Below are 56,329 nucleotides of genomic sequence, written 5' to 3' on the forward strand. Positions count from 1 at the left end.
ACGTCGGCCACCGCGTTTTGTGCATCGACATTGACCCCAACAAGATCCGTCAGCTGCAGCAAGCGGTGCCACCGATCAGCGAGCCTGGGTTGTCCGAACTGCTCGAAGAGAACATCAAGAGTGGCCGGCTGCTGTTCAGTGATCAGGCCAGCGATGCGGTCAATCACGGCGAACTGATTTTCATCGCCGTCGGCACGCCAGCCGATGAAGACGGTTCGGCAGACCTGAGCCATGTACTGGCGGTCACCCGCCAGATCGCGGACTTCATGGACAGCGACCGCACCTTGATCATCAAGTCCACGGTGCCGGTCGGCACCGCCGACAAGGTCGCCGAATGTGCCCATCAGGCATTGGCTCGCCGGGGCCTGCAACAGTTGAACGTGCGAGTGGTGTCCAACCCCGAGTTTCTCAAGGAAGGCAGCGCCCTGGCCGACTGCATGCGCCCGGACAGGATCATCATCGGCACCGCCGACCCGCTGGCCCGCGATCAGATGAGCGAGCTGTACGCGCCCTTTTGCCGTAACCGCGAAAAGCTGATGTTCATGGATAACCGCAGCGCCGAACTGACCAAGTACGCGGCCAACGCCATGCTCGCCACCCGCATCAGCTTCATGAACGAACTGGCCAATCTCACCGAAAGGCTGGGCGCCGACATCGAAGCGGTACGCAAGGGCATCGGTTCGGACCCTCGTATTGGCTATCACTTCATCTACCCCGGGTGCGGCTTCGGCGGTTCATGCTTTCCCAAGGACCTGCGCGCCCTGCTGCATACCGCCGAACAGAGCGGCATGCCCCTGCGCCTGCTGCGCAGTGTCACCGACGTCAACGACAGCCAGCGACACATTCTCTTCGAGAAACTGACGCAACAGTTCTCCGGCGGCCTGGCCGGCAAGTCGATTGCGATTTGGGGCCTGGCTTTCAAACCCAACACCGATGACATGCGCGAAGCCCCCAGCCGCTACCTGATGGAAGCGCTGTGGCGCGAAGGCGCTCGGGTCCATGCCTACGACCCGGAAGCCATGTCCGAATGCCGCCGCCTCTACGGCTACCGCAAAGACCTGAACCTGTGCGCCACCCGCGACGACACCCTGGAGGATGCAGACGCCCTGGTGATCTGCACCGAGTGGAAGAACTTCCGGGTCGTGGATTTCGCTCTGTTGGCCAACAAGTTGCGCGCCCGGGTCATCATCGATGGCCGCAACCTGTACAACCCCGAACACCTGGCCGCCGCCGGCCTCTTGTATCGCGGCATCGGATTGCGTCACACCGTGCCCAGCAGCCTGACCCAGGGGCCACGGGCATGAACATTCTGGTGACCGGCGCGGCCGGTTTCATCGGCGCCCATTGCGTGCTGCGGCTGCTGCGCGACGGCCATCAGGTGTGGGGGCTGGACAATTTCAACGACTACTACGACCCGCAGCTCAAGCACGACCGCGTGGCGTGGGTGAAGGACCAGGCGGGGGACTTTGCGTTGGCCCGGGTGGACCTGACCGACGCCTCGGCCATCGATGAGTTGTTCCAGTCACACCGCCCCGACGTGGTGATTCATCTCGCCGCCCAAGCCGGCGTGCGTTATTCCCTGGAGAATCCACGGGCCTACGTCGACAGCAACCTCAGCGGGTTCCTGAACATTCTGGAAAGCTGCCGTCGCCATCCGGTCAAGCACCTGATCTACGCCTCCTCAAGCTCCGTGTATGGCGCCAACCAGCGCACACCTTACTCAGTACAGGACGGCGTGGACCATCCGCTGTCGCTGTATGCGGCCAGCAAGAAAGCCAACGAGTTGATGGCCCACAGTTACAGCCATCTGTTTGGCATCCCATGCACCGGCCTGCGGTTTTTCACGGTGTACGGCCCCTGGGGCCGGCCGGACATGTCGCCGATCCAGTTCGCCCGCGCCATCGCCGAAGGCCGCGTGTTGCAGTTGTTCAACCATGGCGAGCACCAGCGCGATTTCACCTACATCGACGACATCGTCGAAAGCATCGCCCGGCTGATCGAACGCCCGCCCCATGCCACGCCACAGTGGGATCGCGATCAACCGGACCCGGCCACCAGCGCAGCGCCCTGGCGGATCTACAACATCGGCGGGCAGCACCCGGTAGCGCTGCGCACCTATGTGGCATTGCTGGAAAAGCACTTGGGGCAAACCGCCCGGATCGAACTGCTGCCCCTGCAACCAGGGGACGTGTTGAACACCTGCGCCGATGCCAGCGGCCTGGCGCGGGCCACCGGTTTTCAGCCGCGCATCGAGCTGGACGAGGGCCTGGGGCGCTTCATTGCCTGGTTCCTCGATTACTACGCCCTGCCTATCGCCGACACCGCTTGCAGCCCAACGCATGCGACCAACCTTCAGCGGAGGAGTCTATGACCCGACATGAGCAATGCATCCCTATCACCGCCCGCGGGGGCGACAAGCGTGTCGATCCCGAGCACCGCCGACGCCTGGACGCGGCCATCCATCGTCAGGGCCGCGGCTGGCTGACTGGTCGCGACGGCGGTCGACCCTGGACGGTCTCGCGCACCAATCGGGTGGTGGCCTGTCTCGGCGCGCTGTCGATCCTGGTACTGCTCAGCCCGCTGCTGCTGGGCCTGGCCCTGCTGATCAAGTTCTCAAGCCCAGGTCCAGTGCTGTTTGTGCAGAAACGCACCGGATACCGCGGTCGGGTCTTTGGCATGTACAAGTTCCGCACCATGGTTGCTGATGCCGAGGCGCTCAAAGAATCACTGCGCCACCTCAACAAGCACGGCGCCGATGCCATCGACTTCAAGATCGACAACGACCCGCGCATCACCCCCGTCGGCCGGTTCCTGCGACGCAGCAGCCTCGACGAGTTACCCAACCTGATCAATGTGGTGACCGGCGACATGCGCCTGGTCGGCCCGCGGCCGACCTCGTTCAACGCCTACCGCTACAAGGACAACCATCTTGTCCGCCTGAGCATCTATCCCGGCCTGACCGGCCTGTGGCAGATCTCCGGGCGCAGCAACATCGACTTCGACCAGCGCGTGGAACTGGACCTCAGCTACATCGCCGAACAAAGCCTGTTGCTGGACTTGAAGATCCTGATGATCACCCCTTTCAAAGTTTTCAGCGGCCACGGAGCGAGTTAAATGGACGGTTCAACCAATATCCTGAGCATCGCAAGCCCGAGCGAGACCAACCTGACCTCAACCGTGCTTGACCCATCCATACGGATTCTGCTTCTGACGGCCGCCAACACCGGCACCGGAACCAGTACCAGTGCCATGGCCCTGGCCGCTCAACTGGCGCAGATGAGCAGCGGCCGCGTATTGCTGGTGGACGCCAGCCAGTCGCCGCGCAACCTCAGCCAGCAATTATCGCTGCACAAGGAGCGCGGCTTCAGCGACCTGCTGTTCAACAGCCTCGCACCGCCCTTGTTGCAGGACTGCGTGGTGCAGACCTCCAGCTTGCCCTTCGACGTGCTGCCCAACGGTCGTCTGGGGCGCAATGCCGAGCGCCTGAACCCCGAGCAGCTTCGCCCGCTGTTCAAGCAACTGGCCGGGCAGTATCGCTTTGTGGTGATCGACGCTGACGCGGTGTACTCGGCCTGCGACACCCTGGTCATGAGCACCCAGGTGGACGGTGTGGTGCTGGTGGTGCGCGGTGAAGACACCCGCTGGGAGGTGGCCCAGGCCGCTCGCCTGCGTCTGACCCAGGCCGGCGCCAAGGTGGTGGGCAGCGTGTTCAACCGCCGCAAGTACTACATGCCCAAGTGGCTCTACAACAACCTGTAAGCCTGCAAAAAGGATGACGAGATGAACGCCAGATTGCTTGTCCTGCTGCTGTTGCCGCTTGCCGGTTGCACCAGCCACACCGAAACCCGCTCCATGCCGGTGCAGATCCTTACGGCGGCACCGGCCAACGCCCAGGCCACCGACATGCCCCGGGTCGAACAGACCCTGCGTCCCCAGGATGTGCTGGATGTGATCTTTCACATCAGCACCAGCGGGCCGGATGCCTACCGGGTCCAGCCGGGTGACCAGGTGGCCTTGAACTTCACCGCCGCCAGCCAGCTCAACGGCGCACAACAGGTAATGCCCGACGGCAGTATCGAACTGCCGGGGGCCAACACCTCGGTAAAAATCGCCGGGCTGACCACGGATGAAGCACGCCTGGAGGTACAGCGTGCCTATGACCGCAAAATGCTGTTCCAGCCCAACCGCAATCAATTGACGGTGCAGGTCACCAGCCCGTTGAGCAACGAGACAAAACTGCGCAACACCCTGACCCACCCGGGCACCGGCATGAGTCGGGAGATCACCGTGGGCCGGGATGGTTACGCAAGCTTCCCCGAAATCGGTGCCGTGCCGCTGCAAGGCATGACCGTCAATCAACTGGAAACCTACCTTAACGAGCGCTACGCCCAATTGCCGGGGCGCATGTCCGTCGATGTGCTGCTCAAATCCACCGCTGGCAACGAGATCTATGTCCTCGGGGAAGTGGCCCAGCCCGGTTCCTACCCGATCCGCCGGCCGATCTCGGTCCTCGAGGCCCTGACCCTGGCCCGTGGCACCAACGTCAAGGCCCGACTCGACTCGGTGGTGATCATGCGCCGCAACGGCAATCAGGTCGAAGCCCGCCACTATGACGTGGAAAAAGCCCTGAGCGGTGACGCCTCGCAGATCGCCTACCTGCAGCCCGAAGACATGCTTTTCGTGCCCAAGACCGGGCTGGCCAAAGCCGGTGAAATGGCTCGGCAACTGGCCGACGTGGTGCTGTTCCAGGGCATGGGAGTCAGCTTCGGCTACCGCCTTGACAGCAAAGGCGACGACGGCAGATCCGACAACAACGGCAGCGCTACTTCTTCGGCAGCAGGTAATTGATCATGAACCCCAAAGAAAACTATCTGCATGAGTTCTTCAGGATTTTCTTCGCCAACAAGCAGTGGGTGAAGCGCGTCTTCCTGATCTTCGCCGTGATCGCCCTGGCGCTGCCGTTGATGCTCAAACAGAGCTTCGACATCACCGCCCAGGTCATCGTCCAGTCGAAAAAACTCTCCCAGGGCGACGCCACCACGTCGCTGAACCAGGAAGACGCCACCTTCATTCCACCGTCCCTGGCGGACATGGAAACCGAGAGCAATATCCTGCGCTCGCCGGCCCTGATCCGGCAGACCATCAGCACCCTGCGCGACCAGGGCGAGTACACCCCTAGCCCCGGCATCTTCAACAAATGGGTGAGCGAGCCGCTCAAGCACTATGTCACCACGCCGCTGCGCGAGTACGTCGTCAACCCGCTGCGCGACGGCCTGGGGCTGGAAGTCGATCCGGTGCGAGATACCACGCTCGACATGCTGACCGACGAAGCCATCGCCAACCTGAAAATCGAAACCCTGCCAGGCTCCAACGTCATCTCCATCGTCTACAGCTTCGGCGACCCGGCCCAGGGCACCCGGTTCGTGGCGCAACTGCTGGAGAACTACCTCTCCGGTCGCCAGGACCTGCAATCGATCGAGCTGCCGCAAGCCTTCTATGAGCAGAAGAAAACCCAGTACCAGACTCGCCTCGACGGACTGGAGGGCACCCGCCTGGCGCTGCTTGAAGACGTCAGCTCCTCCGATCCCAAAGAGGAGATCACCTTCCGCCTGAACGCCATCAACACCGAAGAACAGGCCTTGAACCTGTACCGCGATCGTCTGCTGCAAAGCCAACGCTGGCTTGATTACCTCAAGACCAGCCTGGCAGCGGCGAACAACTCACGGTTCAACGACTACACCTTCCCGTTCACCTTCACCACCACCATGGACAACATCGCCTTCGAAGACCGGGAAATCAAACAACTGGGCGAGCAACTGACCACTCAGGTCAGCCGCTACATGAATGATCTGGCGATCTTCCAGCCCGGCAGCGAGCCGATGCTGTTGACTCGGGAGCAGATCGCGCGCACCCGCCAGCAGTTTCTCAAAGTGGTGAGCAACCGCATCCAGGAACGCACCAACGACCTGGCAGTCGTCAGCTCGGTGATCGACCAAAAAACCGCGCGCATCGCCGAGTTCAAGGAGCGTATCCATCAGTTGCAGCAAACCCAGAGCAAGCTGCGGCAGATGGACACCGAGATCAATGCCCTGCATGCGGCATTTTCCACCTACGCCCAGCGGTTCGCCGAGAGCAGCACCGCCCGCGCGCTGGACAACGACCTGTCCAATGCTCGCGTCCTCAGCCCACCGTTCGAACCGACCGCCCCGGCGTTTCCCAAGCCGATGCTGATTATTGCGTTCGGTCTGTTCAGCGGCTTGCTCCTGGCGATCGCTCTGGTCTATGTGCGTGAGTTCTTCGACCATCGCTTCAAGCACCCTGCCCAGATTACCCAGCAACTGGATGTACCGGTGTTGCTGGTGATCAACGAGCAGAACCCCGAACAGGTCAACCCGCACCGCAATTGGAGCCTGCCCAGCCTTGTCCATTGGGTGCGCAATTGAACGCGCCGATTGGCCCGACCTGCCGCAGCAGCGCCCTGCCGATCATTCATTTGCTCGACAGCGGCGGCTTCTACGGGGCCGAGCGGATGTTGCTCGATCATTGCCTGGCCACGCCAGGGCAGCACCAGGTGCTGTTCCTGGCGGCGCCGCCGACCTTGATCACGCGCTTTCGCCAGGCCGGGGTCGATTGCCGCCACTGCGCCAGTTGGGGCGAGCTGTTGCAGCACCTGCGCCAGCGACGGGACGAGCAGCCGCTGATCAACACCCATAACTTCAAGGGCCTGCTGTTCGGCTGGGCTGCGGCCACGCTGCTGCGCTTGCCCCTGGTCATCACTCAGCACGGCTTTACGCCTCGCAGCACCAAGCAACGGTTCTACACGTGGCTGAGCCTGCAACTGTGCCGCACCGCCTCGGTCAAGCGCGTGGTCTGCGTGGCCGAAAGCATTGCCGTGCTGCACCGCCAGGCCAGCGTGCGCGCGGAAAAACTCGACGTGATCCCCAACGGCCTGCCGTCGATCACAGCACCGCTGCCTCATCGTGACGACCGGCTGCGCTGGCGGGTCGGCTACGTCGGTCGCTTGAGCCACGAGAAAGGCCCGGACCTGTTCCTCGACGCCATGATCCCCCTGTGCCAGCGGCATGCATCGCTGCACGCGGTGATGCTCGGCGACGGCCCGGAACGTCAGGCCTTGCTCAAGCGCATTGCCGACGCGGGCCTACCTACTCGCATCGAGCTGCCCGGCTATCAGACCGACATGAACCCCTGGTGGAGTCAGCTCGACGCGCTGGTGATCAGTTCGCGCACCGAAGGCACGCCGATGATTCTGCTCGAAGCGATGCAGGCCGGAGTGCCGGTGGTGGCGTTCGGTGTGGGGGGCATTCCCGATGTGCTGCAGGACCGTCACAACGGCCTGCTCGCGACGCCGGCCGACAGCGCCGAACTGGCCCGGCAGATCGAAACACTGTTTGGCGAACCGCCCCTGGCGCGGATCCTGGCCGATAACGCGCGCCGCACCCAACGGGACCGTTATGACCTGCGCGCCCTAGCCGAACGCTGGTCGCAGCTCTATATCCGCACAGCACGGGAGGCTCGTCCATGATTGTCCCGCTCTCGATCGTCAGTCTGCTGGGCCTGGTTTGCCTGGCGTTGCTGGCCAGCCCCTATCCCTTCCTGGCGCCGGGAGCGGTGCTCGGCCTGGTGGGCGTCGCCGTGCTGTACCGCAAACCCGGCTGGGGCTTGCTGGGCATTGCGGCGCTGGTGCCGTTCGAAGGTCTGTTCAAGGAGAATGCTTTTTCGGGCAGCAAATTCTTCGGCGTGGCGCTGATTCTGATCCTGATGCTGCAACTGGCCCTGCGCCAGATTCCCTCATCACGCTTGCGCAGCAATATCTGGCGGCCGCTGATCGCCTTCATGATGCTCTATGGCCTGAGCCTGATGCTGTCGCAGAACCTGGGCCTGTCCATGACCCATCTGCGCGAACTGATGGTAGGGCTGATTCTGTTCGTGATTACCCTGCTGATCGGGCGCGAGCTGAACCTGGACCTGTTCTGCCGACTGATGACCCTGAGCGTGACCACCACCTGCGTGCTGGCAATGTTTTCGGTCAAATACCAGGACCAGGGCCGCGCATCCGGCCTGCTGGAAGACCCGAACGCCTTTGCCCTGTTGATCGCCTTTACCGTGCCGATGGCGTTGTTGCTGGTGTTGCGCAGCCCGAACCTGCTACACCGGTTGTTCTGGGGTGGCTGTTTCATCCTGCTGCTGGGCGGCATGACCAAGACCGAATCGCGCTCGGGGCTGGTGGTGCTGTTGCTTAGCCTGGTGATTGGTCTCTATCACTATCGTGCCCAAATGCCGCGCATCCGCCCGCGACACCTGGGCTTCGCCATGCTCGGGCTGGCAATCATGATTCCCTTGGTGATTGCGGTGATGCCGGCCGGCTACGTGGCGCGCATCCAGTCGCTGAGCATCCTCAGCGCCGGCGCCAGTGCCCACAAAGACGAATCCCTGGGCCGTCGTGCCTCGTACATCGTGGTCGGCAGCAAAATGATCCGCGAGAACCCGGTGCTGGGCAGCGGCCCGGGCACGTTCCCGCTGCACTACGCCCCCACGGGCTACGCCAAGGCGTTCTCGGCCAATCGCAAGCTGGGGGATCTGTATCGCCGGGCCCACAACACTTACCTGGAAATCTTCAGCGAGATCGGCATCCCTGGCGGGCTGATGTTCGTCGGCATGATCGGCCTGGGCCTCTACAACCTGTGGCGCGCCCGCCAGCTCTGGTTGCAACGTCGGGACTGGGTGCAGGCGGACCTGCTGACGCACCTGGGCATGAGTTTCCTGTCGCTGGCGCTGTTTTTGATGTTCCTCAGCGCCCCCAACCATAAGTTGCTGTGGATCATGCTCGCCATCACCAGCGTGTTGCGCTACGACGCCGAACAGGCAACACCGCAGGAGGCCCGTCCATGAGCCGCATCAGCATTGTGATCCCGATGTTCAACGAGGCCCGACACATTGGCCGAACGTTGCTGGCGGCGCAGGAAGCCGCTCGCCAGGCGCAACTGGACTGTGAGTTGATCGTGGTGGACAACGGCTCGGACGATCATGGGCCGCGCATTGCCAACGAACTGGGGGCGCGCGTGCTGATCGTGCCCGGCGTGCACATCGGCGCCCTGCGCAACCGCGGTGCGGCCATCGCCCATGGGGAATGGCTGGCGTTCATCGACGCCGACATCGAGATGCCGGCCAACTGGCTCAAGCTGCTGCTGGAACTCCAAGGCCAGGGCGATGTGCTGGGCCTGGACCTGGACACCCCCGCTCAGGCGCCTTGGTTCGCTCAAGCCTGGCAACGCCGCAGCCACCGGCCAGGCTCGCGTCCCTTGCACCGGGTGCAGTGGCTGCCCAGCGCCAACCTGTTGTTGCGTCGCCAGTGGTTTGAGCAGGTCGGGGGGTTCGACGAAACCCTGCGCACGGGCGAAGACAAGGACTTTTCCCTGCGCCTGCGCAACGCCGGGGCGCAGTTGCTGCTGGTCAATGAAAACGTGGCCCTGCATTGGGGTTACGAAGGCAGTTGGCGGGAGTGGATGAGCAAGGAACTGTGGCGCCAGGGCAGCCATTTGCAGTTGCTGCGCAGCCATGGGCCGAGTCTGCGCCTGCTGCGTTTTCCGGCGCTGTCCATCGGTGCCTGGGGCCTGGACTTTCTGGCGTTGGTCGCTCTGTTCCAGGGCCAGCCGCGCATCGCGCTGATGCTGCTGTTGCTGACCTCTCTGCCCGCGTTGTTCCTCAGTCTGCGTCAAAGCGGGCGTGACCTGCGCCTGACGCTGCAACTGTGGGCCTTGCACGGGGTGCGCTTGCACCTGACCGGCGCCGCATTGCTTCTCAACCTATGTCATTGGAACGTCAGGAGACCTGCCCGTGGCTGAATTTCTTTACTGGTCGTGCCTGTTGCTGCCGGTGTACGCCTACCTCGGTTATCCGTTGATGCTGAGTCTGCTGGCGCCACTTTTTCCACTCCGGCGCTACGGGCCGGCGTTGCCGATGGACGTCAGCATTGTCATTGCCGCCCACAACGAGGCACGGCACATCGAAGAGAAACTGCGCACCTTGCTGGCCCAGGACTACCCGGCGCGCTCGCTGCAAATCATCCTGGCCAGCGACGGCTCCACCGACGACACAGTGGCCTGCGCTCGGCGGGTCATCGACCCGCGCATCACCGTGCTCGACCTGCCGCGCCAGGGCAAGGCCGCCGCCCTGAATACCGGCGTGGCCCACAGCACTGAAGAGATCCTGGTGTTCACCGACGCCGACAACCAATGGGCCGCCGATACCCTTGGCCACCTGTTGGCCCCGCTGGGCGATCCGCAAGTCGGCGCCTGTGCCGGGCACATGGAAATCCCCGTGCCGGGCAAGGGCCTGAGCCTGGGCGATAGCCTGTATCGGCACTACGAAGGCTGGCTGCGTCAGGTAGAGAGCCGCACAGGTTGCATGGTCTCGGCCGACGGCGCCTTGCTGGCCCTGCGGCGCGAACTGTTTGAACCCATACCGGCGCAGGTCAACGACGACTTCTTCCTCAGCACCTGTGCGCCGGCGGCGGGCAAGTCCATCGTGTATGCGCCACTGGCCCGGGTCACCGACCAAGGCGTGGACGAAGCCGACAAACAGTTTCGCCGTCGCCAGCGGGTCACCGTTGGCGGCCTGCAAAGCCTGGCCCAGCGTCGGCAGTTGCTCAACCCTCTTCGTCACGGGCTCTACGCCATCGGCCTGATCAGTCACAAACTGATCCGCCGTCTGGCGCCGGTGTTGCTATTGCCGCTGCTGCTGAGCAACGCCTGGCTGTGGAATGAACATCTGTTCTATCGCCTGAGCCTGGTGGCGCAACTGCTCGGCTACGCCATTGCAATGATCGGCTTACTGGACGTAGGCCACCGATTGCCCAGGCCCTTTCGCCTGGCGGCGTTCGTGCTGGTGACGCTGGCGGGCATGAGCATCGGGCTGTGGCAGTTTCTGCGAGGTCATCGTTATAGCCAATGGAACCCCGAGCAGAACCGCTAAGGAGACGGCCCATGTCCATCAAACAAGTCTGCAAGCGCACCGGCGGCTGGCTGTACCTGAACACGTCCCTGGGCCGTGGTCCGTTGCGTGGCGCCGGCGTGATTCTGATGCTGCACCGGGTCCTTAACAATGACCGCGCCGCCGAGCTGCCCCATCGCAACGAATTGTGCGTGGGACCTGAGGCTTTCGAGCGCTTGCTGATCTGGCTGCAACGCTATTTCGAATGCGTGCCCTTGATGAGCCTGCTACTGGCCGATCCTGAAAGCGTCCCGAATCGCCCGCGAGTGGCGCTGACCTTCGACGACGGCTGGCGCGACAACGCGATGAATGCCTTTCCTTTGCTGCGCCAATACCAGGTGCCGGCGAGTATTTTCCTGTCCACCGACTTCATCGGCAGCCGCCAGCACTTCTGGTGGGAAAGCATCGGCGAAACCCTGTGGGGCAGCCATGGCCAAGTGGCGCGACACTCGTTGATCGAGCATTTGCAGCACGCCGGCCGGCCATTGCCGGTGATGCTCGATGACTTGGATGAGCAGCGCCGCAGCCTGTCGCTGATGCACTATCTGCAGAGCCTCAAGAGCCTTGACCCGCAGGTCTTGAACGACCTCACCGACGCCTGTCCCACGGGCGCCCAGCCCCAGGCCCTGGACTGGTTCCAGGTACGAATGCTGGAAGATTCCGGGCTCATCCGCTTCGGCCCCCATGGTGCCAGCCACGCGATTCTCACCGCGCTGGATGATCAGCGTCTGCACGAAGAGCTGAGCCGCAGTCGGGCGGCCCTGGAGAACGGTTGCGCCCAGCCGCTGCCGGTGTATTGCTACCCCAACGGCGATCACGATGAGCGCGTGCGTCAACAAGTGGCAGCCCACGGTTTCCCATTTGCCCTGGGCACCGAAACCGGCTTGTATCGCACCGACGGCGATCCATTGAACCTGCCACGCTTCGGCGTCAGCCAACGCAATGCCCAGAACCCTGAATTGCTGGCCTGGCGCATTCGCCGGGGGACACGCCCATGAGCCGCGGCCACTACCTCAAGCACTTGGCGCTGAGCATGGGCACGCGCCTGGCGATGATCGGCCTGCGCCTGCTGCGCAATGTGCTGCTGGCGCGGATCCTGGGGCCCAGTGAACGCGGGCTGTTCGCCCTGCTGAGCACCCTGCCGGACCTGATCAGCGCCGTCACCAGTGGCGGCTTGAATTCGGCCGTGGGCTATCAAGCGGCTCAGCAACGCTCGATGGGCCTGCTGCTCAGCCAGGTGCTGGTCTTCGGCTGCCTGTTGGCCGGGTTATTGACGGTGCTGGTGGTGGCACTGGTGCGCGAATTCGGCGGCGAACTGGACATCACCACACAGTTGGGACTGTTGGCGTGGCTGCTGCTGTTGGCCGTGCCGTTGACCGTGCTCAAGAGCGGCCTGCTGACACTGCACAATGCGTCCGGCGGCGTTGGCGCCTTCAATGCCCTGCGGCTGATGGAATCCCTGGCGCCACTGTTGCTGTTTCTGGCGCTGTTCTGGATGTGGAAAGACACCGCCCTGGAGGCCGCACTGATCAGTTGGCTGGCGGGTCTGAGCCTGGTGGTATTGGCCGGTTGGGTCTGGCTGCGGCGGGACCACAGGTTCACCCTGCAATGGGATCGCTCCAACCAGAAGGAGCTGTTGCGCTACGGTGCCCGCAGCCACCCCGATTTACTGTTCCAGCAAGTGGTACTGCGCTCGGACTACCTGTTCATCGGCGCCCTGCTGGGCAGCACTGCCCTGGGCCATTACGCCATGGCCAGCGCCGCCGCCGAACTGCTGCTGATTGTGCCTGAGGCGGTCACCACGCCGCTGATGAAGCGTTTGCTGCAGCAGGACTCCGACATGAAACGCCTGACGCCTCTGGCCCTGCGCCTGACCGCCACGGTCATGCTCGGCGCCTGCCTGGGCATGGCACTGATTGGTGAATGGCTGATCGTCACGCTGTTCGGCGCGGCCTACCAACCAGCCTATCCCGCCTTGCTGGCGCTGCTGCCGGGGCTGTTCGGATTGTGCTACGCGAGCATCCTGCGCCTGGATCTGCTGGGCAAGAACCGGCCCGGCACGGTTTCGCTGCTGATGGGTGTGGGAGCGTTATTGAACCTGGCATTGAACCTGATCCTGATTCCGCGTTACGGCATCGTCGGGGCCGCCGCGGCGTCTTCGATCGCCTATATGGCCGCGACCGTCGCGCTACTGACGAGGTACTGCCGCCTCAGTGGCGTGGCGCTATGGCAGACGCTGATCATCCTGCCCAGTGACCTGCTGCCGATGCGGCAGATGCTGATGGGGAAATCCGCATGAACGCCGTCGTCAGGCAGATCGTCATCGCGAGCAGGCTCGCTCCCACAGTGGCTCGCCGCCGAGCACAAGAGCTGCGGCCGCTACACCTCCAATGTGGGAGCGAGCCTGCTCGCGATGGGGTCGGCCCGGAGCTTATGCAAACCCCTCAGATCGGGTATCTCCTGCCCGGGGACACCCTGTTTTGCCATGGACTGGAACACACCTCGTTTCTCCCACCACGCCACCCGTCAGGAGGCACCATGAAGTCCCTGCAAAAATTGCGTGATCGCATCCAGAAGAAAGGCCTGCGCGCTGTGCTCAAACAGCTGTTCAGGCGCTACGCGTATTTCCACTCCCGACTGGTGTGGCTGGAGCACGATGTGCGGACCCCGCTTCCCCCGCATAACCTCAAACCCTACCCACCAATGCGCCTGGAGTTCATCACGGTCAGCAATGCCGACGCGTTTGCCCGGCACTTCGGCGACCGCGTCAAAACCATGCGCGAGCTGGCGGCGGAGGGCTACACAGGCTTGATGTACCTGGATGCTCAAGGCGACACCGTGGGTTTCGCCTGGGGCAGTACGCGAGACTATTTCGACCGCCATTTCTATCGCTGCAACTTCCCGATCCAGCCTGGCGAGTACTTTCAGTTCGGTGGCGAGATGATCCGTGCCTACTGGGGTTCCAGGATGTCGGCGGACATGCAGTTGGAAATTTGGAAGATCATGGCTGACAAAGGTTGCGACACGATGGTCGATGTCTGCGACTTGCAAAACATCCCGGCGATCAAGATGCACCTGCGCATGGGCTTCCAGGAGCGCGGCAAGATCACCCACGTGTATCGCCTGTTCGGTCACTGGCGGTTTTTCCGCGACACGTTTTACCGCGGCTCGGCACTGGGCGCTTTTCAAAAACCGGATCAGCCGGTTGCATCGACTGCGGCGGCCTGATGTCCATGGCGATCCGGCTCAAATGGTGTCGCTCCTTGCCGTCCCAGCGGTGTGGCGCCGTGGCAGACACAGATCATCCTGCCCAGCGACTGGCTGCCGATGCGCCGGAGGCTGATGGGGACATCAGCATGAGTGCGCTCGTCAGCCAAAAACCCATCGCGAGCCAGCTCGCGATGGGGGCCATTTCCCAACCCGCCACCCGTCAGGAGGCACTATGAACGTTCTGCAAAAATTGCGTGATCGCATTCAGAAGAAAGGCCTGCGCACCGTGCTCAAAAAGCTGTGCAGACGCTACGTGTTTTTTCACTCCCAACTGATATGGATGGAGCGGGATCTGGTCAGTCCTGTGCGGCCTTGCAAACTTAAGCCTTATCCACCTTTGCGCAGGGAAGTCATCACTACCAGCAACGCCGACGCTTTCGCCACTCACTTCGGCGACCGTGTCGAGACCATGCGTGAGCTGGCAGCCGAAGGCCACACCGGCTTGATGTATCTGGACGACAAGGGCAACACCGTCGCTTTCATCTGGGGCAGTCAACGCGACTATTTCGACCGCCATTTCTATGGTTGCTGGTTCCCGGTCAAGCCGGGCGAGTTCTTCGAGTTCGGCGGTGAAATGATCCGCGCCTATTGGGGCAGTCAGCTGTCGGTGGATGTGCAATTGGATCTCTGGAAGACCATGGCCGACAAAGGCAGCGACAAAGTAGTCGACGTCTGCGATCTGGAGAACATTCCAGCCGTAAAACTGCACCTGCGCATGGACTATCAGGAGCGCGGACAAATCACCCACGTGTATTGCCTGTTTGGCCGCTGGCGTTTTTTCCGCGACACGTTCTATAGCGGCTCACTACTGGACCCGTTTCGCAAACCGGCCCAGCCGTCCGCCACCACTGCGGCGGCCTGATGTCCATGGCGATCAGGTTCCAATGGTGCCGTTCCTTGGGCGCGGCGCAGTTCCCTGCAACAGCTTATGAACAGCTGCGAACCCTGGTGCCCGACACTACACCGTTCAACACATTGGCCTGGCTGCAAGCGGCGGAATTTGCGCTGCTGCCAGATCAGCAGCTCAACATACTGCTTGGCTGGCAGGATCAGACACTGTGCCTGTGTCTGCCGCTCATTTCGGGGCGCGAACGTATCTGTGGGCTGCGTTTCCGGGTATTGCGTCACTTGGGCTATCCATTGGCTGACCGCATCGCGCCGCTGATACGTCTGGACGCCGAGGGTATGGCAGAGGCGCTGATGCAGATCCGCCAACATCTGCCCCATGCGTTACTACAGTTGAATGAAGTGACCGAACCGGTGGGTGAAGGAAGCGTCCTCAGTGCCTGGATGGCCCTGAGCTCGACCGGGGAACGGCGACTCAGTTGCCGGGTGCCGGTGCATTTGATCAGCGACAGCGACCGCCAGGAGATATCCGGTGATCCGCGCTACAAGTTACGCCGGGCGCGCAAGCGGATCGCCGCATGCGGTGCCCAAATCCGCCGGGTGACACCCGATGCCATCAGCATGGGGCTGCTGCTGCACGACCTTGCCGAAGTCGAGGCAGCCAGTTGGAAAGGAGAAGAAGGTGTCGGCATTTTCGCCGACCCCAGCCGTCGGCAATGGATGAATCACGCCTTCACTGCGCTCGCCGCCGAGGGCATGGTGCGGGTGGTGATACTGGAACTGGACGGTCGCTGCATCAGTTATCGCCTCGGCCTGCTGGATCAGGGACGACTGTACGACTACAACCTGGCGTTCCTGCCACAGCATGCCGACCTGGGCAGTGGTCGGGTTCTGCTCGAGGAGTGGATTCGCTGGGGGCTGGATGACAACTGGCGCTGGATCGATGCCTCGCGGGTCAGCCTGGAGAACTCGAGCCATCAACTGCATGAACGCATGACCGGACAACTGGAGCACTGGCGTTGGAGTTTTTATTCATGGCAGCCCGATGGCCTGGTACTGGGGCTCGCCTTGCGGTTATGGAAAAGCCTGAAACCGTTACTGCGCAAGCGCCCGACCGGGCAAAGCGCGACAGCGACTTCGTCATCTACCCCCAAGCGCCAGGAGAATGTGAATGCCACGCCAAGTGATCGTCAACGCTGACGACTTCGGACTCGATCTCAACGAAAACTCCCTGATTCTGCGGGCCTTCGAGGCTGGCGTGATCAGTTCGGCCACGGCCATGGCCAACATGCCGGCTTTCGAGCAAGCTTGTGAAATGGCCCGCAAACCGCTACTCGACGGCCGAATCGGCCTGCATTTCAATCTCAGCTTCGGCCGCCCGCTGAGCCAGACCATTGCTTCGCGACCGGCGTTTTGCGACACGAACGGCGAGTTCGACCTGAACCTCTCGCGCTACTGCCTGCGCCTTGGTTCAAAGGACCTCCGCGCGGTACAGGAAGAGCTTGATGCCCAATGGCAACGCTGCCTGGACCATGGCCTGCGGCCTAGCCACCTCGATTCTCATCAACACGTACATAACATCTGGCCCATTGGAGAGCTGGTGGCCCGCTTTGCCGCCCGACACGGCGTGCCGATTCGGTTGGCGCGTAACCTGGGGGCGAATCTCAACCTGCCCAAGCGCCTGTTCAAGACCATGCTCAACCGTCGCCTGCGCAGCCTGTGCGGCGCGACAGCCGACTACGTCTGCACACCCGCCGACCTGCACCACGCCGCGCCGCCAGGTCACGGCTCGCTTGAGGTAATCGTTCATCCACTGCACCTGGATGAAGACTTTGGCGACGCGAGCCTGATGCCAGGGGACTCACTGACCCAAGTGTTGCATAAACGCCTGTCGGGCGTACCTAGGGTGGCGTACGGCGCGGCGGTGAAGGCTTTGATATTGACCCAATATGGGGATGTGCAGTGATTTAGGATACGCGACAACAAGCCATCCGAAATCCCTCCACCCTTCCAGCGAATCTGATAAAAAGCACCTTCATGCCTTGAGTAGCGAATCGCATCGATGTCTTCGTCTCTTATCTCCCGTCTTGGGCGACGCTGGCTGGCTTTGCTGTGCATGAGCGCGATGGTGGTCGGGCTGCCGGTGGGCTGTGGCGTGTTGCAGCACAAGGAACGTGAACTGGTGTTTCGGATCGAGCCAGGTACGGCAACCTGGTTCAGCGGCTTGCCGGGCGACGTGCAGGAGTTCGACCTCAAGCCCAAGAGCTTCAAGGCCGGGGAAAATATCCACGGCTGGTGGTGGCCGGCCGAACGCAAGAACGCGCCGGCGATTCTGTACCTGCACGGGGTGCGCTGGAACCTGACCGGTCAGTTGTTTCGTATTCGGCAGTTAAGGGCCCTGGGCTTTTCGGTGCTGGCCATCGATTACCGTGGTTTCGGCAAAAGCCAGGGCGATCTGCCGTCGGAAGCCAGCGTCTATGAAGATGCGCGCATTGCCTGGCAGCGTCTTGAAGTGCTGCAACCGGACCCGGCCCTGCGGCTGATCTACGGCCATTCACTGGGTGGCGCCGTCGCGGTAGACCTCGCCGCGGAGCTTGGCCAGAAGGCGGCGAAAGACGGCAGCCTCGTGCCCGCCCGAGGTCTGGTCATCGAATCCACGTTCACCTCCCTGGGCGATGTCGCCACCGCCATGGCGAACACCTCCCTGCCGGTGCGCTGGCTGCTGTCGCAGAAGTTCGACTCCATCGACAAGATCCGCGAGATCAACATGCCCTTGCTGGTGGTGCACGGCGCCGCCGACCGCTACGTCCCGCCACGCTTGAGCGAACAATTATTCAACGCCGCCCTGGAGCCAAAGCGTCTGTTGCTGGTGCCAGGCGCAACCCACAACAACAGCATGAACCTGGCGGGCAGCACCTACCGCCAAGCATTGGAGGTCCTGATGAAAGCCGGGCCATCGCCAGTGGCCGGACACCCTCCTACCAGCCCGGCCAAGGCGGGCTGATTCAACTCCGCCACCCAATCCCCCTGTGGGAGCGAGCCTGCTTGCGATGGCGGCGGGTCAGTTGGCATTAATGCGGGATGTGCCACCGCCATCGCGGGCAAGCCTTGCTCCCACCGTTTTGCGCGTCGAGGGGCCGGCCGCAAAAAAAAAACGGCACCTTGCGGTGCCGTTCATTCATTGCAGGTCCAGCTTTATTTACGCGCCGCCTCCCATGATTTCAGCAGTTCGGCGTAGCTCACGGTTTCACCCTTAGGCTTCTCGTTGGCCAGTTTCGGCTTCGGTGCGCCCGGTTGGTCGAACCAGTATTGCGCGTCGCGCTCAGGGTTCATTTTCGGGGCGCAGGTGGCCTGGGCCTTGGAGCGTTCCAGACGGGTCATGATTGCGTCCTGATCCTTGGCCAACCCGTCGAGTGCCTGTTGCGGAGTCTTCTCGCCGCTGGCGGCTTCGGCGATGTGGCTCCACCACAGCTGAGCCAGGCGTGGATAGTCCGGCACGTTGGTCCCGGTCGGGGTCCATTGCACACGGGCCGGGCTGCGATAGAACTCAACCAGCCCACCGAGTTTCGGCGCCAGATCGGTCAAGGCCTGAGAGTTGATGTCCGACTCACGAATCGGCGTCAAACCTACAATGGTTTTCTTCAGCGATACGGTCTTGGACGTCACGAACTGCGCATAGAGCCAGGCGGCCAGCCTCTGCTTCTCAGGCGTGGACTTGAGGAACGTCCAGGAGCCCACGTCCTGATAGCCCAGCTTCATGCCCTCTTCCCAATACGGTCCGCGCGGCGACGGCGCCATGCGCCATTTCGGCGTGCCATCGGCGTTCATCACCGGCAGGCCCGGTTTGGTCATGTCGGCCGTAAAAGCGGTGTACCAGAAGATCTGCTGGGCGATGTTGCCTTGCGACGGCACCGGGCCGGATTCGGAGAAGGTCATGCCCGCCGCTTCCGGTGGCGCGTACTTCTTCATCCAGTCCACGTATTTGGTGGTGGCGAACACAGCCGCGGGGCCGTTGGTGTCGCCGCCACGGGTCACGCTGGAGCCGACCGGATGGCAATTCTCGACGCGAATCCCCCACTCGTCCACCGGCAAGCCGTTGGGCAGGCCCTTGTCGCCGCCACCGGCCATGGAGAACCAGGCATCGGTAAAGCGCCAACCCAGGGACGGATCCTTCTTGCCGTAATCCATGTGACCGTAGACGCGCTTACCGTCGATTTCCTTGACGTCTTCAGTGAAGAACTTGGCAATGTCTTCATAAGCCGACCAGTTCACCGGTACACCCAGCTCGTAGCCGTACTTTTCCTTGAACTTGGCCTTCAGGTCGGCCCGCTCGAACCAGTCGGCGCGGAACCAGTACAGGTTGGCGAACTGCTGGTCCGGCAGTTGATAGAGCTTGCCGTCCGGCGCGGTGGTGAACGAAGTGCCGATGAAGTCCTTGAGATCCAGGGTCGGCGAGGTGTAGGCCTTGCCTTCGTTGGCCATCATATCGGTGATTGATGCGGTCTTGCCGTAGCGAAAGTGCGTGCCGATCAGGTCCGAGTCATTGACCCAACCGTCGTAGATATTCTTGTCCGACTGCATCTGGGTCTGCAGCTTCTCCACCACGTCGCCTTCCTGCAACAGGTCGTGGGTCAGCTCGATCCCGGTAATGTCCCTGAAGGCCTTGGCCAGCACCTTGGATTCATATTCGTGGGTGGCGATGGTTTCCGACACCACGTTGATTTTCATGCCGCGAAATGGCTCGGACGCTTTGATGAACCACTTGAGCTCTTCGAGCTGCTGTTCGGCTGTCAGGGTAGACGGCTTGAATTCACTGCCAATCCATTTTTTCGCCGCGTCTTCATAGGCGTCGGCCCAGGCCGCAGCGCTCAACCCGCTGAGTGCCAGCACGGCTGCCAATGAAACGCTATGTCGCAGCTTATTGTTTTTATCGAACATAGAGACCTCCTGTTTGGGTTTAAGAGCCTGATCGTCGAACCTTCGACTAGCCCCACCGCATCACTGCCAACAGCCACACCAAAGACAACGCGAACGCTATCCAGATGCTCCAGTCGGTGGCGCCGATCACCAGCAGATGCAGGTAGGCGCTACCGAGAAGACCGATAAACAACCGATCGCCACGGGTGGTGGCAATCGGCAGGAAACCGCGCCGAGGGATACTCGGCGAACGCAGTTCCCACGTAGTCATGCCTGCCAGCAGCAAGGCGATGACACCAAAGAAGGCCGCCGTCGGGCCGGTCCAGTTCATCCATTCCATCATCGTCTCCTCAGACCCGGCCCAGGGCAAAGCCCTTGGCCACATGGTTGCGTACGAACCAGATCACCAGCATGCCTGGCAGGATAGTCAACACCCCCGCCGCCGCCAGCACGCCCCAGTCGATACCCGATGCCGAGACCGTACGGGTCATGACCGCCGCGATCGGCTTGGCATTCACCGAGGTGAGGGTGCGCGCCAGCAACAGTTCGACCCAGGAAAACATGAAGCAGAAAAACGCCGTGACGCCGATGCCGGAGCCGATCAACGGGATGAAGATCTTCGCGAAGAACTTGGGGAAACTGTAGCCGTCAATGTAGGCAGTCTCGTCAATTTCTTTCGGCACCCCGGACATGAACCCTTCGAGGATCCACACCGCCAGCGGCACGTTGAACAGGCAATGGGCCAAGGCCACAGCGATATGAGTGTCGAACAGCCCGATGGACGAGTACAGCTGGAAGAACGGCAGCAGGAACACCGCTGGCGGCGCCATGCGGTTGGTCAGCAGCCAGAAGAACAGGTGTTTGTCCCCCAGGAACCGGTAGCGGGAAAACGCATAGGCCGCCGGCAACGCCACAGCCAGGGAAATCACCGTGTTCAGGCTGACGTAGTACAGCGAGTTCAGGTAACCGGTGTACCAGCTCGGGTCGGTGAAGATCACCTTGTAGTTCTGGAAGGTGAAATCCTGGGGCCACAGCGTCAGGGTGCCGAGGATCTCGGTGTTGCTCTTGAACGACATGTTCAGCAGCCAGTAGATGGGCACCAGCAGGAACAGGATGTAGATCAGCAACGGAATCAGCTTTCTCTTGCTCATGGCGCGGGCCTCAACGGTTGGCGTCGGAATGAGTCATGGCGGTATAGAACAGCCACGACACCAACAGAATGATCAGGAAGTACACCAGGGAAAACGCAGCCGCCGGGCCCAGGTCGAATTGACCGATGGCCATCTGAGTCAGGGTCTGGCTCAGGAACGTGGTGGCGTTACCCGGCCCGCCGCCGGTGAGCACGAACGGCTCGGTATAGATCATGAAGCTGTCCATGAAGCGGAGCATCACCGCGATCAGCAGCACGCTCTTCATTTTCGGCAACTGAATATGCCGGAACACCGCCCAGTTGGAGGCCCGGTCAATTCGCGCGGCCTGGTAATACACGTCCGGAATCGCCCGCAACCCGGAATAGCAGAGCAGCGCCACCAGGGACGTCCAATGCCAGACGTCCATCACCAATACCGTGACCCAGGCGTCCATGGTGTTGGCCGCATAGTTGTAGTTGATGCCCATGGCGTTGAGCGTGGAGCCCATCAGGCCGATGTCGGCGCGGCCGAAAATCTGCCAGATGGTGCCCACCACGTTCCATGGAATCAGCAGCGGGATCGCCAGGATGATCAACACCAGGGACGACCATTTGCCCTTGGTCGGCATGGTCAGGGCGATGGCGATGCCCAGCGGAATCTCGATCAGCAGTACGCACGCCGAATAGATGAACTGGCGTAGTAACGAGTCGTGCAGCCGTGGATCGAGCAGCACCTGCCTGTACCAATCGGCACCGACGAAATAGCGGCTGGACTGGTCGAAGATGTCCTGCACCGAATAGTTGACCACGGTCATCATCGGGATCACCGCACTGAACGCCACCAGCAGGAACACCGGCAACACCAGCCACCAGGCCTTGTTGTTCTGCACCTTGTTCATGGCTGCACCTCGCTCAACGGTTCCAGCAAGTATTCATCGGCATACACCATCAGCCATTGGCCCGGAAAACTGATGTACGCAGTGCCTTCGGGCACCGGTTTGTCTTCGGCCAGGCGCACCTTGATCGGCGCGCCATCGAGGTTGAGGGTGAGGATCTTGTAGGTGCCCAGGTCCTCGACGTGGACCACATCGGCCCGCATCGCATCGTCGTAAGGCCCGTCCCAGACATGGACAAATTCAGGACGAATACCGACCTTCAGGCTTTTGCCTTCGGCCTGGGCAATACCGCGTTGCAACGTTTCGGACAGCGGAAAGTGGGTGGAAGCGAAACCGACGCCGCCGGGTTGTGCCGTGACCTCGATCAGGTTCATCCCCGGGCTGCCGATGAAATAGCCGACAAAGGTGTGGCTCGGACGCTCGAACAACTCCCGAGGCGTACCGAACTGCACGATCTGACCGCCATACATCACCGCGATCTTGTCGGCGAAGGTAGAAGCTTCCAACTGGTCGTGAGTGACGTAGACCATGGTGATATTGAACTGCTCGTGGATCTGCTTGAGCTTGCGCCGCAGTTTCCATTTCAGGTGCGGGTCGATCACCGTCAGCGGTTCATCGAAGAGGATCGCCGACACATCGTCGCGCACCAGCCCGCGCCCCATGGAGACCTTCTGTTTTTCGTCGGCTGTGAGGTTGCGGGCCTTTTTGTCCAGCAGGTTCTGCAGGTCCAGGACCTCGGCGATTTCCTGCACCTTGGTGTGGATTTTCGCCTCCGCCATGCCCTGGTTACGCAGCGGGAAGGCCAAGTTGTCGAACACCGTCATGGTGTCGTACACCACCGGAAACTGGAACACCTGGGCAATGTTGCGACGCTCCGGGGTCAGGTCGTTGACGACTTTGCTGTCGAACATCACTTGGCCTTCAGAGGGGCTCAGCAGTCCGGAAATGATATTGAGCAAGGTGGATTTGCCGCAGCCCGATGGACCGAGCAACGCATAGGCGCCGCCCTGCTCCCAGATGTGGTTCATCTCGCGGATCGCGTAATCCTCTGGGCCCGCTGGGGTGCTGGTGTAGCTGTGGGCGAGGTTCTGCAAACGAATTTCAGCCATCAGGCAACCCTCGCAATACGCTGGCCTGGGGCTTGGACCAGCTTGCCCTGGGCATCGAAGACAAACAGTTTGTGGGTCGGAATGTAGATGCGGATCGGCTCATCCACGTCGTATTCATGGACGCCGGACAAGTGCAGCACCAGCAGGAAATGCTCGTTGCGCACGTGCAGGAATGTCTCCGAACCGCTGATCTCGGCCACCTCGACGGTCACCGCCAGTTCCAGGTCGTCGTCGTTGCTCGGCACCAGGGAAATATGACTGGGCCGCACACCGAAGCGGAACTCACCCTCGCCCACCGGCCGCAGATCGACGTTCAGCGGAAAGTGCACGAAATTGGCGAAACTTACTTCATTGCCGGCGATGCGGCCCGGCATGAGATTGATCGGTGGCTCGGAGAACAGCTCGGCGGCCAGTACGGTTTGCGGCTGGTGATACACCGAGGCCGACTTGCCGCTCTGGATCACCCGGCCCTCATGCAGAATCGTCGTGGTGCCGCCCAAAGCCAGGGCTTCGTTGGGTTCGGTGGTGGCGTAGACGGCAATGGTGTGGCGGGCCTGGAACAGTTCGCGCATTTCCTGGCGAAGTTCCTCACGCAGCTTGTAGTCCAGGTTCACCAGGGGCTCGTCGAACAGGATCAGTTCGGCGTCCTTGACCAGCGCCCGGGCCATGGCGGTGCGCTGCTGTTGGCCACCGGACAGCTCCAGCGGGTGACGCTGCAGGAACTTCTCAATGCGCAGCATCTTCGCGGTTTCCAGCACCTTGCTCTGGATCACCTCGTTGGACACACCGGCCTGGCGCAGCGGCGAGGCGATGTTTTCGAACACCGTCATGGTCGGGTAGTTGATGAACTGTTGATAGACCATCGACACGTTGCGCAGGCGCACCGGGCGCTGGGTGACATCAACGCCGTTCATCAGGATGCGACCGCTGTCGGGCTTGTCCAGACCGGCCATCAGGCGCATGAGGCTGGTCTTGCCGGACAGCGTGCGGCCCAGCAGAACGTTGAACGATCCGGGTTCGAAACTCAGGTTGGCATCGTCGATCCAGGTCTGGCCTTCGACGGTGCGACAAATGTGCTCAAGCGTTAATGACATGGCTCGGCCTTTTTATTATTTGGAGTCAAGCGACCCGAGTCTAAAAGCGAAAGCCGTGCCAGAAATCACAAGCTCATGATCCTGTTGATTTTTTCTCTTATCCTTCAGAAAAGAACGTTCGTTGATGAACGAAAATGAACAACCTGACTGAACAACTGAACAGATTGCTGGTTGACAATGAACAATTTTGAACAACACTGAATAAAGGTTTTCGGCCGGCCTGACTTCGATCCTGTGGGAGCGAGCCTGCTCGCGATAGCTTTGTGTCAGGCACATCAATGCTACTGATCAAACGCTATCGCGAGCAGGCTCGCTCCCACAGGTTTCGTGTATCAAGTGACATTCAGGCATGCCCCAGCACAAGGAGGATGTGCGAGACTTATCACAACAATAAAAACAACATCTGCGAGAGTGCCCCATGGCCGCACCTGCTCCAGCCTTGTCCCACGAAGCCATCATCCAGGCCTCCTGGTCCCGCTGCCGCGCCTTTGGCCTGAATCACCAGAGTGTGCCTGCCTTCGATCAATTGCCCGCCGAAGGCATTGCCCAGTTGCTGGAAAGCCAGCATTCGCTGGTGCAGACCACCCACCAGGAAGTCCTGCCGTATTACGAGAATATCCTGAGCAACTCCAATTGCCTGATCATGCTGGCCGACAACCAGGGCCAGGTGCTGACCTCGTGGGGCACCCAGCGCTTTATCGAACCGAAACTGGCCCATGGTTTCAGCGCCGGGGCGAGCTGGATGGAGCGCTGCAGCGGCACCAATGCCATCGGCACCGCCCTGGCCTGTGAACAGGCGGTGCACATTGAACACGATGAACACTTCCTCAAGGCCAACCGCTTCATGACCGGCTCCGCCGCGCCGATCTTCGACGCCGAGCGCAAGGTCATCGCAGTGCTGGACGTTTCCAGCGACAGCTACCTGCCGCCCTCCCACACCCTGGGCATGGTCAAGATGATGAGCCAGACCGTGGAAAACCGGCTGATCCTCAACCTGTTTCGCGGTGAGCATTTCCAACTGACCTTCAACACCGGATTGAACAACCTCGACAGCCAATGGGCCGGGCTGCTGATTTTCGATGAAACCGGCCAGGTGCTTTCCGCCAACCGCCGCGCCGACAATCTGCTGGGCCTGCGCCTGTCACGGGTGAGCATCGAAAGCCTGTTCAAGGTTTCGCTGCTGGAGCTGCTGAACCAGCCCGACGGCCTGCCGTTCGCCCTGCAAGCGTCGGGGAGCAATCGCTTCCAGTGTTTGCTCAGACGCCCGCAACAGGTGACGGTCAAGGCCCGGGTCTTCAGCGAGCCAGCGCCCTCGTCCGCCCCCGCCGCGAACGTGATCAGCCTCAATACCCTGCACTTCGGCGACAGCCGCGTGGAAAAAGCCGTACGCCAGGCCGAGCGCTTGCTGGAGAAGGACATTCCACTGCTGATCCACGGCGAAACCGGGGTCGGCAAGGAAGTGTTCGTCAAAGCCCTTCACCAGGCCAGCTCCCGCAGCAAGCAGCCGTTCATTGCGGTCAACTGCGCGGCGATCCCCGCCGAGCTGGTGGAATCGGAACTGTTCGGTTATGAAAAAGGCGCCTTCACCGGCGCCAATCAAAAAGGCAGTATCGGCCTGATCCGCAAGGCCGACCGCGGCACCCTGTTCCTCGATGAGATCGGTGACATGCCCCTCCCGACCCAGGCCCGATTGCTGCGAGTGTTGCAGGAGCGTTGCGTGCAACCGGTGGGCAGCGCCGAGCTGTTTGCGGTGGACATTCGTATCATCTCCGCCACCAACCGCTCGTTGCGCGAACAGGTGCAACTGGGCCGGTTCCGCGAAGACCTGTACTACCGCATCGGCGGCCTGACCCTGGAACTGCCGCCCCTGCGCGAACGCAATGACAAACAGGCCCTGTTCAAACGTCTTTGGGAACACCACCGCGAACCCACACAATGGGCCGGCCTGAGCCGCGAAGTGCTGGATCTGTTCGAACGCCATCCGTGGCCAGGCAATCTGCGCCAGGTCAGCAGCGTGCTGCAAGTGGCCCTGGCAATGGCCGAAGAGCAGCCGATCCGCCCGGAACATCTGCCAGACGACTTCTTCATTGATCTTGAAATGGAGCCGGTGGAAACACCGGAGCCGCTGATGGTCGACCTGAACGATGTCGAGGACCTGAACCGCCAGTTGCAGGCGGTGGGCGGGAACATTTCGCACCTGGCGCGGCGGCTGGGGGTCAGCCGCAACACCTTGTACAAGCGCCTGCGACAACTTGAAAGCTGATGCAAAACCTGTGGGAGCGGGCTTGCTCACTCCCACAGGCGTTTCGCTTAACTGACTGGCATCACTCCGAATGAGGCTGCTATTTATTCCATTGGCGCTTTAGTCGAACGCACCGTTAAGCACTTCATAGATGATGCCGGTGGCAATCGCCACCAGAATCAGGTCCGTGCCCACCTGCTGCCATTCGTACCCGTCATAGTGCGGCAGGCGTCCCAGCAAGCGCCCGTCCAGCTTTTTGGCAATGCCCGGTGGCAACGGCTTGCCTCGGGCGAGGTTTTTCTGGATACCCGGCGGCAGTGGCGGACCGGGGCTCCAATAATCACGGTGACCGCTCACCAGGCCGAGAATGCCGCCGCGGTCGATGCTGGGGCCGTTGTGCCAATCACCACCCGATGGGTTGCCCTTGCCGCCCTGGTTACCTTTGCCGCCCTGATTGCTACCTGGGTTGCCTTGACCGCCCTTGTTGCCCTGCCCGCCTTTGTTTCCTTGTCCTTGACCCTGGCCTTGATCGAATTTGGCGTTCCCTTTGTCGTTACCCGGGTTCGCCACTACAGCGGTAGAACCCGCCACGAGGGCGAAGCAGGTAACCGCAACAATCAACGAGCGCGATTTGAACATGGTGGTTCTCACTGAAAAGGGAACATCCCTGTGAATATAGAGGCTAACAGTGATATTAGTTCCATATCATACTGCGCGCTGACAGCAAGGCCCGATACCGTACAACGACGTTTTCAAGGAGCTCCATGCGCAAGGATTACCTGGCCTTTTTCGTTTCAATGTTCCTCTCACGGCTGGCCGACCAGATACTGCTGTTCATCGTCCCGCTGATTGTTTTCCAAACCACCCAAAGCGTCTCCTGGGCGGGCCTGGCTTTCTTCGTCGAATCCCTGCCACGCTTTCTGTCGTTCCCGATCTGCGGGGCGCTGTGCGACAAGTTCTCGCCCATTCGAATCCTGCACATCAGCCAGGTTTATCGCGCCGTGATGTGCATCGCCGCCGTGGTGCTCTTCATGATTTTTGGCGGCATTTATTGGATCGTCGCCCTCTCGGCGGTCTGCGGTGTATTGACCACCCAGGGCATCATGGCTCGCGAAGTGGTGATGCCCTACATCTTCAAGCATTACACCTACACCAAGACCTTGTCGTACTCGCAGATCGCCGACCAGACCGGGCTGGTGCTGGGCCCGCTGATCGCCGCGCTGATGCTGGAGGTATGGGCCTGGCACTGGGTGGTGCTGGCGATTGCCGTACTGTTCCTGCTGGCGGACCTGGCGATGCTGTTCTGGCAGCGCACCAGCGCGGTCACACTGGAAACCTTCGAACAACATCACGACGTCTGGCTGAACCCGCTGCGTATTGCCTTCGGTCACATCCGCAACCTGGCCGAGCTGAAAAAAATCATCGGCCTGGCCGTAGGGGTCAACCTGATCATCGGCGTCACCCTCGCCACCTCGGCGGCCATGGTGATCGGCGAGTACAGCGCCGGCAAGGACTACTACGCCTGGTTACAGGCAGCCGGGGCCGTGACCACTATCATCATTCTGTTCTTCCTGGCGCGGGTGACCTTGCCCTTGAGAGTCTTGGGCAGTGTGTCTTACACGCTGATCGCCGCCGGCGCCTTCATCACAGCATTCAGCCCGACAGTGTGGGGTTACGTCGTCGGATTTCTGCTGATCGTCGGCTTCGACAAGATGTTCAACGTCTACATACGCAGCATTCGCCAGCAGGTCATTCCAGCCAAGGACTTTGGCAAGACCGTCGGCGTCATTACCCTGCTCAACAACCTGTCACAGCCCTTGGCGGGGCTGCTGGTCGCACTGCTGGCAGCGCCCGTCGGAACGCAGCAGGTGATCCTGCTGCTGGCGCTTGCCACCAGCCTGATCGGCATCACCGTGGTCGCGTTCTTCAGCAAGACGGCAGGCATGCCGGCCGGCTATGGCGCCGACACAGACGCTTGAGAAGTCGCCCGCGTCTTTAAATATTCATCTGTGGGCGGTTAGAGTTTCCCGGTGCCCACCATTCGTCGCTAATGGAAGGTGACGCGCATTTCGCCGCCACGTCTGGCTCAGGGTTTGCACCGACTTGTCATGGCAGCCCCAGGGCGACGTAACCCTGACGCGGCGGCCGTCTTATCACTGCTGGTCAGTCACCGGAGATGTACCGTGTCAACTCTCAATGAAATCGCAGCGAACCACGCGAGAATGGCAAAGGCAAAGGAAGAAGAGTCGATACGGCTACGTGCACTTCACAGTCAAATAGTCGGTAGTTTTGACATTGCGCCGGTCGAGGCGAAACAGAAGATGCCACTACACTTCATGGCCGGCGTTCAGGACCACTCGTTTGGGGAGGCATTGGCCCTGAACTTCTGACCTGTGTTACTTGGAATTCATCGCCCGCTTGTGAGCGGGCGACATGGTTTCAGAACTGCCTGACCAAAGCGGCTGCAAGTATCCCGGCCGCAATCGCCGGCAGAGGTTTCTTCACGATCACCATGATGATTGCGGTGCTCAGCAAAGCCAGGCGCGCGCCGTTGTCACCCTCGATCGCCAACGGGGCAAGCACGGCCACCAATACCGAGCCGGACATTGCCGTGATGAATTGCTGCACCCGATAGTTGATCGGCACGAACGACATCACGAAAACACCGCCCCAGCGGGTCGCCAACGTCACGATGGCCATGATCAGGATGATGATCAGGGTGCCATGGCCCGCCGTGTCGATATTCATTGTTTTTTCTCCATCCACAACGCGCCCAGAATACCTCCCGCCAAAGCCCCCACCACGACATGACTGTTAGCCGGCAGATACCAGTAGGCCAACAGCGATGAACAGGCCGCCACAGTCCAGATGATGAGCATACGCAGGTTCTTCTTCCCGCCCACGACCATCGCCAACAGGAAACACCCCATCACCATGTCGAGCCCGAAACTGACCGGGTCTTCAATGGCGCTGCCAAAGTGCAGCCCCAGCCAACTGCCCAGGATCCAGGCGACCCAGAGCGCGATGCCACCGCCAAATAAAAGCCCCAGCCCAGGTTTTCCACGGCTGAACGCTTGCATCGCCATGGCCCAGTTGGCGTCCGAGACCACCAGCATCACACCATAACGCTTGGCAACCGGCAGCTCCCGTAGCCATGGGTAGAGCGTGGCGCCCATCAACAGGTGCCGGGCGTTGATGGCAAAGACGGTGATCATCAACGGAACGACCGGGACCTGTTGGCCCCACAGATCCAGCGCAGCAAATTGAGAAGCGCCGGCGAATACCAGCGTGCTCATGAGCACGGCTGAAACATCATTCAACCCCGACTGCGCTGCGGCCAAGCCAAAGGCGACGCCGAATACAACGACGAACAGAGAAATGGGGAGCAGCTGTTTGAAGCCGTCGTAGATGTGATGGAGCTTTAGTTCATGCAGGCGAGATTCTACGTTCGACAAGAGATGGCCTCTTAAAATATTTGCTGCGTCACTTGAACAACCCAGGGCCGCAAGACAGGAACCGTGTCAGCAAAGAAGTCATGGGGAGCCCTACGATTCAATGTAGGGCTTCCTTTAGCCATTCTCGTCAGTTATCACTGCGAGCGCACTGAACTGCTGACTTACTCAACCGCCGACCGGCTGTTACGCCAGAACAGATACGCCAGCCCCACCGGCGCTATGAAAATCGCCAACGACCAGCACATCGCCATGGTGAAAACCTTCACTATCAGCATGAACAGCGCATTCACGAAAAAAACGTTGTTACCCATGATGTAGCCAACAACGCTTTCGTAGACGAACCGAGAATACGGATAGAGCAATGAGTTGATGACCGCCAACACAATCAGCCCAGGCTTGGCACCGATTCCTCCAGGGCCATTGGCGGCCAAAGAGATGATCATCACAGCGAACACCAGCCCAAAAAGGAACTGACGGATGTAATAGCTGGTAGTAAGACCCCCAAAGGTCTTGGCGAAAAATGAGTGCATAGAAGATCCCTCTTGAACGCTGATTTAAACGAGGCGCCACCATACCAGCATCATTTTTTCGCGCAAGATCAAGCAGATCCCCGGATTGATGTCAGCGCAAGCGGTAGACAATCGGACCGAGTCCTTGCTTTTAGAAACTGAGACCTACAAAAAGCGGGCGACTCATAAGTCGCCCGCTTTTGCCATAAATCAGCAAGGACAAAAGCTAAGCGTCGGGATGCTCACTGGCCACCGAATCGGCGGCCTCCACATCAGACATATCCTCCTCGACAGGAGCCTCATCATCCGCCGGCAATGGAACCTCGGGGCCGTCCTTCTTGGGATCGTGGCCTGTTTCATTATCCGTGCCACGGGTTACGTCCTGCTGGGATTTGTTCCCAGGGGCATTCTCGTCGATTTCCATGATGGCTCTCCGTTCTGACGCGAGGGATTTCCACGCTTAAACATCAGAGATGTCTGGGCAACTGCAAGTGCCGGGCAATGGATGAACGGCAGGTACAGAAAAAACCGGAGTTTGGATCGGTGGATTCAGGGAGCGTTGGCGCTGGACACGGAGTTCTGAGTGGACTGCGCCGCGCGCCGACGTTACTCACGGGACAGGAATCGGTCGATGATCATCGAGACCGCTTGCACCGGAGAGACCAAGGCTGTGTCTATGCAAAACGAAGCTTCATCCCATGGCTCATATTCATGATCCAGTACCGATTGCCAGGTTGGTGGAGTCAGCCCTGGAACATCAACCATCCTTGTTTCGACCCGGCGTCGATGTTCATCTTTATCGGAACAGAGCACTTGGATATTTGCTAATCGGACACTGGCCTGTGAGGCGATTTCGCTCCACGCGATCCGGCTTTCGAGGACGGGATTGACACAATCAACAATGACCGTGCGGCCCAAACGAAGATTACTCCGCGCAAGCTCATTGGCGACCATGTAGCCACTGCGCCCCACATCTTGCGCAAGAGCGCCCGAGTTTCGAATCGCCTGCTCAATAGTATCGATCCGCAGGTACATGGCGCCTGTTGTCGCGGCGAGATCATTGGCGATAGTCGTTTTTCCGGTGCCGGGAAGGCCGCTGAAGACGATGAGCATTCCATATCCTTCGATGAGTGAGTTAATCCAGTGTAGGCAGTAGCCTTATGGCTCGTCCTTGATATGCACGCAGGCAGACGTGGAGGTCGTTCATATGCCCTAGCGTGGAAAGCGGAAACCGCAATAACGATCAAATACTGTCCCCATTCATTTGATAACGTCGCTTCAGCATTCATCGAGATTCGTCATGCTGAGTATCGAAAGGGCCTTGTGGTACATCGAGCTGGAACTGGGATCCCAACTCGATCTGGGACGTGTCGCGCGCCATTGCAACATGTCTCCCTTTGCCCTGGCCCGTTTGTTTGCAGTGTCGACGGGTTGGTCGGTGATGCGTTACATCCGTGCACGGCGTTTGAGCCAAGCGGCACTGACCTTGCGTCGAGGCGCACCGGATATCCTGCAAGTAGCGCTGGATGCTGGCTATGGCTCCCATGAAGCTTTTACGCGCGCCTTCTGCGATCTGTTTGGGTTCACTCCGAAGCAGGTGCGTGGGCACGAGGATGCACATCTCTCGCTGGTGGAGCCATTACGTATGAAAGAAAGGAAACTTGTAACACTCTCCAAACCCCGTTTTGAAACCAGAGCAGCGTTTTTCATAGCGGGTCTTGGGGATCGTTTTACCTTCGATAGGAACGAAGGCATCGTCGGCCTATGGCAAGCGTTCTCCCCCTACCTGGGACAGGTTCTAGATCAGGTAAACAGCTGGAGCTATGGCCTGTGTTGTAATCCTGAACTGGACGGTAGTTTTGAGTACATTGCCGGCACAGAGGTGTCCTGCGTTGACGGTCTTCCTTCGGCTTTTCGGTATTTCAGGGTGCCGCGGCAAGACTATGTGGTTTTTCGACACCAAGGCCACATCTCGACGATCCATCAGACGTTCTTCACGATTTTCAATCACTGGCTGCCTGAATCCGAATACGAGCTTGCCGACGCGCCTGAGTTCGAGCAGTACAGTCCGGATTTCGAACCCTCCCGAGAGAAGGGTTACGTGGACGTGTGGATACCGCTTGCAAGACGCCAAGCATCCCATGCCATGAACTCACAAATTAGACCACTCAGCATGGAGCCAGCGCCCATGAGTTTTAATTGGCACAGTGATCAGCTCACAAGAGATACGCCAGTTTGCAAGAATTACCGAAACACACAGAACGTCCGTAGATTCATGGTGGAGCACTGCGGCGCGAAGTTTAAATTTGATAAAGGCTTTATGGCCTGGATACGTGATGGCGTACCTAAAACGCTTGGAGAGGTCGTCGATGAGTGGCTGCAGCGCAATCGTGATACCCATTGAACGAGCAGGCGTCATGTAAAACTCTAAATGCTCAATGAAGAACCCTGCGGCTCTCTCCAATCCTGATCCTGTCGAGCGCCCTGTTTAAAGCATCCAAGGCATCGAGCAGGGCTTTCGCCTCAGCCTCCCGACCATCGCCCCAGAGGCGTTCAGCCACTTTGTTCAGTGCCTGGATGGAGCGCTCAATTTCAGCAGCCGTCGCTGTCTTGCTTTCCTGAAGTTTCTTGGGCATTGATTATTCGTCCTCGGGCGTGTTGTTTCATCAGTTTCGACGCGAATACATCGCACGGCAGAACGCTATGCAGGGTTCCACCCATTCCACCGCCGATGCCCCCAATCGGCGATAAAGCTAGCCCAAGACCACTTCGAAAGAGATCAAATGTACGGGCCCGTTCCAGCAAAAATTTCAAAGTTTCACGCCTTTCCAGCTCAGCATCCGCCACAAGCAGTTCTGCTACAAGTTTCGCGAGTGTTGACCTGGACTAGTTCATCTTCGCCGTTCAGGTCGCCATACGCGCTATCTCGTCGGGAGCTTGCACATACAGAATTGCTACAACTAAACCCTGTGGCAAACCGGCATTCTTGGCAGCGGCGATCAAGTAGGCGGCGCAACTCACCACGGAATAACCCACCGGCGGCGAGTTGACTTGAGCTTGACGCTTATCGTCGCCATAACCCTCTCCAGTGCCGCGACACAATTTGCTGATGCGCGAAAGGTGTCGAAACCTATGAACTGAGAATTCGCGATTCCACCCACTCGTCTACAATCCAAAATTCTTCTAAAGGACTTGAATCAATGAATTTCAGGTGCATTCTGTTGGTGCTCGCGGTCGCTTCAGCGTCGGGATGCGGGACGATCAATACGACCTTTCGGGATGATGCTGTGGCTAGCGGTAAACTGGCTCGCTGGCATTCCCACTGTGACTCGGTTCCACGAATCTATAGCGGTGCAGTTTTTGATTACTGCACACTGGATGCGGAACCACGGCAAAACACTGGCTTCGATGGACACCCCGCCCCAGCACTTATTGTACTCGACATGGGCCTCTCAGCTGTCGCGGACACTCTCTTATTGCCTTACTCCGTCTATCTGCAAAACAAGCACGGCGATATCAGGAAAGCGCGTTTCGAATAGCAAGGCAAGCTGATCACGGGCGGACCATTTGCAGCTGTCCCGGCTTCGCATATTCAGAAGCGCACCCCGACTTACTTGGGTCGGCGTTCGACCCCGCCGGGCGCCTTGTCACACCGCATGCAATGCTCACAGTTCAGATGTCGGCAGATCCAGGCTTTTACCCGCTGCCAGTAGGTGACCATGAACAGGTGATGGATGCCGGCCAGAGCCAGGGCGATGTGCAGCGTCAGCCCGGCAGTGGTCGGGCCGAACAGAAAGCTGTCATGCCGGGTAGTGACCACGTACACGCTGATGGCGATAGCCGAGTAGATCAGCTTCCCGAGGATGCCGTCCCTCACCTTGCCACTTACCACGCACCAGAATGCCCACAAGGCGATCATGCCGCAGGCGATGAAGTTGATCAGTTCAAGATTCATGGTGGATTGCCTCCCCCGAACCTCTGGCGAATAAAAGCCCAGAGGTCAGCGGCTTTGATGGCCCGGGTGATGGCGGCGATGAGTGAACCACCGAAGGTGCCCAAGAGGAAACCAACACCGGAAACGCTGCGCGGCTCCACCATCCCGAAATAGGAACTAATCACGCCCCTCAGGTAATGGGGACAGACCGCACCCGAGAAAATGAAGATGGCCCAGGCCTTTCGGTCTACCAAGTCATCACGGTGCCAGAAACTGGTGGCAATCGCGCCAATCAATCCGGCCAGTGCCCAGTGAAGCTTGTCGAGCAGGCGATGCAGGAATTCCATGCGCTCAACTCCGTAGGTATGACTGAATTTGAATCAGCTCCAGCAGCACTCCCAGCTCAGAGCAATGGGTGTAGTGGAGCCGAAAACGAAAAAGCCTCGGCAAATGCCGAGGCTCATAAATATGTGGAGATATCTTTAAGCTGAGGCCACGACCCCCGCAGTGAGCAAAACAATTCCCAAATACCAACCCCAGAGGAACACCTTCGCTTGTGAGTCTTTCTTCGCATAGACGTACACGTAAAAAGGTATGACTAAGCAGAGCATGGCTTGGGGTAACGAATTTTTTATGGCAACGCAGAAAATGACCAGCTGCATAGCAACCATTAAGCCGAGCCCCGACAGGAGCAAGTAGATGACCATCCGATTACATCCATTTGAAATGAGTGGTGAATGTATCGGCGGCCCAATCAGAAACTAAAAGCCCGATAATGCCGGCTCTTTCTCTTTCCATATAAGCACAAAAAAGCCCGGCGCAATGGCCGGGCTTTCTCTGTGGTGTCGCGCTTGAAAAGCTGAACACGGTGCTATGAAAACAGAGCTATTCCATATGGACAACTCTTTTTTCAAGCTGCCTCCCTCATCCGCTCCAAGACGCAATCCACCCAGGTAACGCCGGCCTTGATCAGCTCCCGGGCCTTGCCTTCGCTCGTGCCGTATTGGCGGCCGACTCGCACCGCGGCCCACTTAGCGCCGTAGTACAGCCAGATGGAAAAGGGGACAGATTTATTTCTAGCCGTCAGTTGCTCCAAGCGAATCCATTCGATGAAAACTCTCAGCGCAGCGAAGCAAAAAACAAATCTGTCCCCTGTCTCCTTTTGGGTCAGATTAACGCAGCAATTAGGGGGACGAGTGAAGCGCTTAGGGGATGATCGGAGTATCTATCCGCTCACCAGTTTCCATATCATCAATCCTAAAGTCCCACCAGTCTTCACTTGGCACAGCCTTAAGACCGTACTCCCGCCCGGCCTTCAGATTAACGTCCCGAAAAATCGATCTAGTCGCGCGCGTTCCCGTCCACTTCTTTACTTCCAGGCGATGGTTTCCTGGGGACAAGCGATATTCGGTCCGCTGCGTATACAAAGCATATAGGGTATCTGCTCCATCTACGCTGGCAATAGTGAGCGTCTTCTCTATCGCCCGAATACCTGCTGTATGGGAGTTTGGCAACCCCTCCGCCGCTTTCTCAGTGTAAGACTTACAACCAGCCGCCATAGCTATAAGCATAGCGAAACCGAGGATCTTGAACCCGCGCTTGAACTGCATAAACCGACCCGTACTCCATTCGTGGATTGCGCTATTCAACCCCACCCACCACAAAACTGCCAGCATGGCGCTATCACCACGGAGCCAGTGATTAGTCGGCTCACCGACGCGCGAATTACTTCAACGCAGCTACCACGGCATCGAAGAACACCATCGGGTCGATCGGCTCTTTGTCAACCGGCTTGGGCTGGGCACCGAAGGTGACAATCACCACGTTATTGGCAGGGTTGACGTAGATGTTCTGGCCCTGGATACCGACCGCCGAATAGGCGCCGTCTTTCACCGATGGCTCGGTCCACGCCGTCCACCACATGTAACCGTAATCCAGGGACTTACCGCCTTTGAGGCTGGTCGGCAGCGTCGCCTCCTTGACCCAGCCATCGGGCAGAATCGACGTGCCATTGATCTTGCCGCCGTTCATGAAAAACAGCCCGAAGCGTCCATAATCGCGCAGCGTGGCGCTGATACCGCTGCCACCGATTTCCACGCCATCAGGCGAATCGAGCCACCACCGGGCATCACTCTCCATACCGAACGGCTGCCAGATCTTCTGCGATAGATAATCGGCCAGCGGCATCTTCACAGCGCCACGGACGATCTCGCCGAGTACCTGCGTTTCGCCAGTGCTGTAAGTGTTGGCCGTGCCGGGCTCGGCCGCTCGCGGCAAACTTGCCATCAAGGCCATGGCCGAACGCGGCTTCTGCGATATCTGCGCTTTGAGTAGCGCGCGACGATCGGACGCCGGATCGGTGTAGGTCTCGTTCCACTTCACGCCCGAAGACATCATCAGCACGTTGCGCACGGTCACACCTTCATAGGCGCTGCCCTTGAGCTCGGGAACGTAATCCACCACTTGCGCATCAAGACCCTTGATAAGGCCGTCTTTGATCGCTGCAGCCGCCAGCGTGGAGGTGATGGACTTGGCTATCGACATCGACATCCATCGGGTTTTCTCGGTGTTGCCACGCTGGTAGGTCTCGAACACGATCTTGCCGTCCTTGAGCACGAGCATCGCCGTAATGCTGTCCAGTGCGACGAAGTCATACAGGTCGTACTTTTTGTCCCCGACAGTGAAGCGAACGTTGGGCAACTGTTTGTCTGATTTCGGCAGCGCATACGGGTGATCGCCGGCTTTAATCCTGTGGGTGGGGAACAGCCGGTCGATGTTGCGGTAGGTACTGACCGCCAGATCGGGGAGCATTGCGCCGTCATAGATCTGCTCCACGGTGCCAATCGGTTCCTGGGCGTGGGGATAATCCTCAGCCCATGCGTCCGAGGTGATACCCGCAGCGAGCAGACCGAGCGAGAGAAGCAGCGAGCGACCAGGCGAAGCCGCACGAAAAATAGCGGATGAGTGCATAACCTATCCTTTTTTTGCTTTGCTATTCACGCACGTTAAGGCACGCGCCCGCTTGAACCATAGCCTACTCATTGGAATCGCGCCCGAGCTGAAGGACGATGCTGTTTGCGTCTCGTCAGGGATAAAGAATTGCGTGCAACTCAACGTCAACTACAGACAGACACGAGTTCTGGCATAGGGGCTAAAAGAGGACAGATTTACTTTCTAGCCGGCTGCCAGTTGATCCAAGCGAATCCATTCGATGAAAACTCTCAGCGCAGCGAAGTAAAAATAAATCTGTCCCTTTTCTGCAGATCTTGCGTGAGAGGTAGCGATGATGGCTGACATGATTTCTCCGGGCATAAAAAAACCGCCCTGAGGCGGCTTGATGTTGTTGTTCGCTTTACAGGCAGCTTTTCACCGCCAGTTCCATATCGCTACGCCCATAACCTGGCGCCCAAGCCATACGCTGGTACAGCTGTACCGAGCTGCCTTTCGGTGTCTTTCTGACGCTCAGTAACTCGTCCGTCAGATTGTTGCTAGCCGCGATCAGCCGATAGCCATGCTCCGTCTCGGACATAGAAACATCGCTGCGGGCGTCCTGCCACCGTGGAAATACGCACAGCGCATAACGCTTAGGGTCTTTATCGGTACTGGCCAAAATGCTCGGAGCTTTCAACTCAAGGTCGCCGGGAGATACACACCCCACCAACATCGATACCGCCAGCACTCCTAGGATAAATTTCATGCAAGTCACTCCTGTGGGAACGGATGCAGAATATCACTGGGAACGAAAAAGCCGGCGCCGGACTAGACGGTGCAGTCCAAACACCCCAACTATTTTGATTTACGAGCCTTGTATTCTATTATCACCTCTGTTTGCTCAAGGTCTATGCAAGAATCGACCGTAAAAACGACCAGATACACTTAGGTATCGATTTGTCGCCCATCGCCAACAAACGTTGCATCTATTATGTACTGGTACAGCTGTTTAGGGATTTCGAGCTGAAACGCAGACTGATAAAGCTTTTTATTACGCTGGTAGTTCTCTTGCTCTTTTCCAGCGGTCAAAACTTTAGGGTTTGCCCAGTGCCCGGAGTTATTATACTCCCGTTTCTCAGCATTTCTTCCAATGCTAGCCTTTAGGTGTCCAAGCTGCATCGCGTCACCAAGATTCTTAAATTCCGCCTTGTGCCCCTGAGAAATGGAGTCATCGATTGATTTAAAGTATAGGTCGCGCATTTGCTTTCTTATCACATCTTTTTCCGTCGGGTTATTTACACTGGGATCCGGCGAGTCAGCAATTGAAACAGCAATAACTTCAGGCACCATATCAACCCCATTATAATTTACTCTTAAGCCGAAGTCCTTGAACAGACTCTCCGTATCCCTTTTTAGCGCATACAACCCGCTACCAGAGTCATTGAAATCCAAAATAACGATCGTATTGAACAGCTTTTGCGGATCTTTTTGGATCTTACTCTTCAGGTACTGAATAAATTGGGACTGAGGAGCCACGAACTTAAAATGAAATTTCCGGCCTCCATCTTCAATCACCTTATCCCCCTTATCAAGTTTGCTGTCCGCTGTTAAAATAGAGACTCGATACGGCTCCACCCCACTTACGTCAACAGTTACAACATTGCAGTTCAACCTCAGCAATGCCCATTTGAGAATTTTTGGCGAGGCACCGGGGACTACAAACTTACTTGTTGGGTATTTTATTTTTAGAAGATTTGCCAGCTCGTACGCCTCCCTAAAATAACTGAATGTCGCAATTCTAAACTTCGCCCCTAACGCAATCCTTTCTCCTTTACTCAGCTCACCATCTTCTATGTGTACCCAAGCAGTTCCAGAATCGAGTGGAACTGGAAACCTATTTAGCTTAGAGATTGATTTAGCCAAGCGAAACTCTGAACGCGCCACATTATAAACGATGAATTTCATAGATCACGCTCCATATTGATCCTACTGAGACCACCAACAAAACCAATTATCACGATTGAAAGTCATAAATCTTCTTTGAACAACACCATGCTGTGCCGTCTAATATTTATTTCCATTTCTTAAATCTAGCTAATCATCTTGGCACCTGCACTGCTGACAAGAGTAGTCGGTCCTAGTTGACGTTCAAGGCAAACGCATCAATTAGCTTTAACTCTGAGTCATTGATTTTTTTAGCATTAAGAGCCAGATACTGACGACTTCATGGCTCCAGGGCTTCCCGGCACGAAACGCTGATTGGTCCGCACGCCCACAGCCCTGTCGGATCACGTGGCTAATTCGTTTGGCTGTGCCGGAGTATCAGGAGTGTTCGGTCAAGCCATGGCCCGCCGAAGACGATGATTTCGCTCGGGCGCCCATACAGGTGGTGCAACATAAAAGACCCGGGGCCGAAGGCCTCGGCGTCTTCGCCAGGCAGCCCCGGGTCAGCACCGAGGAAAATCCCGGCATGGTTCGGGTGAGCCGTCCGGCCAACCTCCGTCACGATCATGTCGCCGCGCTGTGGCTGGTCGACGCGGTAGAAGCCGGCGGCCTCGTAGTTCACCTCGTACAGGCTGGTGTTGTCCTTGCTCTCCCACCAGCCGTCGGCGCGCTTGAAAGCTCCGAACTCAAGCCCCTACTCGCGCTTGTACCAGTCGGCGCAGACCTGCCAGCAGTCCCAGGCACCGTGGACGAAGGGGCGCTTCAGCAATGGCGTCTCGCCGGCGGGTACCACCGTCCGCAAGTCGCCCTCCGGCCAGCTCAGGATGTGCCAGGGCATGACCGTCGCCTCGCACATTGCCAGGTCGCGTGGTGACGGTCGGCTTGTGGCGTCCGGAAAAAAGGGGACAGATTTATTTTCTAGCCGGCTGCCAGTTGATCCAAGCGAATCCATTCGATGAAAACCCTCAGCGCAGCGAAGTAAAAATAAATCTGTCCCCTTTTCTACTGCGGATTGATGTCAGCGCAAGCGGTAGACAATCGGACCGAGTCCTTGCTTTTAGAAACTGAGACCTACAAAAAGCGGGCGACTCATAAGTCGCCCGCTTTTGACATAAATCAGCAAGGATGAAAAATAAGCGTCGGGATGCTCACTGGTGAAGAAGGTAGCGGAGCAAATACGCCAGCGGCATACGCACGACGGACTGATCGATGTCCCGTGGTTTGACTGGACTTGGGCCTCGCATGGAGATTCTGGGCGGTGGTCACTCCTGAATAAAAAGACCAGAATAAAGACCTATTCAGGAGTCATATCCATGCAAAATATTCTGGCCGATGTGGCCGTCAGCGTATCTGAACTCATGAAGAACCCATCTTCCGCCTTGAGCAGCACCAATGGCTTACCTGTGGCCGTGCTGAACCACAACCGCGTTGTGGGCTACATGGTCCCGGCGAATGTCTATGAGGCGATGGTCGAGCGCCTGGACGAACTGGAACTCGTACACCTGGTCAAGGCACGTCTCGACGCCAACGAAACACCTGTTCGAGTATCTCTCGACGATCTGATTGGCGAGGCCGAAGCAGATATCGCCAATGGCCGTTGAGTAGCGAAAAAGCCCGCGTATCGGCTATCAGTGGCTTCCACTATAACAAGCCTCCCCAAACCCCAGGCGCAAAAAAGGGCCAACCTCTCGGTTGACCCTTCTAGACCGCCCAGCAGAGCGGATTTTGTTTGGTAGGCGCGATTGGACTCGAACCAACGACCCCCACCATGTCAAGGTGGTGCTCTAACCAACTGAGCTACGTGCCTGCTGTGAGGCGGCATTCTACGGAATTCCGAAGGGGTGTCAATACCTTTTTTTCACCTAACCCTATGAATATGCAAAATATTTAATTTCGCCCAAGCGCCGAAGATTTGGCGGTGGCTGGCGGCTGATTTTTATCTCGGGTAGGATCGGCGCATTCGTAAAAAATATAAAACAGAGGTTGCAGAATGGCGAACACACCGTATCCAGAATCTTATTACGCCGCGTCGGCCAATCCGGTTCCAGCTCGCCCTGCCCTGCAGGATGATGTCGAAACGGATGTTTGCGTGATCGGCGCTGGTTACACCGGCCTGTCCTCTGCGCTGTTTCTGCTGGAGAACGGTTTCAAGGTCACGGTCCTTGAGGCGGCAAAGGTCGGCTTTGGGGCTTCGGGTCGTAATGGCGGGCAGATCGTTAACAGTTACAGCCGCGACATCGACGTGATCGAGCGCAGTGTCGGGCCTCAGCAGGCGCAGTTGCTGGGCAATATGGCGTTCGAGGGCGGTCGGATCATTCGCGAGCGGGTGGCGAAGTATCAGATTCAGTGTGATTTGAAGGATGGCGGAGTGTTCGCTGCCCTTACCGCCAAGCAAATGGGCCATCTGGAGTCGCAGAAGCGTTTATGGGAGCGTTTCGGGCATACCCAGTTGGAGTTGCTGGATCAGCGGCGTATTCGCGAGGTGGTGGCCTGCGAGGAGTATGTGGGCGGGATGCTGGACATGAGCGGTGGGCATATTCATCCGCTGAACCTGGCCCTCGGTGAGGCGGCGGCGGTGGAGTCTCTTGGCGGGGTGATTTATGAGCAGTCGCCGGCGGTGCGCATCGAGCGTGGCGCCAGCCCGGTTGTGCATACACCGCAGGGCAAGGTCAGGGCCAAGTTCATCATCGTGGCGGGCAATGCTTACTTGGGCAATTTGGTGCCGGAGCTGGCAGCCAAGTCCATGCCTTGCGGTACACAGGTGATTGCTACCGAACCGTTGGGCGATGAGCTGGCTCGCAGCCTGTTGCCCCAGGATTATTGTGTTGAAGACTGCAATTACTTGCTCGATTACTACCGACTCACGGGCGACAAGCGTCTGATTTTCGGCGGCGGCGTGGTGTATGGCGCGAGGGATCCGGCGAATATTGAAGCGATCATTCGTCCGAAGATGCTCAAGGCATTCCCGCAGCTCAAGGACGTGAAGATCGACTACGCCTGGACCGGAAACTTCCTGCTGACGCTATCGCGCCTTCCGCAGGTCGGGCGCCTGGGGGACAACATTTATTATTCCCAGGGCTGCAGCGGCCATGGCGTGACGTATACGCACCTGGCGGGCAAGGTCCTGGCCGAGGCGCTGCGTGGTCAGGCTGAGCGTTTCGATGCGTTTGCCGATCTGCCGCACTACCCTTTCCCCGGCGGTCAGTTGTTGCGCACGCCGTTCGCGGCGATGGGGGCTTGGTATTACGGGCTGCGGGATAGGCTTGGGTTCTGAGACTCGTCGGACGACTTCATAGAAAAGGGCTGCTGCGCAGCCCAGCGGGAGCAAGCTCCCTCGCCACGGGCGCGTTCCAACCTTTCAGTGTCATTATCCCGAAAACAAAAAACCCCGGTCTTTCGACCAGGGTCTTTGCTATCGACTAGAAGTAGCTTTTCAGCTTTCTTCTTAGCTTCAAGGCGTTCAGTGGGCCTCGAAGCAGATATGGCGCAGCGGACGGGACTCGAACCCGCGACCCCCGGCGTGACAGGCCGGTATTCTAACCGACTGAACTACCGCTGCGTATCGCTATGGACTTGCGTCCAGTTAACTCGTCTGATCCAACCCCTTGGGCTTGGATCTCGAACCAGGCGAACCTGCTTCGGAAAATATGGCGCAGCGGACGGGACTCGAACCCGCGACCCCCGGCGTGACAGGCCGGTATTCTAACCGACTGAACTACCGCTGCGCGTCGGTGGAGGCTTTTGACAGCTTCCGTCTTGCTTTCGCAAAACTCTCGTAAAACATGGTGGGTGATGACGGGATCGAACCGCCGACATTCTGCTTGTAAGGCAGACGCTCTCCCAGCTGAGCTAATCACCCTTTGCTTCGTTGAGGCCGCGAAATTTACGCAGGTACCGAAGCTAAGTCAATAGCAGGGTTGGATTTTTTTCAAAAACAGTTTCAAGCGGCAAGCTCCAAGCTACAAGTTAAAAGCACTGGATCCACACCGCCCTGCTTGCAGCTTAAAACTTGCCGCTTGCAGCTGCCTTCACTCATAAATCATTTTCTTGGTCATGCCGCCGTCCACCACGAACTCCTGCCCCGTGACAAAACCGGCATTGCGCGACAACAGCCACGCCACCATTGCCGCTACATCCTCCACCGTGCCTACCCTGCCTGCCGGATGCTGAGCATGATCGGCATCGGTGAGCGGCTGCGCGCGACGCTGGGACGGGTCCCGTGCGTCGATCCAGCCGGGGCTGACAGCATTGACCCGGATCTCCGGCCCAAGGCTGATCGCCAAGGCATGGGTCAGGGCGAGCAAGCCGCCCTTGCTCGCCGCATAGGCTTCGGTGTCGGGTTCTGATTGTGCGGCACGGGTCGAGGCCAGGTTGACGATGGCGCCATTGTGGGCACGCAGGTATGGCGCACAATGCTTGGCCAACAGCATGGGACCACCCAGGTTCACCGCCAGGACCCGATTCCAGTAGGCCAGATCCAGGCTTTCCAGGGTGATGTTGTGGGGATCGGCGATGGCCGCGTTGCACACCAGCGCGTCAAGCCGCCCAAACTGGCCCAACACCTCGGCGATTCCCGTGGCGACTTGCGTCTCATCCGCCACATCCATGGTGATGAACCAGGCGTTCTCCCCCAGCGTCTTGGCGACCTTGGAGCCGCGCTCACGATCCAGATCAGTCAGCACCACCTGCCAGCCTTCACAGATCAGCCAGGTGGCAATCCCCAGGCCGATACCCCGCGCGGCGCCTGTCACCAGAGCTACCCGGCCATGAGTGCCGCCGTGCGGCGTTGCCAGCTCGATCACAAGGCGGCCAACCCACGGGCCAGATCGGCTTGCAGGTCAGCCACGTCCTCCAGACCCACCGCAACGCGGATCAGGCTGTCGCGGATGCCCGCTGCTTCACGCTCCTGGGGCGTCAGGCGACCGTGGGAGGTGGTGCTTGGGTGAGTGATGGTGGTTTTGCTGTCACCCAGGTTGGCGGTGATGGAAATCAACCGGGTGGCGTCGATGAAGCGCCAGGCGCCCTCCTTGCCCCCTTTGACCTCGAAACTCACCACCGCACCGAAACCGCGCTGCTGACGCGCGGCCAGGTCATGTTGCGGATGGCTCTTGAGGCCGGCGTAGTGCACTTTCTCGATGCCATCCTGCTGCTCCAGCCACTCAGCCAGCAGTTGGGCGTTGGCGCAATGGGCTTTCATACGCAGGCCCAGGGTTTCCAGGCCTTTGAGGAAGATCCAGGCGTTGAACGGACTCAAGGTCGGCCCGGCGGTGCGCAGGAAGCCCACCACTTCTTTCATCTGCTCGCCACGACCGGCAACCACGCCGCCCATGCAACGACCCTGGCCATCGATGAACTTGGTCGCCGAATGCACCACCACGTCGGCACCCAGCTTCAGTGGCTGTTGCAACGCCGGCGTGCAGAAGCAGTTATCGACCACCAGCATGGCGCCCTTGGCGTGGGCGATTTCCGCCAACGCGGCGATGTCCACCAGCTCGGCCAGGGGGTTGGACGGCGATTCGACAAACAGCATCTTGGTATTGGGCTTGATTGCCGCATCCCAACCGGACAAGTCCGCCAGGGGCACGTAATCGACTTCCACGCCGAAACGCTTGAAGTACTTTTCGAACAGGCTGATGGTCGAGCCGAAGACACTGCGCGACACCAGCACGTGGTCGCCAGCGCTGCAAAAGCTCATGACCACGGCCATGATCGCCGCCATGCCGGTGGCGGTGGCCACAGCCTGCTCGGCACCTTCCAGAGCAGCGAGGCGCTCTTCGAAAGCCCGCACGGTGGGGTTGGTGTAGCGCGAGTAGACGTTGCCCGGCACCTCGCCGGCAAACCGGGCCGCCGCATCGGCAGCGGTACGGAACACGTAGCTGGACGTGAAGAACATCGGATCGCCATGCTCGGCTTCCGGCGTGCGGTGCTGACCGGCGCGGACCGCCAGGGTATCGAACGCTACACCCTCAAGGTCGCTGTCCAGCCGACCGGCATCCCAATCCTGACTCATGCTGTCGCTCCTGTAGTCATTAAACGCAAACCGGCCCCTCAGGGCCGGCTTGTCACTCAGTTGTTGTACAGATCGATGATCGCGCTGACCGCCTGGGTCTTGGCCTTGGACGCATCGTTACGAGCGTTCTCGATCTTGTTCAGGTAGGCCTCATCGACGTCACCGGTGACGTACTTGCCGTCAAACACTGCGCAGTCGAACTGCTCGATCTTGATCTTGCCACCACCCACCGCTTCTATCAGGTCCGGCAGGTCCTGATAGATCAGCCAGTCGGCGCCGATCAGGTCGGCCACTTCCTGGGTAGTGCGATTGTGGGCGATCAGCTCGTGGGCGCTCGGCATGTCGATGCCGTAGACGTTCGGATAACGCACGGCCGGCGCCGCCGAGCAGAAGTATACGTTCTTGGCACCGGCTTCACGGGCCATCTGGATGATCTGCTTGCACGTGGTTCCGCGCACGATGGAGTCATCCACCAGCATCACGTTCTTGCCGCGAAATTCCAGTTCGATGGCGTTGAGCTTCTGGCGTACCGATTTTTTCCGCGCGGCCTGGCCGGGCATGATGAAGGTACGGCCGATGTAACGGTTCTTCACGAAGCCTTCGCGGAACTTGACGCCCAGGTGGTTCGCCAGCTCCAGGGCCGCGGTGCGGCTGGTGTCCGGGATCGGGATGACCACGTCGATGTCGTGGTCCGGCCGCTCGCGCAAGATCTTGTCGGCCAGTTTCTCGCCCATGCGCAGGCGGGCCTTATAGACCGAGATGCCGTCGATGATCGAGTCCGGGCGCGCCAGGTAGACGTGCTCGAAGATGCACGGAGTCAGGCTCGGGTTGGTCGCGCACTGACGGGTGAACAACTTGCCGTCTTCGGTGATGTAGACCGCTTCGCCCGGGGCCAGGTCGCGAATCAGGGTGAAGCCCAGCACGTCCAGGGACACGCTTTCCGAGGCAATCATGTACTCGACGCCTTCGTCGGTGTGACGCTGGCCGAACACGATCGGGCGGATGCCATGGGGGTCGCGGAAACCGACGATGCCGTAACCGGTGATCATCGCCACGACCGAGTAGCCGCCGACGCAGCGGTTATGCACGTCGGTCACAGCGGCGAACACATCTTCTTCGGTAGGCTGCAGCTTGCCGCGCTGGGCCAGTTCATGGGCGAAGACGTTGAGCATCACTTCCGAGTCGGAGTTGGTATTGACGTGGCGCAGGTCCGATTCGTAGATCTCCTTGGCCAACTGCTCGACGTTGGTCAGGTTGCCGTTGTGCGCCAACGTGATGCCGTACGGCGAGTTGACGTAGAACGGCTGGGCTTCGGCCGAAGTCGAGCTGCCCGCTGTTGGATAGCGCACATGGCCAATGCCCATGTGACCAACCAGGCGCTGCATGTGACGCTGATGGAACACGTCACGCACCAGTCCATTGTCCTTGCGCAGGAATAACCGGCCGTCATGGCTGGTCACGATACCGGCAGCGTCCTGGCCGCGGTGCTGGAGCACGGTTAGCGCGTCATACAGCGCCTGATTGACGTTCGACTTACCGACGATACCGACGATGCCACACATGCGACACAACCCCTACTTAATGGATCTGAACTGAACAACACTCACTGCGGCGTTTTGGCCATCGGCAAGAGTTGTTCCTTGAACGGTATTTCAGCGGGTACGCTGATACCGCTGGCAAGCCACTGACTGCTCCAACCCAGGATCAGGTTCTTGGACCAGTCTGCGACCAATAGAAATTGTGGCACGAGCCGGGACTCCTGCCACCACGTATCCTGCTGTACCGGCCCCAGGCTCAATAGCCCGACAGCCACGACCACCAGCAACGCGCCACGCGCCGCGCCGAAGGCCATGCCCAGGAACCGGTCCGTCCCGGAAAGCCCGGTGACGCGAATCAGTTCGCCGATCAGGTAGTTGATCATTGCGCCGACCAGCAAGGTGGCGATAAACAAGATGGCACAGCCCGCGATCACGCGGGCCGACGGAGTTTCAATGTATCCGGCGAGGTACTGGGACAACGAACCACCAAACATCCAGGCTACGACCCCCGCGATGATCCAGGTCAGCAGCGAGAGGGCTTCCTTGACGAAGCCGCGGCTCAGACTGATCAATGCGGAGATGGCGACGATTGCAACGATCGCCCAGTCAACCCAGGTAAATGGCACGGTGCAGCCTACAGACGGATAAGGCGGCGCATTTTAGCAGAGGCCAGAGCTGTCGGTAAGCTGCGATTGTCAGTGTGATTCAAATCAGGCAAACCGCCGTCAACCGCGCTCAGGCTGAAAACGCACCACAAAACCCTTGAGGTTCTGCTGGCGGCTGAGCAGGTCCCGCAGCCGATCGGCCTCGGCACGCTCGATCAGCGGCCCCACAAATACGCGATTCTTGCCATCGGCGGTGCGGATATAGGCGTTGTAGCCCTGGCTGCGCAGGGTTTTCTGCAGTTTTTCGGCACTCTCACGATTGCTCAGGCTGGCCAACTGAACGGACCAACTGACCGACAGACCGTTGGCGTCCACGCGGCTTTGCGTGGTATCCGGCTTGGCCGGGGCTGGGGTAATCGGTTGGGTCGGGGCCGGCTTGGCCACCGGTGCTGCCGGGGCTGGAGCGACTGCCGGCTTGCTCGGAGCCGGCGCTGCCGTGGCGGGCGCCGCCGGCGCAGGCTCGATCGGCAGGGAAGGCGCAGGTTGCTCGGCCAGCTCCTCGTCGCTCGGAACGGGTTCCTGGGGTAGCGCTTCAGGTTCAGGCACCAGCACCGGCTCGACCTGCACGGGCGCAACAGACGGCGCCTGAGGGGCAGCCGGAGCGTCGACCGTAACCTGGCGCTGCTCATCCTGACGAGAAAACAGCATCGGCAGGAAAATCACCGCCAAGGCCACCAATACCAGGGCCCCGACCATGCGCTGCTTGTACGCTTTATCCAGCAATGCCATCTGCAGCTTCCTCCGTGGAGCGCCGGGCCAGCCATTGAAGGGCCTCGGCAACACAAAAAAATGATCCGAACAGCAGGATCTCATCGTCGACCGTCGCCAGGGCGCACTGCCCTTCCAGCGCTGCGGCCACGCTGTCATAAGTCTCTACGCAAGCGCCGCGACGCTGCAAGGCTTCCCGTAGTTCGGCAGCCGGGCGCGAGCGCGGAGAATCCAGCGGTGCTACCGCCCAATGCTGGACACTAGCACCCAACGCATCGACAACGCCATCCAGATCCTTGTCGCCAAGCAGCCCAAATACCGCCAGGCGGCGCCCGGCTACCGGCCGCCGCGCCAAGCGCTCGGCCAGATACTGCGCCGCATGAGGGTTGTGGCCGACATCAAGCAGCAGATTCAGGCGTTTGCCGTGCCAATCGAACTGGCGGCGATCGAGACGACCGACGACGCGAGTCGCTTGCAACGCTTCGATAATTTGCCCGGCATGCCATGGCAGGTCCAGCAACAGGTAGGCCTGGAGCGCCAGCGCGGCGTTCTCCATCGGCAGCTCCAGCAGCGGCAAATCGCGCAACTCCACCGGATTGCCCCGGGCGTCACTGCCCCGCCATTGCCAATGCTGCTCAGTCATTGCCAGGTCGAAATCCCGCCCGCGCAGAAAGAACGGACAGCCCAACTCGCGGACCTTGTCCAGCAACGGTTGAGGGGGATTGAGGTCACCACAGAGCGCAGGCGCGCCCGGGCGGAAGATGCCGGCTTTCTCGAAGGCGACGGACTCACGGGTGTCACCCAGGTAATCGGTATGGTCCACACCGATGCTGGTGACCAGCGCAACGTCCGCATCCACCAGATTGACAGCATCGAGCCGGCCACCCAGGCCGACTTCAAGCACCACGGCATCAAGACCGGCACCCGCGAACAGCCAGAACGCCGCCAGGGTGCCCATCTCGAAATAGGTAAGGGAAATCTCACCCCGCCCGGCTTCCACCGCAGCAAAGGCTTCGCACAACTCGGCGTCAGAGGCTTCGACGCCGTTGATCTGCACCCGCTCGTTGTAGCGCAACAGGTGCGGCGAACTGTAGACACCTACGCTCAACCCCTGGGCCCGCAACAGCGAGGCCACGAAGGCGCAGGTCGAACCCTTGCCATTGGTGCCGGTAACGGTGATGACCCGGGGCGCCGGCTTGGCCAGTCCCATGCGGGACATTACCGCTTGCGAGCGCTCCAGCCCCATATCGATGGCTGACGGATGCAACTGCTCAAGGTAGGCAAGCCAATCGCCCAGGGTACGTTGGGTCATATGTTCGCTGGCACCGGCGGAACCACGATCGGCTCGATAGGGGCGGCGACGAATTTCGGGGTCGGCAGGCCCATCAGTTGCGCCAGCAGGTTGCCCAGACGCGGACGCAATTCCTGGCGGTGGATGATCATGTCGATGGCGCCGTGCTCCAGCAGGAACTCACTGCGCTGGAAGCCTTCCGGCAATTTTTCGCGCACGGTCTGCTCGATAACGCGCGGGCCGGCAAAACCGATCAGCGCCTTCGGCTCGCCAACGATCACATCGCCCAGCATCGCCAGGCTGGCGGAAACGCCGCCGTAGACCGGATCGGTCAGCACCGAGATGAACGGAATGCCTTCTTCACGCAGACGCGCCAGCACCGCGGAGGTCTTGGCCATTTGCATCAGGGAGATCAGCGCTTCCTGCATACGCGCACCACCGGAAGCGGCAAAGCAGATCATCGGGCAACGGTTTTCCAGGGCATGGTTGGCGGCACGCACGAAGCGCTCACCGACGATGGCCCCCATGGAGCCGCCCATGAAGGAGAACTCGAAGGCCGAAACCACCACCGGCATGCCCAGCAGGGTGCCGCTCATGGACACCAGGGCGTCTTTTTCGCCGGTCTGCTTCTGGGCCGCGGTCAGGCGATCCTTGTACTTCTTGCCGTCGCGGAATTTCAGGCGGTCCACCGGCTCCAGGTCGGCACCCAGCTCAACACGGCCTTCGGCGTCCAGGAAGATGTCGATACGGGCACGCGCACCGATGCGCATGTGATGGTTGCACTTGGGGCAAACGTCCAGGGTCTTTTCCAGCTCGGGGCGGTACAGCACCGCTTCGCAGGATGGACATTTGTGCCACAGACCTTCAGGCACCGAGCTTTTTTTCACCTCGGAACGCATGATCGAAGGGATCAGTTTGTCTACCAACCAGTTGCTCATGCTTTCTTTCTCCAGTACCGGTGACCCGAACGCTCTGGTTCGCGGTCCCGCGTATGCCCTTGAGCTAAATTCATTGTGCGGCGAGGGTCGAGGGACCACCACGATCAGCGCGAAGCATGACCTGCGTGCAGCCCAACCTCCTCAGCCATCCCGGCAACCGCGGCACCGCGGCTACCACTACGCTATCGGCCCACCCGGAGGCGGCGCCTGCCTGCTTTGTACAGTGCTGGTATGGACGGCGGCAGTCTGCCAGCCGTCACATTGACTACTGGCTGCTGCGTACAGCGGCCATGAACGCACGAATCCTGGCCGGATCCTTGATGCCCTTGCTTTGCTCTACCCCACCGCTGACATCGACCGCGTAAGGGCGAACCTGACGGATGGCTTCGGCCACGTTTTGCGCCGTCAACCCACCGGCGAGGATAATCGGTTTGCTCAGGCCCTGGGGCACGAGCGACCAGTCGAATGCTTCACCGGTCCCACCGGGAACGCCTTCCACATAGGTGTCCAGCAGTATGCCACTGGCACCGGCAAAGGCATCGCAACTGGCCGCGATGTCATCACCGGCCTTGACCCGCAACGCCTTGATGTACGGCCGATGCCAGCCCTCGCAATCGGCCGGCGTCTCGTCCCCGTGAAACTGCAACAGGGCCAACGGCACCGCGTCGAGTATCTCGCCCAGCTCACAACGACTGGCGTTGACGAACAGGCCGACGGGGGTCACGAACGGAGGCAAGGCCTGGATGATCGCCCTCGCCTGCTGCACCGTCACCGCGCGCGGGCTCTTGGCATAAAACACCAGCCCGATGGCATCGGCACCAGCCTCCACCGCCGCCAGCGCGTCCTCGACGCGGGTGATCCCGCAAATCTTGCTGCGAACGGCCGGCATGTCGTCAAAACCTCAGGCAAATCCGTGAAAGTCCCGGATGGTAGCAAATGCTGCGCAGGGCGTCAGCCGTCGAGTTCCGAGAAGCCCGTGAGGAAATGTGGCCCGATGTAACGCTGCGGCAGCTCGAATTCATCGTGGTATTCGACCTGCACCAGGTACAGGCCAAACGGGTGCGCCGTCACGCCACCGGAACGCCGGATGCGGCTTTCGAGCACTTCCTTGATCCACTCCACCGGCCGCTCACCGGCACCGATGGTCATCAGCACGCCCGCGATGTTGCGCACCATGTGATGCAGGAAGGCGCTGGCGCGGATATCGAGCACGATCATTTTGCCGTGGCGGGTCACCCGCAGGTGATGCAGCTCTTTGATCGGTGACTTGGCCTGGCACTGGCCGGCGCGAAAGGCGCTGAAATCATGAACACCGACCAGGTACTGCGCGGCTTCAGCCATGCGCTCGACGTCCAGCGGACGGTGGTTCCAGGTGATTTCTTCGTTCAGATGCGCGGGGCGGATCTGGTCGTTGTAGATCACGTAGCGATAACGCCGGGCGATGGCCTTGAAGCGTGCATGGAAATGCGCCGGCATTGCCTTGGCCCAGCTGACACTGACGTCGTGAGGCAAGTTGATGTTGGCCCCCATGACCCAGGCCTTCATCGAACGCTCGACCTGGGTGTCGAAATGCACCACCTGGCCGCAGGCGTGCACGCCGGCATCGGTACGGCCGGCACAATGCAGCGACACGGGCGAATCAGCGACTTTGGACAGTGCGTTTTCGAGGGTTTCCTGCACCGTCGCCACACCGGAGGCCTGGCGCTGCCAGCCGCGATAGCGCGAGCCTTTATATTCAACGCCCAGGGCGATCCGGAAAAAGCCGTCGGCCGCCATTTCGGCGGCCGGGTTGTCTATGTTTGCCAAGGAATTACAGCCTGCTGAAGTACGCAAAGGCGGGCATTATAAGGCCGGCGGGATGGGATGCCAGTCCAACCGGTGGTCATGTGTTGAATGTACTGGCGCCATCGCGAGCAGGCTCGCTCCCACAAGGGATTTGTGCTGGGCGCAGGATTTGTGAATACCCGAGAACCTCTGTGGGAGCGAGCCTGCTCGCGATGAGGCCCGCCAGCCAACCTAAACTCCAGCCCAAACAAAAACGGCAGCCTCACCGGCTGCCGCTTTTGTTTACCCGATCACCTCAGGCCAGGCGCGACAACATTTCCTGCGCCTCGCTCTTCTGCGTGGCATCGCCTTCGCTGAGGACTTCGCCGAGGATATCCCGGGCACCATCGTTGTCACCCATGTCGATGTAGGCCTGGGCCAGATCGAGCTTGGTCGCCACTTCATCGGTACCGCTGAGGAAGTCGAAATCCGGCTCATCGTCGGCACTGGCCAACGCGTCTTCAGCAGTGAAAGTCGGCTGAGCGAGGCTGTCGGACAGGCGCTCAAGCTCGGCATTGACATCGTCCAGTTCGGACTCGAAGGCGTCCTTGGGTTTGTCTTGCACGTCCATTTCATCGGCCAGGGACAGGTCGAAATCTTCCGGCAGCTCAAGGTCGTCAGACGGGGTGTCGGCCACCGCAGGGGTTTGGACGGCAGGCTCATCCAGGCCCTTGAGGTCGTCATCCAGGTCCAGCAGGAAGTCTTCGTCGGCCAGGGCTGGCGTCGGCGCCGGGGCGTCGGCCCCCAGGTCAAGGTCGAACTCCGACAGGTCATCCAGGCTTTCATTGGCCTCGGTCTGCTGCTTGAGCAACGATTCGAAGTCCAGGTCATCATCGGACGGGAATGCATCCAGCTCGACGACAGGCTCTGGCTCAGGCGTTGCCGGTGCGGCTTCCAGATCCTCAAGGCTCAGGTCGAAGGCGCTGTCGAGCTCCTCATCGGTGGGCGGCGTGTCTTCCAGCAAGTCCTTGACGTACTGGGCGTCCAGCTCCGCAGCGACTGCCGCGGCGGCCAGACCGGCAGTGGTGGCCACCACCATCGCCGGGAAACGGCTTTTGAGCTGTTCGACCTGGGCATAGTTTTCGCCGTTGGCCACCAGTTGGCGCTCTTGGGCAACAAAGGCGTCGCGGTCGCCCTGCTGACCGTAGACTTCCATCAGTTTCAGGCGCAGGTCGCTGCGCTGAGGCTCGGCCTTGATGCCTTGCTCAAGCAGATCAGCCGCCTGATTCAAACGACCACGATCAATGTGGGACTGGGCCTGCCCCAGCACATCGTCGGAACGCTCGGCAGCCGGAGCCACCAATGGCGCGGCGATCGGCGGCGTGACGATCACGGGCGCAATCACCGGGGCTGGCTTGGGCGCTGGCGCGGGAGCGGGTTTTGGTTCGAGCTTTACGCTTGGCGGTGGAACTTCAATGCCCTCGAAGCTGCTCGGGGGCAGATCGAGCTCCGGGGAGAAATCAGCCTCCTCCTCGAGGGCTCGGGCCATGCGCAAGTGCTTCTCGGCTTCCTGTTGCGCCTTGCGGCGACGGGCCAGCAACAGCAGCAACAACAGCAGGATCAACGCACCACCGCCAACCAGACCCAACAGGATCGGATTGGTCAGCAGATCGTTGTACTTTTGTTCGCTGGACGCTGCCGGGGCTGGCTCCACGGGAGTCGCGGGCGGCGTCGCTTCAGGCGCGGGTGCAGGAGCTTGCGCCGTTGGGTCCGGCGTCAATTCTGCCGACATCGCCGGGGCCGACTCATCGAGCGGCGGTACGGCGACACCATCAGCCTGCATTTTGGCCAGCTGATTGTTCTTCAGCTCGATCAGGCGCTGCAGCTTGTCCAGTTGGCTCTGTAGATCCGCCATGCGGCTTTTGAGCTCTTCATTGTCGCGGCGAGCCGAATCGAGGCTTTCCTGGGTGACCGCGAGCTGGTTGCTCAGGGCTTGGGCATCGCCGGCAGCGCCTTTGGCGCCGGCCTTCGCAGCCTCGGCGGAGACCAGACTCAGATTATCGCGACCGGCCGCCTGGGCCGGTGCAGCTTGACTGCCACCACGCTTGGTACCGTCCAACTGCTGCTGGCCGGAACGCGCAACGCCCCGCCGCCCCTGGCGCCAGGCGGCATTCTGCGCAGCCACTTCAGCGATAGCCTGGGGCTGCGGCAACGCGGTGCTTTGCACCGGGTCCGGCAGACGCAATACCTTGCCGGTCTTGAGCAAATTGATGTTGCCGTTGATGAATGCGTCCGGGTTCAACGCCTGGATCGCCAGCATGGTTTGCTGGATCGATCCGCCGTTGCGCACCTTGGCAGCAATTTCCCAAAGTGTATCGCGCGGCGTGGTGGTGTATTGGGAAGGCTTGGTGGCGCCCGTCACCGGCGTGGAGACGACCTGGGACGGCTTCGTCCGGGCGGCGTCAGCCGCCTGGGGGGAGAATTTGGAAGGGTCGATCAACACGCTGTAGTCGCGCAGCAGACGGCCATTGGGCCACATCACCTGCACCAGAAACTTGACCATCGGCTCCGACAGCGGCTGGCTGGAAGTCACCCGCAAGACGCTCTTGCCATTGGCATTGATTACCGGGGTGAAGGTCAGGTCATTGAGAAACGCCTGGCGGTCGATTCCGGCCTTGGCAAACTCCTCGGGCGAGGCCAGGCTCGGCACGACTTCGGCGGCGGTCAATTGCTGGACATCGAGCAGCTCGATCTCGGCGACCAGAGGCTGGTTCGGCGGCGACTTCAGGGTCAATTCCCCGAGCCCGAGTGCTTGCGCCATACCGGAGGACAGCGCCGAGGCGGCCGCTATTGCTAACACCAGTTTGCGAACTTGAACCATAGCCTCTTCCTTTGTTTGAACATTCCTCGGCCAGCGAGAAGGTGTTGATGCCGCTGCCGTAAGGCATTGCGCGCCCCCCGAAGCAACGGCGCGCGCGATCGTTTCACTCATGCTCGGGGAAAGCCCCGAGAGGGAGGTTCGCCTTCAGCACTCTGGCCAAGCATAGCGCCCAGCTAGAATCATTCGACAAATTGTTGCCAAGTATCTTTTACAGCAGGTCTTTTATCAACAACTCAGCCACTTGCACAGCATTGAGCGCCGCGCCCTTGCGTACGTTATCTGACGTCAGCCACATATTTAGTTCCGCCGGGTCATCGATCCCCCCGCGCACACGTCCAACGTAGACTACATCCTGCCCTACCGCATCGCCCACCGGGGTCGGGTAATCGCCCGCCTCCACCAGCTCGATGCCGGGTGCCGCCTCCAAGGCTGCGTTGACTTTCGCCAGGTCGACGGCGCCGGCTGCCTGCACAGTCACGCTAAAGCTATCGCCAAAAAACACCGGGGCTTGAATGCAAGTGACGGAAATCTTTAACGAAGGCTGTTCCAGCACCTGACGCAATTCACGCACCAGACGCTTTTCCAGCAGCGTGTGACCCTGCTCGTCCGGGGTACCCACCTGAGCCAGCAGGTTGAACGCCATTTGCCGATCGAAAAATTTCGGCTCAAGGGGACGTGCATTGAGCAACTCGGCAGTCTGACGGGCCAGCTCACTGACGGCGGCGCGGCCCTGAGCGGACACAGCGAGACTGGCGGTCAGGCTGATACGCTGCAACGCCAGGCATTGGCGCAGCGGCGCCAGCACCACGGCCAGCGCGGTCGCCGACGCACTGGGACTGCTGACTTGAAACGGCTTGCTCAGACCCGCCAGCAGCCCGGCGTTGGCTTCCGGCACGATCTGCGGCGCCTGCTCAGGCGGCAGGGCGCCGGACAGGTCAATCAACGCGCAACCGGCCGCCGTGGCACGCGGGGCGAAGCTCAGGGTCACCGCCGGGCCGGCGGCAAAAAACACCAGTTGGACTTTGCCGAAATCAAATTCGTCGACTTCGCGCACCCGCACATTTTTGCCGCGAAACATCACCGAGCTTCCTGCCGACTCGCTGCTGGCCAGCAGGTGCAGGTTGCCGATCGGGAAGTCACGTTCTTCGAGAATCTGGACAAGGGTTTCGCCGACAGTACCGGTGGCGCCGATCACGGCAATATCAAAGGACTGGCTCATGGGTCTACCTCAGGTAAAACGTGGGGAGC

General features: G+C 59.9%; 55 protein-coding genes, 4 tRNA genes and 2 pseudogenes (1 of these 61 cut by a window edge). 25 read left to right on the plus strand and 36 right to left on the minus strand.

Annotated elements, in window-relative coordinates; all coding sequences use genetic code 11:
* From QOM08_RS18805 to QOM08_RS18885, 17 genes are all read left to right on the plus strand, one after another.
* Positions 1 to 1,304, plus strand: the 3' portion of a protein-coding gene (locus tag QOM08_RS18805) for a UDP-glucose dehydrogenase family protein (RefSeq protein WP_047228533.1). It extends 61 nt beyond the left edge of the window; only the last 1,304 of its 1,365 coding nucleotides appear in the window; its start codon lies off the left edge, out of view; it ends in the stop codon at positions 1,302 to 1,304.
* A complete protein-coding gene (locus QOM08_RS18810; protein ID WP_107322257.1) occupies positions 1,301 to 2,371 on the plus strand; it encodes an NAD-dependent epimerase in 1,071 nt (356 codons plus the stop codon). The genes QOM08_RS18805 and QOM08_RS18810 overlap by 4 nt, the downstream gene beginning before the upstream one ends.
* Entirely contained in the window at positions 2,368 to 3,114 is a 747-nt protein-coding gene (locus tag QOM08_RS18815) for a sugar transferase (RefSeq protein ID WP_047228535.1), read from the plus strand. Before QOM08_RS18810 ends, QOM08_RS18815 begins: the two co-directional genes overlap by 4 nt.
* Positions 3,115 to 3,759 (plus strand): CpsD/CapB family tyrosine-protein kinase, encoded by a 645-nt coding sequence (locus QOM08_RS18820; protein WP_047228536.1) that lies wholly within the window; start codon positions 3,115 to 3,117, stop codon positions 3,757 to 3,759. It begins immediately after the preceding gene.
* Positions 3,760 to 3,780: 21 nt separating this feature from the next.
* Positions 3,781 to 4,848, plus strand: a complete 1,068-nt coding sequence (locus tag QOM08_RS18825) for a polysaccharide biosynthesis/export family protein (protein ID WP_188251347.1) — start codon at positions 3,781 to 3,783, stop codon at positions 4,846 to 4,848.
* Between the two features lie 2 nt (positions 4,849 to 4,850).
* Positions 4,851 to 6,443 carry a GumC family protein gene (locus tag QOM08_RS18830; protein ID WP_047228538.1) on the plus strand — a complete coding sequence of 531 codons (1,593 nt, stop codon included), beginning with the start codon at positions 4,851 to 4,853 and terminating at the stop codon, positions 6,441 to 6,443.
* Positions 6,440 to 7,543, plus strand: a complete 1,104-nt coding sequence (locus QOM08_RS18835; RefSeq protein WP_047228539.1) for a glycosyltransferase family 4 protein — start codon at positions 6,440 to 6,442, stop codon at positions 7,541 to 7,543. The genes QOM08_RS18830 and QOM08_RS18835 overlap by 4 nt, the downstream gene beginning before the upstream one ends.
* A complete protein-coding gene (locus tag QOM08_RS18840) occupies positions 7,540 to 8,910 on the plus strand; it encodes an O-antigen ligase family protein (protein WP_047228540.1) in 1,371 nt (456 codons plus the stop codon). The genes QOM08_RS18835 and QOM08_RS18840 overlap by 4 nt, the downstream gene beginning before the upstream one ends.
* Positions 8,907 to 9,863, plus strand: a complete 957-nt coding sequence (locus QOM08_RS18845; protein ID WP_316911983.1) for a glycosyltransferase — start codon at positions 8,907 to 8,909, stop codon at positions 9,861 to 9,863. Before QOM08_RS18840 ends, QOM08_RS18845 begins: the two co-directional genes overlap by 4 nt.
* On the plus strand, positions 9,856 to 10,992 hold the full coding sequence (locus QOM08_RS18850; protein WP_316911984.1) for a glycosyltransferase family 2 protein: 1,137 nt from the start codon (positions 9,856 to 9,858) through the stop codon (positions 10,990 to 10,992). The genes QOM08_RS18845 and QOM08_RS18850 overlap by 8 nt, the downstream gene beginning before the upstream one ends.
* An 11-nt stretch (positions 10,993 to 11,003) precedes the next feature.
* A complete protein-coding gene (locus QOM08_RS18855) occupies positions 11,004 to 12,008 on the plus strand; it encodes a polysaccharide deacetylase family protein (protein ID WP_316911985.1) in 1,005 nt (334 codons plus the stop codon).
* A complete protein-coding gene (locus tag QOM08_RS18860; RefSeq protein ID WP_316911986.1) occupies positions 12,005 to 13,309 on the plus strand; it encodes a lipopolysaccharide biosynthesis protein in 1,305 nt (434 codons plus the stop codon). The genes QOM08_RS18855 and QOM08_RS18860 overlap by 4 nt, the downstream gene beginning before the upstream one ends.
* A 239-nt stretch (positions 13,310 to 13,548) precedes the next feature.
* Positions 13,549 to 14,238 (plus strand): GNAT family N-acetyltransferase, encoded by a 690-nt coding sequence (locus tag QOM08_RS18865; protein WP_076383944.1) that lies wholly within the window; start codon positions 13,549 to 13,551, stop codon positions 14,236 to 14,238.
* A gap of 214 nt (positions 14,239 to 14,452) precedes the next feature.
* A complete protein-coding gene (locus QOM08_RS18870) occupies positions 14,453 to 15,142 on the plus strand; it encodes an N-acetyltransferase (RefSeq protein WP_316911987.1) in 690 nt (229 codons plus the stop codon).
* A 5-nt stretch (positions 15,143 to 15,147) separates the two neighbouring features.
* Complete coding sequence (locus QOM08_RS18875) at positions 15,148 to 16,326, plus strand: GNAT family N-acetyltransferase (protein WP_047228568.1); 1,179 nt, start codon at positions 15,148 to 15,150, stop codon at positions 16,324 to 16,326.
* Complete coding sequence (locus QOM08_RS18880) at positions 16,298 to 17,092, plus strand: ChbG/HpnK family deacetylase (protein WP_047228569.1); 795 nt, start codon at positions 16,298 to 16,300, stop codon at positions 17,090 to 17,092. The genes QOM08_RS18875 and QOM08_RS18880 overlap by 29 nt, the downstream gene beginning before the upstream one ends.
* A gap of 96 nt (positions 17,093 to 17,188) precedes the next feature.
* A complete protein-coding gene (locus QOM08_RS18885) occupies positions 17,189 to 18,130 on the plus strand; it encodes an alpha/beta hydrolase (RefSeq protein ID WP_316911988.1) in 942 nt (313 codons plus the stop codon).
* A gap of 191 nt (positions 18,131 to 18,321) precedes the next feature.
* On the opposite strand, the gene QOM08_RS18890 is transcribed toward QOM08_RS18885, so the two are convergent.
* The 6 genes from QOM08_RS18890 to QOM08_RS18915 are packed head-to-tail and all read right to left on the minus strand — an operon-like array spanning position 18,322 to position 24,271.
* Positions 18,322 to 20,064: an ABC transporter substrate-binding protein gene (locus tag QOM08_RS18890; protein ID WP_047228549.1), complete on the minus strand. Its 1,743-nt coding sequence runs from the start codon at positions 20,062 to 20,064 to the stop codon at positions 18,322 to 18,324.
* 46 nt (positions 20,065 to 20,110) lie between these two features.
* Positions 20,111 to 20,383, minus strand: coding sequence for a DUF2160 domain-containing protein (locus tag QOM08_RS18895; RefSeq protein ID WP_047228550.1), 273 nt, complete (start codon positions 20,381 to 20,383; stop codon positions 20,111 to 20,113).
* Between the two features lie 10 nt (positions 20,384 to 20,393).
* Complete coding sequence (locus QOM08_RS18900; protein ID WP_047228551.1) at positions 20,394 to 21,194, minus strand: carbohydrate ABC transporter permease; 801 nt, start codon at positions 21,192 to 21,194, stop codon at positions 20,394 to 20,396.
* A 10-nt stretch (positions 21,195 to 21,204) separates the two neighbouring features.
* Positions 21,205 to 22,071, minus strand: coding sequence for a carbohydrate ABC transporter permease (locus QOM08_RS18905; protein WP_047228552.1), 867 nt, complete (start codon positions 22,069 to 22,071; stop codon positions 21,205 to 21,207).
* The gene (locus QOM08_RS18910; protein ID WP_047228553.1) at positions 22,068 to 23,177 is read right to left on the minus strand and encodes an ABC transporter ATP-binding protein; all 1,110 of its coding nucleotides are present in this window, start codon (positions 23,175 to 23,177) and stop codon (positions 22,068 to 22,070) included. Before QOM08_RS18910 ends, QOM08_RS18905 begins: the two co-directional genes overlap by 4 nt.
* Positions 23,177 to 24,271 carry an ABC transporter ATP-binding protein gene (locus tag QOM08_RS18915; RefSeq protein WP_047228554.1) on the minus strand — a complete coding sequence of 365 codons (1,095 nt, stop codon included), beginning with the start codon at positions 24,269 to 24,271 and terminating at the stop codon, positions 23,177 to 23,179. Before QOM08_RS18915 ends, QOM08_RS18910 begins: the two co-directional genes overlap by 1 nt.
* Before the next feature lie 418 nt (positions 24,272 to 24,689).
* Here QOM08_RS18915 and QOM08_RS18920 point away from each other — a divergent pair, with 418 nt between their 5' ends.
* Entirely contained in the window at positions 24,690 to 26,534 is a 1,845-nt protein-coding gene (locus QOM08_RS18920) for a sigma-54-dependent Fis family transcriptional regulator (RefSeq protein ID WP_288912827.1), read from the plus strand.
* Positions 26,535 to 26,633: 99 nt separating this feature from the next.
* Here the strand turns inward: QOM08_RS18920 and QOM08_RS18925 are convergent, their stop codons facing one another.
* Positions 26,634 to 27,152 carry an anti-virulence regulator CigR family protein gene (locus QOM08_RS18925; protein WP_107322251.1) on the minus strand — a complete coding sequence of 173 codons (519 nt, stop codon included), beginning with the start codon at positions 27,150 to 27,152 and terminating at the stop codon, positions 26,634 to 26,636.
* Between the two features lie 125 nt (positions 27,153 to 27,277).
* Between QOM08_RS18925 and QOM08_RS18930 the strand changes: the two genes are divergently transcribed.
* Positions 27,278 to 28,492, plus strand: a complete 1,215-nt coding sequence (locus QOM08_RS18930) for an MFS transporter (protein WP_316911989.1) — start codon at positions 27,278 to 27,280, stop codon at positions 28,490 to 28,492.
* A gap of 204 nt (positions 28,493 to 28,696) precedes the next feature.
* The gene (locus tag QOM08_RS18935) at positions 28,697 to 28,903 is read left to right on the plus strand and encodes a hypothetical protein (protein WP_047228558.1); all 207 of its coding nucleotides are present in this window, start codon (positions 28,697 to 28,699) and stop codon (positions 28,901 to 28,903) included.
* A gap of 49 nt (positions 28,904 to 28,952) precedes the next feature.
* On the opposite strand, the gene QOM08_RS18940 is transcribed toward QOM08_RS18935, so the two are convergent.
* From QOM08_RS18940 to QOM08_RS18960, 5 genes are all read right to left on the minus strand, one after another.
* Positions 28,953 to 29,261 carry an AzlD family protein gene (locus QOM08_RS18940; protein ID WP_047228559.1) on the minus strand — a complete coding sequence of 103 codons (309 nt, stop codon included), beginning with the start codon at positions 29,259 to 29,261 and terminating at the stop codon, positions 28,953 to 28,955.
* Entirely contained in the window at positions 29,258 to 29,968 is a 711-nt protein-coding gene (locus QOM08_RS18945) for an AzlC family ABC transporter permease (RefSeq protein ID WP_316911990.1), read from the minus strand. The genes QOM08_RS18940 and QOM08_RS18945 overlap by 4 nt, the downstream gene beginning before the upstream one ends.
* 161 nt (positions 29,969 to 30,129) lie before the next feature.
* Positions 30,130 to 30,498 carry a hypothetical protein gene (locus QOM08_RS18950; protein WP_047228561.1) on the minus strand — a complete coding sequence of 123 codons (369 nt, stop codon included), beginning with the start codon at positions 30,496 to 30,498 and terminating at the stop codon, positions 30,130 to 30,132.
* A gap of 205 nt (positions 30,499 to 30,703) precedes the next feature.
* Entirely contained in the window at positions 30,704 to 30,901 is a 198-nt protein-coding gene (locus tag QOM08_RS18955) for a hypothetical protein (protein WP_047228562.1), read from the minus strand.
* 182 nt (positions 30,902 to 31,083) lie between these two features.
* The gene (locus QOM08_RS18960; RefSeq protein WP_316911991.1) at positions 31,084 to 31,590 is read right to left on the minus strand and encodes an AAA family ATPase; all 507 of its coding nucleotides are present in this window, start codon (positions 31,588 to 31,590) and stop codon (positions 31,084 to 31,086) included.
* A gap of 187 nt (positions 31,591 to 31,777) precedes the next feature.
* On the opposite strand from QOM08_RS18960, the pseudogene QOM08_RS18965 reads away from it, so the two are divergent.
* Together QOM08_RS18965 and QOM08_RS18970 are read left to right on the plus strand one after the other, a co-directional pair.
* A pseudogene (locus tag QOM08_RS18965) lies at positions 31,778 to 32,587 on the plus strand (GyrI-like domain-containing protein); the annotation flags it as partial.
* Between the two features lie 78 nt (positions 32,588 to 32,665).
* Positions 32,666 to 32,881, plus strand: coding sequence for a DUF6434 domain-containing protein (locus QOM08_RS18970; RefSeq protein ID WP_214914446.1), 216 nt, complete (start codon positions 32,666 to 32,668; stop codon positions 32,879 to 32,881).
* Positions 32,882 to 32,912: 31 nt separating this feature from the next.
* Here QOM08_RS18970 and QOM08_RS18975 read toward each other — a convergent pair whose 3' ends face one another.
* Positions 32,913 to 33,113, minus strand: coding sequence for a hypothetical protein (locus QOM08_RS18975; RefSeq protein ID WP_188251353.1), 201 nt, complete (start codon positions 33,111 to 33,113; stop codon positions 32,913 to 32,915).
* Positions 33,114 to 33,677: 564 nt separating this feature from the next.
* On the opposite strand from QOM08_RS18975, the gene QOM08_RS18980 reads away from it, so the two are divergent.
* On the plus strand, positions 33,678 to 34,016 hold the full coding sequence (locus tag QOM08_RS18980) for a YceK/YidQ family lipoprotein (RefSeq protein ID WP_188251354.1): 339 nt from the start codon (positions 33,678 to 33,680) through the stop codon (positions 34,014 to 34,016).
* Between the two features lie 71 nt (positions 34,017 to 34,087).
* Here the strand turns inward: QOM08_RS18980 and QOM08_RS18985 are convergent, their stop codons facing one another.
* The 8 genes and pseudogenes from QOM08_RS18985 to QOM08_RS19020 form a co-directional block, all read right to left on the minus strand.
* Positions 34,088 to 34,432, minus strand: coding sequence for a hypothetical protein (locus tag QOM08_RS18985; protein ID WP_316911992.1), 345 nt, complete (start codon positions 34,430 to 34,432; stop codon positions 34,088 to 34,090).
* On the minus strand, positions 34,429 to 34,758 hold the full coding sequence (locus QOM08_RS18990; protein WP_188251356.1) for an MFS transporter: 330 nt from the start codon (positions 34,756 to 34,758) through the stop codon (positions 34,429 to 34,431). Before QOM08_RS18990 ends, QOM08_RS18985 begins: the two co-directional genes overlap by 4 nt.
* 858 nt (positions 34,759 to 35,616) lie before the next feature.
* The gene (locus QOM08_RS18995; protein WP_316911993.1) at positions 35,617 to 36,087 is read right to left on the minus strand and encodes a hypothetical protein; all 471 of its coding nucleotides are present in this window, start codon (positions 36,085 to 36,087) and stop codon (positions 35,617 to 35,619) included.
* Positions 36,088 to 36,136: 49 nt separating this feature from the next.
* Positions 36,137 to 37,381, minus strand: coding sequence for a serine hydrolase (locus tag QOM08_RS19000; protein ID WP_316911994.1), 1,245 nt, complete (start codon positions 37,379 to 37,381; stop codon positions 36,137 to 36,139).
* A 204-nt stretch (positions 37,382 to 37,585) separates the two neighbouring features.
* Positions 37,586 to 37,708 carry a hypothetical protein gene (locus QOM08_RS19005; RefSeq protein ID WP_262927075.1) on the minus strand — a complete coding sequence of 41 codons (123 nt, stop codon included), beginning with the start codon at positions 37,706 to 37,708 and terminating at the stop codon, positions 37,586 to 37,588.
* 55 nt (positions 37,709 to 37,763) lie between these two features.
* The gene (locus QOM08_RS19010; protein WP_188251358.1) at positions 37,764 to 38,108 is read right to left on the minus strand and encodes a hypothetical protein; all 345 of its coding nucleotides are present in this window, start codon (positions 38,106 to 38,108) and stop codon (positions 37,764 to 37,766) included.
* 179 nt (positions 38,109 to 38,287) lie between these two features.
* On the minus strand, positions 38,288 to 39,307 hold the full coding sequence (locus QOM08_RS19015; protein WP_188251359.1) for a hypothetical protein: 1,020 nt from the start codon (positions 39,305 to 39,307) through the stop codon (positions 38,288 to 38,290).
* A gap of 331 nt (positions 39,308 to 39,638) precedes the next feature.
* Positions 39,639 to 40,181 (minus strand): annotated as a pseudogene (locus QOM08_RS19020) (NlpC/P60 family protein); the annotation flags it as partial.
* A 418-nt stretch (positions 40,182 to 40,599) separates the two neighbouring features.
* Between QOM08_RS19020 and QOM08_RS19025 the strand changes: the two are divergent.
* Positions 40,600 to 40,887 (plus strand): antitoxin, encoded by a 288-nt coding sequence (locus tag QOM08_RS19025; protein ID WP_076383935.1) that lies wholly within the window; start codon positions 40,600 to 40,602, stop codon positions 40,885 to 40,887.
* Positions 40,888 to 41,016: 129 nt separating this feature from the next.
* On the opposite strand, the gene QOM08_RS19030 is transcribed toward QOM08_RS19025, so the two are convergent.
* Positions 41,017 to 41,093 (minus strand) — tRNA-Val (locus tag QOM08_RS19030).
* A 183-nt stretch (positions 41,094 to 41,276) separates the two neighbouring features.
* On the opposite strand from QOM08_RS19030, the gene QOM08_RS19035 reads away from it, so the two are divergent.
* Positions 41,277 to 42,560, plus strand: a complete 1,284-nt coding sequence (locus QOM08_RS19035) for an NAD(P)/FAD-dependent oxidoreductase (RefSeq protein WP_047229232.1) — start codon at positions 41,277 to 41,279, stop codon at positions 42,558 to 42,560.
* A gap of 208 nt (positions 42,561 to 42,768) precedes the next feature.
* Here QOM08_RS19035 and QOM08_RS19040 read toward each other — a convergent pair.
* From QOM08_RS19040 to QOM08_RS19105, 14 genes are all read right to left on the minus strand, one after another.
* Positions 42,769 to 42,845: transfer RNA gene (locus QOM08_RS19040), tRNA-Asp, on the minus strand.
* Positions 42,846 to 42,934: 89 nt separating this feature from the next.
* Positions 42,935 to 43,011 (minus strand) — tRNA-Asp (locus QOM08_RS19045).
* Between the two features lie 58 nt (positions 43,012 to 43,069).
* Positions 43,070 to 43,145, minus strand: a tRNA-Val gene (locus QOM08_RS19050).
* 169 nt (positions 43,146 to 43,314) lie between these two features.
* Positions 43,315 to 44,088 carry an SDR family oxidoreductase gene (locus QOM08_RS19055; RefSeq protein WP_092400417.1) on the minus strand — a complete coding sequence of 258 codons (774 nt, stop codon included), beginning with the start codon at positions 44,086 to 44,088 and terminating at the stop codon, positions 43,315 to 43,317.
* The gene (locus QOM08_RS19060; RefSeq protein ID WP_047229234.1) at positions 44,085 to 45,296 is read right to left on the minus strand and encodes an O-succinylhomoserine sulfhydrylase; all 1,212 of its coding nucleotides are present in this window, start codon (positions 45,294 to 45,296) and stop codon (positions 44,085 to 44,087) included. Before QOM08_RS19060 ends, QOM08_RS19055 begins: the two co-directional genes overlap by 4 nt.
* Positions 45,297 to 45,352: 56 nt before the next feature.
* Entirely contained in the window at positions 45,353 to 46,858 is a 1,506-nt protein-coding gene (gene purF, locus QOM08_RS19065) for an amidophosphoribosyltransferase (RefSeq protein WP_047229235.1), read from the minus strand.
* 41 nt (positions 46,859 to 46,899) lie between these two features.
* Complete coding sequence (locus tag QOM08_RS19070) at positions 46,900 to 47,460, minus strand: CvpA family protein (protein WP_039593931.1); 561 nt, start codon at positions 47,458 to 47,460, stop codon at positions 46,900 to 46,902.
* Between the two features lie 99 nt (positions 47,461 to 47,559).
* The gene (locus tag QOM08_RS19075; RefSeq protein ID WP_047229236.1) at positions 47,560 to 48,228 is read right to left on the minus strand and encodes an SPOR domain-containing protein; all 669 of its coding nucleotides are present in this window, start codon (positions 48,226 to 48,228) and stop codon (positions 47,560 to 47,562) included.
* A complete protein-coding gene (gene folC, locus QOM08_RS19080; protein ID WP_047229237.1) occupies positions 48,212 to 49,519 on the minus strand; it encodes a bifunctional tetrahydrofolate synthase/dihydrofolate synthase in 1,308 nt (435 codons plus the stop codon). Before folC ends, QOM08_RS19075 begins: the two co-directional genes overlap by 17 nt.
* Positions 49,516 to 50,436 (minus strand): acetyl-CoA carboxylase, carboxyltransferase subunit beta, encoded by a 921-nt coding sequence (gene accD, locus QOM08_RS19085; RefSeq protein ID WP_047229238.1) that lies wholly within the window; start codon positions 50,434 to 50,436, stop codon positions 49,516 to 49,518. Before accD ends, folC begins: the two co-directional genes overlap by 4 nt.
* Positions 50,437 to 50,701: 265 nt before the next feature.
* Positions 50,702 to 51,325 (minus strand): phosphoribosylanthranilate isomerase, encoded by a 624-nt coding sequence (locus QOM08_RS19090; RefSeq protein WP_047229239.1) that lies wholly within the window; start codon positions 51,323 to 51,325, stop codon positions 50,702 to 50,704.
* 62 nt (positions 51,326 to 51,387) lie between these two features.
* The gene (truA, locus tag QOM08_RS19095; RefSeq protein ID WP_047229296.1) at positions 51,388 to 52,212 is read right to left on the minus strand and encodes a tRNA pseudouridine(38-40) synthase TruA; all 825 of its coding nucleotides are present in this window, start codon (positions 52,210 to 52,212) and stop codon (positions 51,388 to 51,390) included.
* 304 nt (positions 52,213 to 52,516) lie between these two features.
* A complete protein-coding gene (locus QOM08_RS19100; protein WP_139049563.1) occupies positions 52,517 to 55,081 on the minus strand; it encodes a FimV/HubP family polar landmark protein in 2,565 nt (854 codons plus the stop codon).
* A 208-nt stretch (positions 55,082 to 55,289) separates the two neighbouring features.
* Positions 55,290 to 56,300 (minus strand): aspartate-semialdehyde dehydrogenase, encoded by a 1,011-nt coding sequence (locus QOM08_RS19105; RefSeq protein WP_076383917.1) that lies wholly within the window; start codon positions 56,298 to 56,300, stop codon positions 55,290 to 55,292.
* Positions 56,301 to 56,329: the final 29 nt, after the last annotated feature.

The sequence above is a fragment of the Pseudomonas sp. P105 genome, from assembly GCF_032614175.1.
Lineage (GTDB): Bacteria > Pseudomonadota > Gammaproteobacteria > Pseudomonadales > Pseudomonadaceae > Aquipseudomonas > Aquipseudomonas rhizophila.

Coding starts and splice junctions, on each gene's coding strand:
- QOM08_RS19015 (WP_188251359.1), bottom strand. CDS start 39,307: ATGAAATTCATCGTTTATAATGTGGCGCGTTCAGAGTTTCGCTTGGCT.
- QOM08_RS18905 (WP_047228552.1), bottom strand. CDS start 22,071: ATGAACAAGGTGCAGAACAACAAGGCCTGGTGGCTGGTGTTGCCGGTG.
- QOM08_RS18915 (WP_047228554.1), bottom strand. CDS start 24,271: ATGTCATTAACGCTTGAGCACATTTGTCGCACCGTCGAAGGCCAGACC.
- QOM08_RS19005 (WP_262927075.1), bottom strand. CDS start 37,708: ATGTCAGCCATCATCGCTACCTCTCACGCAAGATCTGCAGAAAAGGGA.
- QOM08_RS18810 (WP_107322257.1), top strand. CDS start 1,301: ATGAACATTCTGGTGACCGGCGCGGCCGGTTTCATCGGCGCCCATTGC.
- QOM08_RS18840 (WP_047228540.1), top strand. CDS start 7,540: ATGATTGTCCCGCTCTCGATCGTCAGTCTGCTGGGCCTGGTTTGCCTG.
- QOM08_RS18855 (WP_316911985.1), top strand. CDS start 11,004: ATGTCCATCAAACAAGTCTGCAAGCGCACCGGCGGCTGGCTGTACCTG.
- QOM08_RS18980 (WP_188251354.1), top strand. CDS start 33,678: ATGAATTTCAGGTGCATTCTGTTGGTGCTCGCGGTCGCTTCAGCGTCG.
- purF (WP_047229235.1), bottom strand. CDS start 46,858: ATGTGTGGCATCGTCGGTATCGTCGGTAAGTCGAACGTCAATCAGGCG.
- QOM08_RS18925 (WP_107322251.1), bottom strand. CDS start 27,152: ATGTTCAAATCGCGCTCGTTGATTGTTGCGGTTACCTGCTTCGCCCTC.
- QOM08_RS19000 (WP_316911994.1), bottom strand. CDS start 37,381: ATGCACTCATCCGCTATTTTTCGTGCGGCTTCGCCTGGTCGCTCGCTG.
- truA (WP_047229296.1), bottom strand. CDS start 52,212: ATGGCGGCCGACGGCTTTTTCCGGATCGCCCTGGGCGTTGAATATAAA.
- QOM08_RS18845 (WP_316911983.1), top strand. CDS start 8,907: ATGAGCCGCATCAGCATTGTGATCCCGATGTTCAACGAGGCCCGACAC.
- QOM08_RS18880 (WP_047228569.1), top strand. CDS start 16,298: ATGCCACGCCAAGTGATCGTCAACGCTGACGACTTCGGACTCGATCTC.
- folC (WP_047229237.1), bottom strand. CDS start 49,519: ATGACCCAACGTACCCTGGGCGATTGGCTTGCCTACCTTGAGCAGTTG.
- QOM08_RS18950 (WP_047228561.1), bottom strand. CDS start 30,498: ATGCACTCATTTTTCGCCAAGACCTTTGGGGGTCTTACTACCAGCTAT.
- QOM08_RS18890 (WP_047228549.1), bottom strand. CDS start 20,064: ATGTTCGATAAAAACAATAAGCTGCGACATAGCGTTTCATTGGCAGCC.
- QOM08_RS19035 (WP_047229232.1), top strand. CDS start 41,277: ATGGCGAACACACCGTATCCAGAATCTTATTACGCCGCGTCGGCCAAT.
- QOM08_RS18820 (WP_047228536.1), top strand. CDS start 3,115: ATGGACGGTTCAACCAATATCCTGAGCATCGCAAGCCCGAGCGAGACC.
- QOM08_RS19100 (WP_139049563.1), bottom strand. CDS start 55,081: ATGGTTCAAGTTCGCAAACTGGTGTTAGCAATAGCGGCCGCCTCGGCG.
- QOM08_RS18975 (WP_188251353.1), bottom strand. CDS start 33,113: ATGCCCAAGAAACTTCAGGAAAGCAAGACAGCGACGGCTGCTGAAATT.
- accD (WP_047229238.1), bottom strand. CDS start 50,436: ATGAGCAACTGGTTGGTAGACAAACTGATCCCTTCGATCATGCGTTCC.
- QOM08_RS18885 (WP_316911988.1), top strand. CDS start 17,189: ATGTCTTCGTCTCTTATCTCCCGTCTTGGGCGACGCTGGCTGGCTTTG.
- QOM08_RS18895 (WP_047228550.1), bottom strand. CDS start 20,383: ATGGAATGGATGAACTGGACCGGCCCGACGGCGGCCTTCTTTGGTGTC.
- QOM08_RS18955 (WP_047228562.1), bottom strand. CDS start 30,901: ATGGAAATCGACGAGAATGCCCCTGGGAACAAATCCCAGCAGGACGTA.
- QOM08_RS18910 (WP_047228553.1), bottom strand. CDS start 23,177: ATGGCTGAAATTCGTTTGCAGAACCTCGCCCACAGCTACACCAGCACC.
- QOM08_RS18865 (WP_076383944.1), top strand. CDS start 13,549: ATGAAGTCCCTGCAAAAATTGCGTGATCGCATCCAGAAGAAAGGCCTG.
- QOM08_RS19090 (WP_047229239.1), bottom strand. CDS start 51,325: ATGCCGGCCGTTCGCAGCAAGATTTGCGGGATCACCCGCGTCGAGGAC.
- QOM08_RS19010 (WP_188251358.1), bottom strand. CDS start 38,108: ATGAAATTTATCCTAGGAGTGCTGGCGGTATCGATGTTGGTGGGGTGT.
- QOM08_RS18825 (WP_188251347.1), top strand. CDS start 3,781: ATGAACGCCAGATTGCTTGTCCTGCTGCTGTTGCCGCTTGCCGGTTGC.
- QOM08_RS19025 (WP_076383935.1), top strand. CDS start 40,600: ATGCAAAATATTCTGGCCGATGTGGCCGTCAGCGTATCTGAACTCATG.
- QOM08_RS18900 (WP_047228551.1), bottom strand. CDS start 21,194: ATGAGCAAGAGAAAGCTGATTCCGTTGCTGATCTACATCCTGTTCCTG.
- QOM08_RS18960 (WP_316911991.1), bottom strand. CDS start 31,590: ATGCTCATCGTCTTCAGCGGCCTTCCCGGCACCGGAAAAACGACTATC.
- QOM08_RS19060 (WP_047229234.1), bottom strand. CDS start 45,296: ATGAGTCAGGATTGGGATGCCGGTCGGCTGGACAGCGACCTTGAGGGT.
- QOM08_RS18815 (WP_047228535.1), top strand. CDS start 2,368: ATGACCCGACATGAGCAATGCATCCCTATCACCGCCCGCGGGGGCGAC.
- QOM08_RS18830 (WP_047228538.1), top strand. CDS start 4,851: ATGAACCCCAAAGAAAACTATCTGCATGAGTTCTTCAGGATTTTCTTC.
- QOM08_RS19105 (WP_076383917.1), bottom strand. CDS start 56,300: ATGAGCCAGTCCTTTGATATTGCCGTGATCGGCGCCACCGGTACTGTC.
- QOM08_RS18870 (WP_316911987.1), top strand. CDS start 14,453: ATGAACGTTCTGCAAAAATTGCGTGATCGCATTCAGAAGAAAGGCCTG.
- QOM08_RS18875 (WP_047228568.1), top strand. CDS start 15,148: ATGGCGATCAGGTTCCAATGGTGCCGTTCCTTGGGCGCGGCGCAGTTC.
- QOM08_RS18970 (WP_214914446.1), top strand. CDS start 32,666: ATGAGTTTTAATTGGCACAGTGATCAGCTCACAAGAGATACGCCAGTT.
- QOM08_RS19075 (WP_047229236.1), bottom strand. CDS start 48,228: ATGGCATTGCTGGATAAAGCGTACAAGCAGCGCATGGTCGGGGCCCTG.
- QOM08_RS18990 (WP_188251356.1), bottom strand. CDS start 34,758: ATGGAATTCCTGCATCGCCTGCTCGACAAGCTTCACTGGGCACTGGCC.
- QOM08_RS18920 (WP_288912827.1), top strand. CDS start 24,690: ATGGCCGCACCTGCTCCAGCCTTGTCCCACGAAGCCATCATCCAGGCC.
- QOM08_RS18995 (WP_316911993.1), bottom strand. CDS start 36,087: ATGCTGGCAGTTTTGTGGTGGGTGGGGTTGAATAGCGCAATCCACGAA.
- QOM08_RS18940 (WP_047228559.1), bottom strand. CDS start 29,261: ATGAATATCGACACGGCGGGCCATGGCACCCTGATCATCATCCTGATC.
- QOM08_RS18860 (WP_316911986.1), top strand. CDS start 12,005: ATGAGCCGCGGCCACTACCTCAAGCACTTGGCGCTGAGCATGGGCACG.
- QOM08_RS18985 (WP_316911992.1), bottom strand. CDS start 34,432: ATGAATCTTGAACTGATCAACTTCATCGCCTGCGGCATGATCGCCTTG.
- QOM08_RS18930 (WP_316911989.1), top strand. CDS start 27,278: ATGCGCAAGGATTACCTGGCCTTTTTCGTTTCAATGTTCCTCTCACGG.